At 71.4% G+C, this 49,106-nt stretch carries 44 protein-coding genes; 30 read left to right on the forward strand and 14 right to left on the reverse strand.

What is annotated here, in order from left to right:
* Positions 1-144 precede the first annotated feature (144 nt).
* Positions 145-363 (reverse strand): hypothetical protein, encoded by a 219-nt coding sequence (locus ACWFR4_RS02155; protein WP_100592141.1) that lies wholly within the window; start codon positions 361-363, stop codon positions 145-147.
* 100 nt (positions 364-463) lie between these two features.
* On the opposite strand from ACWFR4_RS02155, the gene ACWFR4_RS02160 reads away from it, so the two are divergent.
* Positions 464-1,663, forward strand: coding sequence for a bifunctional adenosylcobinamide kinase/adenosylcobinamide-phosphate guanylyltransferase (locus tag ACWFR4_RS02160; protein WP_453469157.1), 1,200 nt, complete (start codon positions 464-466; stop codon positions 1,661-1,663).
* A 26-nt stretch (positions 1,664-1,689) separates the two neighbouring features.
* Here ACWFR4_RS02160 and ACWFR4_RS02165 read toward each other — a convergent pair whose 3' ends face one another.
* Entirely contained in the window at positions 1,690-2,790 is a 1,101-nt protein-coding gene (locus ACWFR4_RS02165; RefSeq protein WP_453650283.1) for a class I SAM-dependent methyltransferase, read from the reverse strand.
* Positions 2,791-2,973: 183 nt separating this feature from the next.
* Here ACWFR4_RS02165 and cobT point away from each other — a divergent pair, with 183 nt between their 5' ends.
* The 3 genes from cobT to ACWFR4_RS02180 all read left to right on the forward strand — a co-directional run bounded on the left by cobT (position 2,974) and on the right by ACWFR4_RS02180 (position 6,677).
* Complete coding sequence (gene cobT, locus ACWFR4_RS02170) at positions 2,974-4,077, forward strand: nicotinate-nucleotide--dimethylbenzimidazole phosphoribosyltransferase (protein WP_453650285.1); 1,104 nt, start codon at positions 2,974-2,976, stop codon at positions 4,075-4,077.
* Positions 4,078-4,203: 126 nt separating this feature from the next.
* Positions 4,204-5,979: a phosphatidylglycerol lysyltransferase domain-containing protein gene (locus tag ACWFR4_RS02175; protein WP_453468432.1), complete on the forward strand. Its 1,776-nt coding sequence runs from the start codon at positions 4,204-4,206 to the stop codon at positions 5,977-5,979.
* Complete coding sequence (locus ACWFR4_RS02180) at positions 5,976-6,677, forward strand: hypothetical protein (protein WP_453468431.1); 702 nt, start codon at positions 5,976-5,978, stop codon at positions 6,675-6,677. The genes ACWFR4_RS02175 and ACWFR4_RS02180 overlap by 4 nt, the downstream gene beginning before the upstream one ends.
* Here ACWFR4_RS02180 and ACWFR4_RS02185 read toward each other — a convergent pair.
* Positions 6,626-7,381, reverse strand: a complete 756-nt coding sequence (locus ACWFR4_RS02185) for a hypothetical protein (RefSeq protein ID WP_453650287.1) — start codon at positions 7,379-7,381, stop codon at positions 6,626-6,628. The genes ACWFR4_RS02180 and ACWFR4_RS02185 overlap by 52 nt on opposite strands.
* A 67-nt stretch (positions 7,382-7,448) precedes the next feature.
* On the opposite strand from ACWFR4_RS02185, the gene ACWFR4_RS02190 reads away from it, so the two are divergent.
* The 9 genes from ACWFR4_RS02190 (at position 7,449) to ACWFR4_RS02230 (ending at position 19,633) form a co-directional block, all read left to right on the forward strand.
* The gene (locus tag ACWFR4_RS02190) at positions 7,449-8,231 is read left to right on the forward strand and encodes an adenosylcobinamide-GDP ribazoletransferase (protein WP_453650289.1); all 783 of its coding nucleotides are present in this window, start codon (positions 7,449-7,451) and stop codon (positions 8,229-8,231) included.
* Between the two features lie 126 nt (positions 8,232-8,357).
* Positions 8,358-9,881, forward strand: coding sequence for a leucyl aminopeptidase (locus ACWFR4_RS02195; RefSeq protein WP_453468428.1), 1,524 nt, complete (start codon positions 8,358-8,360; stop codon positions 9,879-9,881).
* Positions 9,882-10,164: 283 nt separating this feature from the next.
* Entirely contained in the window at positions 10,165-11,553 is a 1,389-nt protein-coding gene (gene lpdA, locus ACWFR4_RS02200) for a dihydrolipoyl dehydrogenase (RefSeq protein ID WP_100592133.1), read from the forward strand.
* Positions 11,554-11,685: 132 nt separating this feature from the next.
* A complete protein-coding gene (sucB, locus tag ACWFR4_RS02205) occupies positions 11,686-13,410 on the forward strand; it encodes a 2-oxoglutarate dehydrogenase, E2 component, dihydrolipoamide succinyltransferase (RefSeq protein WP_453650291.1) in 1,725 nt (574 codons plus the stop codon).
* Between the two features lie 115 nt (positions 13,411-13,525).
* Entirely contained in the window at positions 13,526-14,149 is a 624-nt protein-coding gene (locus tag ACWFR4_RS02210) for a GntR family transcriptional regulator (RefSeq protein WP_100592131.1), read from the forward strand.
* Positions 14,150-14,434: 285 nt separating this feature from the next.
* Complete coding sequence (gene aceE, locus ACWFR4_RS02215) at positions 14,435-17,134, forward strand: pyruvate dehydrogenase (acetyl-transferring), homodimeric type (protein WP_453465500.1); 2,700 nt, start codon at positions 14,435-14,437, stop codon at positions 17,132-17,134.
* Positions 17,135-17,234: 100 nt separating this feature from the next.
* The gene (locus tag ACWFR4_RS02220; protein ID WP_453650293.1) at positions 17,235-18,008 is read left to right on the forward strand and encodes a VOC family protein; all 774 of its coding nucleotides are present in this window, start codon (positions 17,235-17,237) and stop codon (positions 18,006-18,008) included.
* A gap of 19 nt (positions 18,009-18,027) precedes the next feature.
* Positions 18,028-19,011, forward strand: coding sequence for a helix-turn-helix transcriptional regulator (locus ACWFR4_RS02225; protein WP_453650294.1), 984 nt, complete (start codon positions 18,028-18,030; stop codon positions 19,009-19,011).
* A gap of 100 nt (positions 19,012-19,111) precedes the next feature.
* A complete protein-coding gene (locus ACWFR4_RS02230) occupies positions 19,112-19,633 on the forward strand; it encodes a DUF4240 domain-containing protein (protein ID WP_453650296.1) in 522 nt (173 codons plus the stop codon).
* 14 nt (positions 19,634-19,647) lie between these two features.
* On the opposite strand, the gene ACWFR4_RS02235 is transcribed toward ACWFR4_RS02230, so the two are convergent.
* Positions 19,648-20,571, reverse strand: coding sequence for a TIGR01777 family oxidoreductase (locus ACWFR4_RS02235; protein ID WP_453465505.1), 924 nt, complete (start codon positions 20,569-20,571; stop codon positions 19,648-19,650).
* A 63-nt stretch (positions 20,572-20,634) separates the two neighbouring features.
* Between ACWFR4_RS02235 and ACWFR4_RS02240 the strand changes: the two genes are divergently transcribed.
* The gene (locus tag ACWFR4_RS02240) at positions 20,635-21,123 is read left to right on the forward strand and encodes an N-acetyltransferase family protein (RefSeq protein WP_453650298.1); all 489 of its coding nucleotides are present in this window, start codon (positions 20,635-20,637) and stop codon (positions 21,121-21,123) included.
* 88 nt (positions 21,124-21,211) lie between these two features.
* The gene (locus ACWFR4_RS02245) at positions 21,212-22,318 is read left to right on the forward strand and encodes a PP2C family protein-serine/threonine phosphatase (protein WP_453650300.1); all 1,107 of its coding nucleotides are present in this window, start codon (positions 21,212-21,214) and stop codon (positions 22,316-22,318) included.
* A 3-nt stretch (positions 22,319-22,321) separates the two neighbouring features.
* Here the strand turns inward: ACWFR4_RS02245 and ACWFR4_RS02250 are convergent, their stop codons facing one another.
* Positions 22,322-22,993: a TetR/AcrR family transcriptional regulator gene (locus tag ACWFR4_RS02250; protein WP_453650302.1), complete on the reverse strand. Its 672-nt coding sequence runs from the start codon at positions 22,991-22,993 to the stop codon at positions 22,322-22,324.
* A gap of 137 nt (positions 22,994-23,130) precedes the next feature.
* On the opposite strand from ACWFR4_RS02250, the gene ACWFR4_RS02255 reads away from it, so the two are divergent.
* The 4 genes from ACWFR4_RS02255 to ACWFR4_RS02270 all read left to right on the forward strand — a co-directional run bounded on the left by ACWFR4_RS02255 (position 23,131) and on the right by ACWFR4_RS02270 (position 28,841).
* Positions 23,131-23,934: an SDR family NAD(P)-dependent oxidoreductase gene (locus tag ACWFR4_RS02255; RefSeq protein WP_453465512.1), complete on the forward strand. Its 804-nt coding sequence runs from the start codon at positions 23,131-23,133 to the stop codon at positions 23,932-23,934.
* Positions 23,935-24,037: 103 nt separating this feature from the next.
* On the forward strand, positions 24,038-24,847 hold the full coding sequence (locus ACWFR4_RS02260; protein ID WP_453650304.1) for an N-acetylmuramoyl-L-alanine amidase: 810 nt from the start codon (positions 24,038-24,040) through the stop codon (positions 24,845-24,847).
* A 243-nt stretch (positions 24,848-25,090) separates the two neighbouring features.
* On the forward strand, positions 25,091-26,437 hold the full coding sequence (locus tag ACWFR4_RS02265; protein ID WP_453465514.1) for an NAD(P)/FAD-dependent oxidoreductase: 1,347 nt from the start codon (positions 25,091-25,093) through the stop codon (positions 26,435-26,437).
* Between the two features lie 232 nt (positions 26,438-26,669).
* Positions 26,670-28,841: a family 20 glycosylhydrolase gene (locus ACWFR4_RS02270; protein WP_453650306.1), complete on the forward strand. Its 2,172-nt coding sequence runs from the start codon at positions 26,670-26,672 to the stop codon at positions 28,839-28,841.
* A gap of 27 nt (positions 28,842-28,868) precedes the next feature.
* Here the strand turns inward: ACWFR4_RS02270 and ACWFR4_RS02275 are convergent, their stop codons facing one another.
* A complete protein-coding gene (locus ACWFR4_RS02275) occupies positions 28,869-30,359 on the reverse strand; it encodes a regulator (RefSeq protein ID WP_453650308.1) in 1,491 nt (496 codons plus the stop codon).
* A gap of 436 nt (positions 30,360-30,795) precedes the next feature.
* Between ACWFR4_RS02275 and lipB the strand changes: the two genes are divergently transcribed.
* The 4 genes from lipB (at position 30,796) to ACWFR4_RS02295 (ending at position 33,894) form a co-directional block, all read left to right on the forward strand.
* Positions 30,796-31,626, forward strand: coding sequence for a lipoyl(octanoyl) transferase LipB (gene lipB, locus ACWFR4_RS02280; protein ID WP_453465519.1), 831 nt, complete (start codon positions 30,796-30,798; stop codon positions 31,624-31,626).
* A gap of 106 nt (positions 31,627-31,732) precedes the next feature.
* Positions 31,733-32,698 carry a lipoyl synthase gene (locus tag ACWFR4_RS02285; protein ID WP_116502481.1) on the forward strand — a complete coding sequence of 322 codons (966 nt, stop codon included), beginning with the start codon at positions 31,733-31,735 and terminating at the stop codon, positions 32,696-32,698.
* A gap of 257 nt (positions 32,699-32,955) precedes the next feature.
* Positions 32,956-33,159 carry an SCO2195 family GlnR-regulated protein gene (locus tag ACWFR4_RS02290; protein ID WP_100592115.1) on the forward strand — a complete coding sequence of 68 codons (204 nt, stop codon included), beginning with the start codon at positions 32,956-32,958 and terminating at the stop codon, positions 33,157-33,159.
* A 30-nt stretch (positions 33,160-33,189) separates the two neighbouring features.
* On the forward strand, positions 33,190-33,894 hold the full coding sequence (locus ACWFR4_RS02295; RefSeq protein WP_453465521.1) for a DUF4191 domain-containing protein: 705 nt from the start codon (positions 33,190-33,192) through the stop codon (positions 33,892-33,894).
* Between the two features lie 93 nt (positions 33,895-33,987).
* Here the strand turns inward: ACWFR4_RS02295 and ACWFR4_RS02300 are convergent, their stop codons facing one another.
* A complete protein-coding gene (locus ACWFR4_RS02300) occupies positions 33,988-34,458 on the reverse strand; it encodes an RDD family protein (RefSeq protein WP_453469563.1) in 471 nt (156 codons plus the stop codon).
* A gap of 189 nt (positions 34,459-34,647) precedes the next feature.
* Here ACWFR4_RS02300 and glnA point away from each other — a divergent pair, with 189 nt between their 5' ends.
* Positions 34,648-36,057: a type I glutamate--ammonia ligase gene (gene glnA / locus ACWFR4_RS02305; RefSeq protein WP_266565019.1), complete on the forward strand. Its 1,410-nt coding sequence runs from the start codon at positions 34,648-34,650 to the stop codon at positions 36,055-36,057.
* Between the two features lie 287 nt (positions 36,058-36,344).
* Here glnA and ACWFR4_RS02310 read toward each other — a convergent pair whose 3' ends face one another.
* Genes ACWFR4_RS02310 through ACWFR4_RS02320 form a run of 3 tightly spaced genes read right to left on the reverse strand, consistent with a single transcriptional unit; the run spans position 36,345 to position 39,204 of the window.
* Entirely contained in the window at positions 36,345-37,553 is a 1,209-nt protein-coding gene (locus ACWFR4_RS02310) for a cytochrome P450 (protein WP_453650310.1), read from the reverse strand.
* Between the two features lie 39 nt (positions 37,554-37,592).
* Entirely contained in the window at positions 37,593-38,987 is a 1,395-nt protein-coding gene (locus ACWFR4_RS02315; RefSeq protein ID WP_453650311.1) for an NAD(P)/FAD-dependent oxidoreductase, read from the reverse strand.
* Positions 38,977-39,204 (reverse strand): ferredoxin, encoded by a 228-nt coding sequence (locus tag ACWFR4_RS02320; RefSeq protein ID WP_168527920.1) that lies wholly within the window; start codon positions 39,202-39,204, stop codon positions 38,977-38,979. The genes ACWFR4_RS02315 and ACWFR4_RS02320 overlap by 11 nt, the downstream gene beginning before the upstream one ends.
* Positions 39,205-39,715: 511 nt before the next feature.
* On the opposite strand from ACWFR4_RS02320, the gene ACWFR4_RS02325 reads away from it, so the two are divergent.
* Entirely contained in the window at positions 39,716-40,831 is a 1,116-nt protein-coding gene (locus ACWFR4_RS02325; RefSeq protein ID WP_453650314.1) for a PP2C family protein-serine/threonine phosphatase, read from the forward strand.
* A gap of 64 nt (positions 40,832-40,895) precedes the next feature.
* Here the strand turns inward: ACWFR4_RS02325 and ACWFR4_RS02330 are convergent, their stop codons facing one another.
* A complete protein-coding gene (locus ACWFR4_RS02330) occupies positions 40,896-41,678 on the reverse strand; it encodes a peptidoglycan recognition protein family protein (RefSeq protein WP_453650316.1) in 783 nt (260 codons plus the stop codon).
* Positions 41,679-42,216: 538 nt separating this feature from the next.
* Here ACWFR4_RS02330 and ACWFR4_RS02335 point away from each other — a divergent pair.
* Positions 42,217-42,741 carry a DUF1269 domain-containing protein gene (locus ACWFR4_RS02335; protein ID WP_453467731.1) on the forward strand — a complete coding sequence of 175 codons (525 nt, stop codon included), beginning with the start codon at positions 42,217-42,219 and terminating at the stop codon, positions 42,739-42,741.
* A 61-nt stretch (positions 42,742-42,802) separates the two neighbouring features.
* On the opposite strand, the gene ACWFR4_RS02340 is transcribed toward ACWFR4_RS02335, so the two are convergent.
* Both ACWFR4_RS02340 and ACWFR4_RS02345 read right to left on the reverse strand, forming a co-directional pair.
* Positions 42,803-44,143 (reverse strand): DUF2252 domain-containing protein, encoded by a 1,341-nt coding sequence (locus tag ACWFR4_RS02340; RefSeq protein ID WP_453650318.1) that lies wholly within the window; start codon positions 44,141-44,143, stop codon positions 42,803-42,805.
* 37 nt (positions 44,144-44,180) lie between these two features.
* On the reverse strand, positions 44,181-44,654 hold the full coding sequence (locus ACWFR4_RS02345; RefSeq protein ID WP_453467728.1) for a hypothetical protein: 474 nt from the start codon (positions 44,652-44,654) through the stop codon (positions 44,181-44,183).
* Between the two features lie 145 nt (positions 44,655-44,799).
* On the opposite strand from ACWFR4_RS02345, the gene ACWFR4_RS02350 reads away from it, so the two are divergent.
* Entirely contained in the window at positions 44,800-45,996 is a 1,197-nt protein-coding gene (locus tag ACWFR4_RS02350; RefSeq protein ID WP_453467726.1) for a winged helix DNA-binding domain-containing protein, read from the forward strand.
* 60 nt (positions 45,997-46,056) lie between these two features.
* Here ACWFR4_RS02350 and ACWFR4_RS02355 read toward each other — a convergent pair whose 3' ends face one another.
* Complete coding sequence (locus ACWFR4_RS02355; RefSeq protein WP_376001435.1) at positions 46,057-46,335, reverse strand: hypothetical protein; 279 nt, start codon at positions 46,333-46,335, stop codon at positions 46,057-46,059.
* A gap of 133 nt (positions 46,336-46,468) precedes the next feature.
* Here ACWFR4_RS02355 and ACWFR4_RS02360 point away from each other — a divergent pair, with 133 nt between their 5' ends.
* The 3 genes from ACWFR4_RS02360 (at position 46,469) to glnII (ending at position 48,963) form a co-directional block, all read left to right on the forward strand.
* On the forward strand, positions 46,469-46,831 hold the full coding sequence (locus ACWFR4_RS02360) for an arsenate reductase family protein (protein ID WP_326776101.1): 363 nt from the start codon (positions 46,469-46,471) through the stop codon (positions 46,829-46,831).
* 144 nt (positions 46,832-46,975) lie between these two features.
* Positions 46,976-47,704, forward strand: a complete 729-nt coding sequence (locus tag ACWFR4_RS02365; protein ID WP_453467722.1) for a hypothetical protein — start codon at positions 46,976-46,978, stop codon at positions 47,702-47,704.
* A gap of 227 nt (positions 47,705-47,931) precedes the next feature.
* Positions 47,932-48,963, forward strand: coding sequence for a glutamine synthetase (glnII, locus tag ACWFR4_RS02370; protein ID WP_453650320.1), 1,032 nt, complete (start codon positions 47,932-47,934; stop codon positions 48,961-48,963).
* Positions 48,964-49,106: the final 143 nt, after the last annotated feature.

A 49,106-nucleotide genomic window follows, 5' to 3' on the forward strand; every position in this document is an offset into this window, starting at 1 on the left:
CGTGGGGGGCCTACCGTCCGTCGGGCCGCTTAGGGGGGGGGTGCGCCCGGTGGCTGCCACCTTGGCTGTTGGTCGGGGGGGGGGGGGGGGGGCCCCCCGGGGGGGCCCCCCGCCCCTCTTAGCGTTCCGGAAGGAGCTGCGGACCTACGCCGGCGCGTCCTCCGCGTGCAGGCCCATCGGACCGTAGATCACCGCGTCGTCCTCGAAGAGGGTGACCTGGTCGGCGCCGCCTTCGGCAAGGGCCTTCCAGTACTCGCCGATCCACGACTCCGCGTCGCCCTGAGTCGTGAACTCCTCGGGCTGCACCGCCGGCTGGACCTCCGTCCCGTCCGACTTCTCGAACCTCCACGTCCACGCCGCCATGTCAGCCTCCAGAGAGTCAACGGACCAGCTCACGGTCTGAGTACTGCCCGAAAGCCTATCCGGGCGAGCGCCGCTCGCGGTGGCGCGGGAGGATCTTCCCGTGGAACTCACTCTGCTCGGCACCGGCGCACCCACCGGACTGCCCCGCCCGGACTGCCCCTGCGCGGCCTGCGCCACCGCCCTCGGGCCGGGTGCGCGCGCCGCGACCGCGCTCCTGATCGACGGCACGCTGCTGCTCGACCTGACGCCGGGGGCGGCGTTCGCCGCCGCCCGCTCGGGGCACAGCCTCAGCGGCGTACGGCAGGTGCTGCTCTCGCATCCGCACGACGGGCCGCCCGTCGAGGTGCCGGCGGGGCTCGTGACGCCGGGCCGGGTGCCGGACGGGAGCGAGCTGGCGCTGCTGACCGGGCACCGGGTGCGGGCCCTGCCGATGGACTCGCCGGGGACGGGCTACGAGGTGACCGGGCCGGACGGCGAGCGGCTGCTGTATCTGCCGCCGGGCGCGGCGCCCGCGGGCTTCGAGGAGGCCGAGCGGCCGTACGAGATGGTGCTCGCCGACATCGTGGACCGCCCGGACTCGGCGGCCAGGCTGCGGGCCGTGGGGGCGATCGGCGCGACGACCGATGTGCTCGCGGTGCACATCGACCACGACGTGCCGCCGGGTCCGGAGCTGACGCGCCGTCTGGCGGCGGCGGGCGCGCGGGCCGTGCCGGACGGGACGACGCTCGTGGTGGGGGCGTACGAGGACGTGCCGGACGTGCCGCGCAGGACGCTGGTCCTGGGTGGGGCGAGGTCCGGGAAGTCGGTCGAGGCCGAGCGGCGCCTCGAGGCGTTCCCGGGCGTGCTGTACGTGGCGACGGGCGGCACGCGGGGCGGGGACACCGAGTGGTCGCAGCGGGTGGCGCTGCACCGCGAGCGGCGCCCCGGCTCCTGGAACACGACGGAGACCTGCGACCTCGTGCCGCTCCTCGCGCAGGACGGCCCCCCACTGCTCATCGACTGCCTGTCCCTGTGGCTGACGTACGCCATGGACGAGGTGCGGGCCTGGGACGACGCGGAGTGGGCGGGCGGCGGGGAGCGGGCGCTGCGCGAGAAGGTCGCGGCGCTGACGGAGGCCGTGCGGAACACCTCGCGCACGGTCGTCGCCGTGTCGAACGAGGTGGGTTCCGGGATCGTCCCGGCCACCGCGTCGGGCCGCCGCTACCGGGACGAACTGGGGCGCCTGAACACGGCGTTCGCCGCCGAGTGCGAACAGGTGCTGCTCGTGGTGGCAGGGCAGGCGCTCGTGCTGCGCGGCTGACGCGGGGGCGTTCGGTCAGGGTGCGGTCAGCCCTGTGGGTCCCTGCCGGGCCCTGCGGTGTTCCTGCGGGCCACGACCCGGTAGGCGTTGGAGAAGCGGGTGCGGCCCGCGAGCGGGGCGAGCAGCTGGTCCGCCGCGTAGGCCACGGCGACGAGGGGCACGACGGCGTACGTGAGGGCCGTGCGCAGCCCGCGCTGGAGCGAGGTGGGGGCCTTGCTGCGCCAGGGGGCGTCGGCGCTCGGCAGCCAGTGGCCGAGGAACAGGGCGAGGCCGGCGGTGAGGTCGAGCGGGACGTGCGCCTCGCGGCGGTCGGTCGCGACGACGGTGTAGCCGAGGCGCTCCAGCTCGCGGCTGAGGTTGTCCATCGGGATGAGGTGCAGGTGCTGGGGCTGGAAGTACGACACCCACCACTTGCCGAGCAGCTTCGCGTAGCGGCTCTCAGGGTCGGGGACCTCGACAAGGAGGTGGCCGCCGGGGCGCAGGACGGTGCGGGCGGCCTTGAGTTCCTCGCGCGGGTCGGTGGCGTGCTCCAGGTAGTGGAACATGCTCAGCGCGTCGTAGCGTCCCGCGAGCGCGGGGGCGAGTTCGGTGAGGGTGCCGCGGTGGGCCTCCTCGACGCGGCCGGCCCTGCGGCCCTCCTCGACGGCGGCTGAGGCGTCGAGCCCGTCGAAGGCGGTGTACGGGTGGACCTCCTTGGCGGCCGCCGGGAAGTGCCCCTGCCCGGTGGCGACGTCCAGCCAGCTCTCCGGCTCGATGAGGGGCAGCAGGGTGCGGGCGGCGGCGCGGTGGCGCCGGGCGGAATGTCGCGCGGAGTGCTGGGCGTTCAGGAGCCGCGCGGAGTGGCCGGCGTTGAGCCCGTCGTAGAAGTCCCGGTAGTAGAAGGCCAGGCCCTCGGGGGTCAGGCGCGGGTTCTGGAAGGAGTGCGAGCAGGCGCGGCACTGGTCGACGACGAAGCTGCCGGGCTTGTGCTGGAGGAGGTCGGTGGTCCGCAGCCGGGTGCGCAGGCGGCTGGAGCCGCACCAGGGGCAGTCGGTCCTGCGCGGCTCGTGGAACCGGTCGGTGCCCTGGGCGAGTTCGGTGAGATAGGCGGGCCGCCGCTCGGCGACGGCCTCGGTCGTGGGGGTCATCACGAACTCCTGTGGGACGGTCCGAGGGGCGCCACACCACCCTGGGGCGATACGACAATCCGGGGCATCCAGGAACGTAAAGGATCACGGAGAGACCCGCAATGACGCTGCGGATCCGATGCATCGCATGGCGTAACACCACGTCATGCGCCGGGTCGGGGAACGGCCGGTACTGTTCGGCGAATGAGCTCGCTGAATCTCGACGACTTCACCGATCTGATCGAGCGCCCCGACGGCGGGACGCGTCGCGACGCCGAGGAACGCCGCGCCCGCTTCGCGGTGCCGCCCGGCGCGCTCGGCCGCCTGGACGAGCTGGGCGAGTGGCTGTCGGCCGCCCAGGCCACGGTGCCGGTCAAGCCTTTGGAGCGGCCGCGCGTGGTGCTGTTCGCGGGTGACCACGGGGTCGCGGAACTCGGGGTGTCGGCGCGGCCCGCGGGAAGTGCCGCGGCGCTGGTGCGCCAGGCCGTCGAGGGCGGGAGCGCGTCGGCGATCCTCGCGCGGCGCCTGGGTGTTCCGGTGCGGGTCGTCGACATGTCGCTGGACTGCGAGCCCGACGAGCTGCCCGCCGAGGTCGTACGGCACCGGGTGCGCAGGTCGTCCGGGCGCATCGACATCGAGGACGCGCTGACGCCCGAGGAGGCGGAGGCCGCGTTCCGGGCGGGCATGGCCGTCGCCGACGAGGAGGCGGATTCCGGCACGGATCTGGTGGTGCTCGGCGATCTCAGCGTGGGCGGGACGACGGCGGCCGCGACGCTGATCGCGGCGCTGTGCGGGACGGACGCGTCCGTGGTGACCGGGCGCGGCGGCTCGCCGATCGACGACCTGGCGTGGATGCGTAAGTGCGCGGCCGTGCGGGACGCCCTGCGGCGGGCCAGGCCCGTGCTCGGCGACCAGCTGGCGCTGCTCGGCGCGGTGGGCGGCGCGGACCTCGCCGCCGCGACCGGGTTCCTGCTGCAGAGCGCGGTGCGGCGTACGCCGGTGATCCTGGACGGCGTCGTGTCGGCGGCGTGCGCGCTCGTCGGGCAGCGGATCGCGTTCCGGGCGCCGGACTGGTGGCTGGCGGGCCAGTCGAGCGGGGAGCCCGCGCAGGCGAAGGCGCTGGACCGGATGGCGATGGAGCCGCTGCTCGACCAGGGCGTGACGGTGGGCGAGGGAGCAGGGGCGCTGCTCGCGCTGCCGCTGGTACAGGCCGCCGCGGCACTGGCGGCGGAGCTGCCACAGGCCCCGCAGGCCGCCGAGGAGACGCCGGCCGCCGAGGAGACGGAGACCGCCGACGCGACCGAGTAGGGCACCGGGCGCGCCTTTTCGACGGCGGGGGGGCGGGGGGGGTTGGGGCCCCCCCGCCCCCCGCCGTTTCGCACCCCGGCGATGCTCAACCCATATCGCCTCAAATGACCAATATGCTCCCTGCCTATGGCAGATGAACACACGAGCGCTCCACCCGCGCGCCCCGCCCACGCCTCCACCCCCACCACGAAACGGGCGGCCGCCTTCCTCGTCTGGTACCTGCGCGTCGTCACGTTCATCAACCTCCTGAGCGCGGTCTGGGTCTCCCTCGGCCAGGACCTGCAACGTCACAACACCGACAACTACTTCACCCCGTACCTGCTGACGGCCGGCTTCGCGTCCGGGGTCTTCACCTGGTTCCTGGCGATCACGATGCGCCGTCGCAAGCGCGCAGCGTGGATCCTCAACCTCGTACTCAGCGGGCTCTTCCTGCTCCTGTTCATCGTCGTGATGTTCTTCCCCGAGGTGCACCGCTACGCGCAGAACTGGATCTCGCTCGTCCTGACCGCCGCGTTCGTCGCCGCGCTGCTGCTCGGGCGGCGGGAGTTCTACGCGAAGGGGGACCGCTCGAACGCGAAGCTGGCGGCCGCGGTCGGGATCGGCGGACTCCTCGTGACGTCCCTGTTCGCGACGTTCCTCGTGACCGTCACCAACCAGGCGCACAACGGGCACCACTCGACGTTCCTGGAGCGCTGGCGCTACGGCACCCTGCGCCTCATCTCGGTCGCCACCGACGAGTCCCGCTACCCCGGCATCACGTCGCCGAACTGGGTCAACGTCGTCATCAACATCCTGAGCACCCTCCTCCTGCTCGCCGTCGCGTACGCCGCGTTCCGCTCCCGCAAGGCCGTCGACCCCATCACCCCCGACGACGAGGCCAAACTGCGCGCGCTGCTCGACAAGGAGGGCGACCGGGACTCGCTCGGCTACTTCGCGCTGCGCCGCGAGAAGAGCGTCGTGTGGTCGCCGACGGGCAAGGCCGGCGTCGCGTACCGCGTCGTCGGCGGCGTCTCGCTCGCGTCGGGCGATCCGATCGGCGACCCCGAGGCCTGGCCCGGCGCGATCGCCCCCTGGCTCATGGAGGCGCGCGAACACGGCTGGATCCCGGCCGTGATGGGCGCGAGCGAGGAGGCGGGCACCATCTACGCCCGGCACGGTCTCGACGCCCTCGAACTCGGCGACGAAGCCATCGTCGAGATCCCTGAGTTCACCCTGGAGGGCCGCGCCATGCGCACCGTCCGGCAGGCCTACAACCGGGTCAGGCGCGCGGGTTACGAGGTGCGGATCCGGCGCCACGAGGACATCCCCGCCGACGAGATGACGTACTTGCTCCAGCGCGCCGACGACTGGCGCGACGGGGCGACCGAGCGCGGCTTCTCGATGGCGCTCGGGCGGCTCGGCGACCCGGCGGACGGGCGCTGCGTGATGCTCGAATGCACCGATGGGAAAGGCGAGTTGAAGGCCGTGCTCTCATTCGTCCCGTGGGGACCGGAGGGGCTCTCGCTCGACCTGATGCGGCGCGACAGGGACTCCGAGAACGGGCTGATGGAGTTCATGGTGATCGAACTGCTCCAGCGTGCCGGCGAGATCGGGATCACGCAGGTGTCTCTGAACTTCGCGATGTTCCGGTCCGTCTTCGAACGTGGCTCGCGGCTCGGCGCGGGCCCGGTGCTGCGCCTGTGGCGCTCGCTGCTCAGCTTCTTCTCACGGTGGTGGCAGATCGAATCCCTCTACCGGGCCAACGCGAAGTACCGGCCCATCTGGGAACCCCGCTTCCTGCTCTTCGAGAAGAGCGCCGACCTGCCGCGGATCGGCCTCGCCTCCGCGCGCGCCGAGGGCTTCCTGGAGGCGCCGGGCCTGCCGAACTGGATGCACCGCAGGCATCTGGAGCCGCGCCCGTGAGATCCCCGGCCGCCCTGGCCCGCGCCGAATGGGGCCCGCTGTGGTCGACGGTGCACAGGGGGGTCGTCGCCAAGAGATGGCGGGTGGCGCCGATGACGCTCGGCGCCTTCTGCCTCACGGCCCTGTTCCAGTACGTGCAGAACCAGCCCTGGGGCTATCGGTTCGTGCAGGACGTCGGCTCCGTACGGGCCGAGGACCCGTTGTGGCTGTCCGTGCTGCGCACCCCGCTGTCCCTCTTCGTGCCGGCACTCGACCTGCCCGTGTGGGGCGCGCTCGCACAGGTCCTGATCGTGTCCGGCATCGCGGAGATCTGCCTCGGCTGGAGGGGCGCGCTCGCCATCGGATACGTCGCCACCCTCGCCGGCACCCTCTACGCCCGCCTCGGTATCGCTCTCGGCCCCGACGGTCCGCTCGGCCTGCCCGCGTCGGACGCGCAGATCGTCGACAACGGCCCCTCGGCGGCGGTCGTCGGCCTCGCCGTGTACGTGTGCTGGCGCCATCGCGCCCGGTGGACGGCGGGCGTGGTGGTCGCCCTCATGGTGCTCGAGGCGGCTGGCAAGCCGAACCTCGCGGGCAAGGAGCACCTGGCGGCGATGACCGCGGTCGCCCTGGTCGTCGTGGCGCGGTGGGCCGTCGGCACCGTGCGTCACCGGGACGCCGAGCGCTCCGGGTCGGGTGTGCCGCCGATCAGGTCCTGAAAGCCCCGGCTCAGCTTCGACCAGCGCCGGTCGTGCCGGTAGGCGCGCAACCGCGATCTGGCCCTGGCCTTGGGGCGCCGCCGGTACCAGCGCTTGGCCCACGCCGATCCGGGCCGCGCGAGCCTGATGGCCCCGAACAGCGCGACGAACGGCACGAGTACGCCGACGATCGCGAGCCGGGGCTTCCCCTTGAACATGGCCAGCACGACGAACAGGAGGTTGGCCAGGACCGTGAGGATCGCGGTACCGCGCCCCTGCTCCTCCTGTCCCGTCACGTCGTTCACACCGAGCGGCGAGAAGCCGCTGAGGACGAGCAGCCCGAGCGCCGCGGCGAGGACGACCGCCTCCACACTCTGCCGGCCCTGTTCGGTCCAGTACACGTCGGCGAGGTGCAGGATCAGCGCGAACTCGTCGAGGACCAGGCCCGCGCCGGTCCCGAAGATCACTGCGCAGATCGAGGCGGAAACGCCGTGCCGCCCGCTGCCGACCGCGCCGAACCCGCCGATGACGGTGAGGATCACGCCCGGCACCACGTGATGGATGTGTATGCCGCCCGGCGTGACGTTCCGGAACGGCCCGCGCCCGGCTCGGATGAGGCGCGTGATCGTACGGGTCGTGGCGAAGGTCAGCAGGAACGCGGCGAGGGCGAGCAGCAGCGGCAGCTTCCCCGGCTCGACGATGTTCCGGTACCACCAGTCACCCATGCGGCCATCCTGCTGCCGGGGCACGGGCGCCGCCCGCTGTGCTGGGCCCCCCGGGTAGCCTGCCGGGATGCCCGCAACCCCGGCCGATGGCCTCCGCTTCGCCTTCGGCACCCTCACCGTGCTCCCGGTCAAGGTCACCCGATGGGACCGCGAGGCGGCCCGCGCCGGAATGCTGTGTGCCCCTCTCGCCGGGTTCGTCGTGGGCCTGGCCGCCGCCGCGCTCGGCGGGATCCTGACGCTGCTCGGCGCCGGACCGCTGCTCGCGGCCGTGGCGAGCGTGAGCGTCCCGGCCGCGCTGACCCGGGGACTGCACCTGGACGGGCTCGCCGACACCGCCGACGGCCTCGGCAGCGGCAAGCCGGCCGAGGACGCGCTGCGCATCATGAAGCAGTCGGACATCGGTCCGTTCGGCGTCATCACGCTCGTCCTCGCGCTCCTCGCCCAGGTCGCCGCGCTCACCGAGCTGTACGCGGATTCGTGGGCCCGCGGCGCGCTCGCCGCCGTCGTCTCGGCACTCACCGCCCGGCTCGCGCTCACCCTGGCCTCGCGCGCCGGTGTCCCGCCGGCCCGGCCCGAGGGCCTGGGCGCCGCCGTCGCCGGAACCGTGCCGGTGCGCGGGGCGCTGCTCGCCGCCGCCGTGACGGTGTGCGCCGCCGGTGCCGCGGGCGCCGTCACCGGCCCGGCGTACGGCGCCGTGCGCGGTGCGGCGGCCGCCGTACTGGGCTGCTGCGCGGCCGAACTCCTGCTGCGCCACTGCGTGCGCCGCTTCGGCGGAGTGACGGGTGATGTCTTCGGCGGCGTCGCCGAGACCGCCGCCACCGCGGCCCTCGTCGTCCTCACCTTCGGCTGACACGGCCGCGGTCGCATACCGCGAAGCGCACCCTCGCGCACACGGGCGTAGGCTCCCCAAGGGGCCATACACCCCACGGCCCGTCAGAACTCATTAAGACACCATGAAAGTAGGGACCTCACCACCGTGACTGCTCTGACTCTCAGCACCGCCGCCGCGTCCGGCCTGCGTGCCGACGCGATCGTCGTCGGTGTGGCGAAGGGTGCCAAGGGACCCGTCGTCGCCCCCGGCGCGGAGGCCGTGGACAAGGCCTACGACGGCAAGCTCGCCGCCGTCCTGGAGACCCTCGGCGCTTCCGGCGGTGAGGGTGAGGTGACGAAGCTCCCCGCCCCCTCCGGCTTCAAGGCCCCGGTCGTCCTGGCCGTCGGTCTCGGTCCGGTGCCGGAGAAGGACGAGACGTACGACGCGGAGGCCCTGCGCCGCGCCGCCGGTGCCGCCGCCCGCGCGCTGGCCGGTGCGAAGAAGGCCGCGTTCGCCCTGCCCGTCGAGGACTCGGGTGACGCGGGCGCGATCGCGGAGGGCGCCCTGCTCGGCGCTTACTCCTTCGACGCCTACAAGGAGTCGGCCCAGGACGGCACGAAGAACGGCAAGGCGCCGCTCGGCGAGATCGCCCTGCTCGGTGCCAAGCCCCGCGACAAGGCGTTCAAGGCCGCCGTGGAGCGTGCCCTCGCCGTGACCGAGGAGCTCAACCGCGCCCGCGACCTGGTCAACACCCCGCCGAACGACCTCACCCCGGAGGCCTTCGCCGCCGTCGCCTCGGCCGCGGCCAAGGAGCACGGCATCAAGGTGCAGATCCTCGACGAGAAGGCGCTCGTCAAGGGCGGCTTCGGCGGCATCCTCGGCGTCGGCGCCGGCTCGGACGCCCCGCCGCGCCTGGTGAAGCTCTCCTACACGTCGTCCAAGGCGGACAAGCACCTCGCCTTCGTCGGCAAGGGCATCACGTACGACTCGGGCGGCATCTCCCTCAAGCCGGCCGGGCACAACGAGACGATGAAGTGCGACATGGCCGGCGCCGCCGCCGTGTTCGCCGCCGTCGTCACCGCCGCGCGTCTGGGCCTCAAGGTGAACGTCACCGGCTGGCTGGCGCTCGCCGAGAACATGCCGTCGGGCTCGGCCACCCGCCCGGGTGACGTCCTTCGCATGTACTCCGGCAAGACCGTCGAGGTCCTGAACACGGACGCCGAGGGCCGCCTGGTCCTGGCCGACGCCATCGCCAAGGCCTCCGAGGAGACCCCCGACGCGATCGTCGACGTCGCCACGCTGACCGGCGCGATGATGCTGGCGCTCGGCAACCGCACGTTCGGCATCATGGCGAACGACGACGCTTTCCGTACGTCGCTCCACGAGGTCGCCGAGGAGGTCGGCGAGCCGTCCTGGCCCATGCCGCTCCCCTCCGACCTGCGCAAGGGCATGGACTCCGCCACCGCCGACATCGCCAACATGGGCGAGCGCATGGGCGGCGGCCTGGTGGCCGGCCTCTTCCTCCAGGAGTTCGTCGGCGAGGGCATCACGTGGGCCCACCTCGACATCGCGGGCCCGGCCTTCAACGAGGGCGGCGCGTCCGGCTACACGCCCAAGGGCGGCACCGGGTCCGCGGTCCGTACTCTGGTGCGCCTCGCGGAGCGCACGGCCGACGGTGACCTCGGCTGACGCGTAAGGCACGGCTCGACAGCCCCCGGGTGCGACGGCACCCGGGGGCTGTTCGCTTTCGACGAAATCCGCAGCCTCCCGGACCCCCTCACCCGGGTTTCGGATGTAACCGCCGTCTCACCCCCGGGCCCGGCGTCCCGTCCGCCTCCGACAAGTGCGAAGATGGGTCCTCGGCAGGACAGGGCCCCCACCACAGGGCCGAAGCATAAAAAAGCGGCCGGACACCAGCCGCCGCCCGGTCACTGCAGACCGGCGTACGGCGCACATGCATGGAGGACGTGACGTGGCGAACGACGCCAGCACCGTTTTCGACCTAGTGATCCTCGGCGGTGGCAGTGGCGGTTACGCCGCGGCCCTGCGCGGAGCGCAGCTGGGCCTGGACGTCGCCCTGATCGAGAAGAACAAGCTCGGCGGCACCTGCCTGCACAACGGCTGCATCCCGACGAAGGCCCTGCTGCACGCCGGTGAGATCGCCGACCAGGCGCGCGAGGCCGACCAGTTCGGTGTCAAGGCCTCCTTCGAGGGCATCGACATCGCGGGCGTCCACAAGTACAAGGACGACGTGATCTCCGGCCTGTACAAGGGCCTGCAGGGTCTCGTCGCCTCCCGCAAGGTGACGTACATCGAGGGCGAGGGCCGCCTGTCGTCCCCGACCTCCGTGGACGTGAACGGCCAGCGCGTCCAGGGCCGCCACGTGCTCCTCGCGACCGGCTCCGTGCCGAAGTCGCTGCCGGGCCTGGAGATCGACGGCAACCGGATCATCTCCTCGGACCACGCGCTGAAGCTGGACCGCGTCCCGCAGTCCGCGATCATCCTCGGCGGCGGCGTCATCGGCGTCGAGTTCGCCTCCGCGTGGAAGTCCTTCGGCACCGACGTCACCGTCGTCGAGGGCCTGAAGCACCTCGTGCCCGTCGAGGACGAGAACAGCTCCAAGCTCCTGGAGCGCGCGTTCCGCAAGCGCGGCATCAAGTTCAACCTCGGCACCTTCTTCGAGAAGGCCGAGTACACGCAGGACGGCGTCCGCGTGACCCTCGCCGACGGCAAGACCTTCGAGGCCGAGGTCCTCCTGGTCGCCATCGGCCGCGGCCCGGTCTCGGCCGGTCTCGGTTACGAGGAGCAGGGCGTCGCGATGGACCGCGGTTACGTCCTGGTCGACGAGTACATGCAGACCAACGTGCCGACCGTCTCCGCCGTCGGTGACCTCGTCCCGACGCTCCAGCTCGCGCACGTCGGCTTCGCCGAGGGCATCCTGGTGGCGGAGCGTCTGGCCGGTCTCAAGACCGTCCCGATCGACTACGACGGCGTGCCGAAGGTGACGTACTGCCACCCCGAGGTCGCCTCCGTCGGTATCACCGAGGCCAAGGCCAAGGAGATCTACGGTGCGGACAAGGTCGTCGCTCTGAAGTACAACCTCGCGGGCAACGGCAAGTCCAAGATCCTCAAGACCGCGGGCGAGATCAAGCTCGTCCAGGTCAAGGACGGTGCCGTGGTCGGCGTCCACATGGTCGGCGACCGTATGGGCGAGCAGGTCGGCGAAGCCCAGCTGATCTACAACTGGGAAGCGCTGCCCGCCGAGGTCGCCCAGCTCATCCACGCCCACCCGACGCAGAACGAGGCACTCGGAGAGGCCCACCTGGCCCTCGCGGGCAAGCCGCTGCACTCGCACGACTAGGTCAGGCCGCAGGCTGGACCCAGTCGTCCCTGTCGTCCCCTGGGCGCGACGACCGACCACAGACTTCCGCACTCCCCCAAGCTCTCAACATCGCTCGAGCAGGGGAGACCCCACTAAGGAGCAACAGAAACCATGTCGGTTTCCGTATCCCTTCCGGCGCTCGGTGAGAGTGTCACCGAGGGCACCGTCACCCGCTGGCTGAAGGCCGAGGGCGAGCGCGTCGAGGTCGACGAGCCGCTGCTCGAGGTCTCGACCGACAAGGTCGACACCGAGATCCCCTCGCCCGCCGCCGGCATTCTGGCCTCCATCAAGGTCGCCGAGGACGAGACCGTCGAGGTCGGCGCCGAGCTCGCCGTCATCGACGACGGCACGGGCGCGCCCGCCGCCGCCCCGGCTCCCGCCGCTGCGGAGGCCCCGGCCGCCGCTCCGGCCCCCGTCGCCGAGGCCCCCGCGGCCCCGGCCGCCGCCCCGGCTGCTCCGGCCGCCCCCGCCGGTGCCGCTTCCGGCACCGACGTCGTGCTGCCCGCTCTCGGCGAGTCCGTCACCGAGGGCACCGTCACCCGCTGGCTGAAGGAGGTCGGCGAGGAGGTCGCGGAGGACGAGCCCCTGCTCGAGGTCTCCACGGACAAGGTCGACACCGAGATCCCCTCCCCCGTCGCCGGCGTTCTCCTGGAGATCTCCGTCGCCGAGGACGAGACCGCCGAGGTCGGCGCCAAGCTGGCCGTCATCGGTGCTCCCGGTGCCGCTCCGGCCGCCGCCGCGCCCGCCGCCCCGGCTGCTCCGGCTCCGGCCCCGGCTGCCCCCGCGGCCCCGGTCGCCGCCCCGGCCCCGGTCGCCGCCCCGGCCCCGGCGGCTCCGGTCGCCCCGGCCCCGGTCGCGGCTCCCGCTCCGGTCGCCCCCGCCGCCCCGGCCCCCGCCGCGGTCGCCGGTGACGACGGCGCGTACGTGACCCCGCTGGTCCGCAAGCTCGCGTCGGAGAACGGCGTGGACCTGGGCACCGTCAAGGGCACCGGCGTCGGTGGCCGTATCCGCAAGCAGGACGTCATCGCGGCCGCCGAGGCCGCGAAGGCCGCCCCGGCCCCCGCCGCCGCTGCCGCTCCGGCCGCGAAGGCCCCGGCCCTGGAGGTCTCTCCCCTCCGCGGTCAGACGGTCAAGATGACCCGCATGCGCAAGGTCATCGGCGACAACATGATGAAGGCGCTGCACTCGCAGGCCCAGCTGACCTCGGTCGTCGAGGTCGACATCACCAAGCTGATGAAGCTGCGCGCCAAGGCGAAGGACGCGTTCGCGGCCCGTGAGGGCGTCAAGCTCTCCCCGATGCCGTTCTTCGTCAAGGCCGCCGCCCAGGCGCTGAAGGCCCACCCGGTCGTCAACGCCCGGATCAACGACGACGAAGGCACCATCACGTACTTCGACTCGGAGAACATCGGCATCGCCGTTGACGCCGAGAAGGGTCTGATGACGCCGGTCATCAAGAGCGCGGGCGACCTGAACATCGCCGGTATCTCGAAGAAGACCGCCGAGCTGGCCGGCAAGGCCCGCGGTGGCGGCCTCACGCCGGACGACATGTCCGGTGCGACCTTCACGATCTCCAACACGGGCTCGCGCGGTGCGCTCTTCGACACCGTCATCGTGCCGCCGAACCAGGCCGCGATCCTGGGCATCGGCGCCACGGTGAAGCGTCCGGTCGTCATCAACCACCCGGACCTCGGCGAGACCATCGCCGTCCGGGACATGACGTACCTGTCGCTCTCCTACGACCACCGTCTCGTGGACGGCGCGGACGCCGCCCGCTACCTGACCACGGTCAAGGCGATCCTGGAGGCCGGCGAGTTCGAGGTCGAGCTCGGCCTGTAACTCTCGTCTCATCAGCGCGCACGCCCCCGTCCGGAGGTCTTCCGGACGGGGGCGCCGCCGTATTGTCTAGAGGTCAACGCACCTTGGGGTCCGTGCCCCCTCTGGAGGAGCCATCATGACCGCGCCCGTCGTCCACTCGCTGCGCGAACAGATCCGCGAGCACATCGTCGAGGGGATCGTCAGCGGGCGCTGGAAGCCGGGCGAGCGCATCGTGGAGCGCCGCATCGCGACGGAGCTCGAGGTCAGCCAGACGCCCGTGCGGGAGGCCCTGCGGGAGCTGGAGAGCCTGCGCCTGATCGAGTCCGCCCCCAACAAGGGCGTCCGGGTGCGGAATCTGACGGCGGCCGACCTGGAGGAGAGCTACCCGGTCAGGGCCGGCCTGGAGGCCATCGCGGCGGAGCTGGCGGCCGGAAAGCTGGCCGAGGACTGCTCGGCCCTCGAACCCCATGTGGCGGCCCTCTACCGCGCCGACCAGGAGGCCGACGGGACGGGCCAGGTGCGGCACACGGTCGCCTTCCACCGCGAGCTGGTGCGTGCCGCGGGGAACTCCGTGCTCCTGCACACCTGGGAGGGCCTCGGCATCGAGGTGTTCACGGCCCTGTCCATCCGGTGGCTGGGCACCGTCCAGCAGTCGTACGCGGAGGAGCACGAGGCGCTCGTGGCCGCGTTCCGGCGCCGGGATCCCGCGATCGCGGAGCTGGTGAAGGCGCACGTGCTCGGCTGCGCCCCGCGCGCCTGAGCCACACCCCGCTCAGACGTCGTCACGGCACGCCTCCCACCTGCGAATATCCGGCGTTCCCGCCTTCGAAATCAAGGCACCCGGTGCCCCGTTCAATGGCACCGGATGCCCACTTTCTCCATCTGAGGAAGTTTTCTCCTTCAATTCTTTGATCGATCATCGATCAGGGAGTTAGAGTCGCCGACGGGTCTCCACCAGAGACCCACGCCCTGTCCTGCCAAAGACCTAGGGCACCCCCACCCTTTCCGCTAAGGGAACCCCCCTCCGACTCAGGAAGGCGGCGCAATGACCGACCCCTCCGCAATCCAGCCGAGCGAGCTCGACCAGCTCCCGGACCGCGACCCCGAGGAGACCGCCGAATGGCAGGCCTCCCTGGACGCCGTTACCAAGGCGGCCGGGCCGCACCGTGCCGCGTACCTGATGCGCCGCACGCTGGAGCGCGCCGAGGGCTCAGGCCTGGCGCTGCCGAAGCTCCTCGAGACCGACTACGTCAACACCATCCCGACCGCCGCCGAGCCGGCGATCGAGGGTGACGAGGCGCTGGAACTGAAGATCGCCGCGTGGAACCGCTGGAACGCGGCCGCGATGGTGACCCGTGGTTCCAAGTACGGCGTCGGCGGCCACATCGCCACGTTCGCCTCTGCGGCCTGGCTCTACGAGACCGGCTTCAACCACTTCTTCAAGGGGAAGGAGGGCGACGGCTCCGGTGATCAGCTGTACATCCAGGGCCACGCCTCCCCCGGCATCTATGCCCGCGCCTTCCTCGACGGCCGCCTGAGCGAGCAGCAGCTCGACCACTTCCGCCAGGAGTCCGGCGGCGACGGTCTGCCGTCGTATCCGCACCCGCGGCGCCTGCCCTGGCTGTGGGAGTTCCCGACCGTCTCCATGGGCCTCGGCCCGCTGTCGGCGATCTACCAGGCGCGGTTCAACCGCTACCTCACCAACCGCAAGATCAAGGACGTCTCCGCCTCGCACGTGTGGGCGTTCCTCGGTGACGGCGAGATGGACGAGCCCGAGGCCACCGCGGCCCTGGCGCTCGCCTCGCGTGAGGGTCTGGACAACCTGACCTTCGTCATCAACTGCAACCTGCAGCGCCTCGACGGCCCGGTCCGCGCCAACTTCCGCGTGGTCCAGGAGCTGGAGGCGCAGTTCCGCGGCGCCGGCTGGAACGTCATCAAGACGCTCTGGGGCTCCGCCTGGGACGAGCTGTTCCAGCTCGACACGACCGGCGCGCTCGTGCGCCGGCTGCGCGAGGTGCCGGACGCCCAGTTCCAGACGTACGCGACGCGCGACGCCGCGTACATCCGCGAGCACTTCTTCGGCTCCGAGCCCGCGCTCGTCGAGCTGGGCAGGCTGCTCACGGACGACAAGATCGCCGAGTGCTTCAAGGTCTCGCGCGGCGGCCACGAGCCCCGCAAGGTGTACGCGGCCTACCGTGCGGCCCTGTCGCACGCGGGCGCGCCGACCGTGATCCTGGTCCAGACGGTCAAGGGCTTCACGCTGGGCAAGGGCTTCGAGTCCAAGAACGCCAACCACCAGATGAAGAAGCTGTCGGTGGACGAGTTCAAGGACATGCGTGACCTCCTTGAACTGCCCATCTCCGACAGCCAGTTCATCGACGGCCAGGTCCCCTACGGCCACCCGGGCGCCGACTCCCCCGAGGTCCGCTACCTCCAGGAGCGCCGCGCGGCCCTCGGCGGCCCCGCCCCGGCCCGCCGCACGCACGCGATCGCCCCGCTGCCGGCCCCGGCCGACAAGGCGTTCGCGTCCTTCGACAAGGGCTCCGGCTCGCAGTCGGTCGCGACGACCATGGCGTTCGTACGCCTGGTCAAGGACCTCGTACGCGACAAGGAGACCGGCAAGCGCTGGGTGCCGATCGTCCCGGACGAGGCGCGCACCTTCGGCATGGAGTCGCTGTTCCCGTCGCTCGGCATCTACTCCCCCAAGGGTCAGACGTACGAGCCGGTCGACCGCGACCAGCTGATGTACTACAAGGAAGCCACGGACGGCCAGATCCTCAACGAGGGCATCACCGAGGCCGGCTCCATGGCGGACTTCATCGCCGCGTCCTCCGCGTACGCCACGCACGGCGAGGCGATGATCCCCTTCTACATCTTCTACTCGATGTTCGGCTGGCAGCGCACGGCCGACCAGATGTGGCAGCTCGGCGACCAGCTGGGCCGCGGCTTCCTGGTCGGTGCCACCGCGGGCCGTACGACGCTGACGGGTGAGGGTCTGCAGCACGCGGACGGTCACTCGCCGGTCATCGCGGCGACCAACCCGGCCGCGCTGTCCTACGACCCGGCGTTCGCGTACGAGATCGGCGCGATCGTCAAGGACGGTCTGCGCCGCATGTACGGCGAGGCGGCCCCGGGCGAGGACCAGAACGTCTTCTACTACCTGACGGTCTACAACGAGCCGATGCCGCAGCCGGCCAAGCCCGCGGGCGTGGACGAGGGCATCCTCAAGGGCCTGTACCGCTTCAACACCGCCGAGTCGGCCGGGGTGAACGTCGCGGCCGCCAACGCCCCCCGCATCCAGCTTCTCGGCTCGGGCACGGCGATCCACTGGACCCTCGAGGCGCAGAAGCTGCTCGCCGAGGAGTGGGGTGTCGCCGCCGACGTGTGGTCCGCGACCTCCTGGACCGAGCTGCGCCGCGACGCCCTGGAGGCGGACGAGGCGATCCTGCGCGGCGAGGAGCGCACTCCGTACATCCGTACGGCGCTCAACGGCGCCCAGGGCCCGGTCCTCGCGGTCTCCGACTACATGCGCCAGGTCCCCGACCAGATCGCGCAGTGGGTCGAGCAGGACTACACCTCGCTCGGTGCGGACGGCTTCGGTCTCTCCGACACCCGTGAGGCGGCCCGCCGTCACTTCGGCATCGACGCGCAGTCGATCGTCGTCGCGGCCCTGGCCCAGCTCGCCCGCCGCGGCGAGGTCAAGGCCTCGGCCGTGAAGGAGGCGCGAGAGCGCTACGGCCTGTAGTTCCTCGTCATGCGTGCCCCGTCCCGATTGCCGGGGCGGGGCACGCGTGCGTGAATGAGGAGGAGCCCAGGGGGGCGCCGTTCAGGGGAGATGTACGTCCATGAAGATCTCCAAAACGCCGTCAGCGCCCTGCTGGGCGGACCTCTCCACGCCCGACACCGACGCGGCCCGGCTCTTCTACCGAGGGCTCCTCGACTGGCGCAGCGAAGTGGTGTCCGATCCGCGGTCGGGGGCCTACGGCCTCTTCAGGTCCGGCGACGAGCTGGTCGCCGGCATCAGCCCGACCAGGAGCCCGAAGGAACCGTCGGCGTGGCTGCCGTACTACCAGTCGGCCGGGGTCGACGCGGTCATCGCGCGCGTGAAGGGCAACGGCGGCACGGTGGTCACGGGCCCGGAGACCATCGCGGAGGACGGCGTCTTCGCGGTCTGCCAGGACCCGTCGGGGGCCGCGTTCGGCCTGTGGCAGCCGATCACGAACACGGGCTTCGGCGTCGTGAACGCGCCGGGGAGTTTCTGCTGGTTCGAGCTGCTGACCCGCGATCCGGACGGGTCCGAGGACTTCTACCAGTCCGTACTGGGCTGGGGCGCGAAGCGGCACCCCTACGGGGGCGGCGGCACGTACACCGAGTGGAGCGTCGACGCCGAGCCCTTCGGCGGCATGCTCGACACGGCGTCGGGCTCGTTCCCCGAGGATCTGCCGGCGCACTGGATGGTGTACGTCGCCGTCGGGGACACCGACACGACGGCGGCCCGCTGCAAGGAGCTCGGCGGGCAGATCCTGGTGCACCCGACGACGATCGAGCCGGGCCGGTTCGCGGTGCTCGCCGATCCGCAGGGCGCCTCGTTCGCCGTCATCACGTACGCCCCGCGCTGAGGGCCCGCATCATGGGCGTATGCGTGCTGCCCGCCTGATCAAGATGGTGTTGTTGCTCCAGTCCCGGCCGTCGATGACGGCGGGTGAGCTGGCGCGCGAACTGGAGGTCTCGGAGCGGACGGTGACCCGGGACGCGCAGGCGCTGTCCGAGGCGGGCGTGCCGGTGTACGCGGACCGGGGCAGAGCGGGCGGGTACCGGCTGATCGGCGGCTACCGGACGCGGCTGACCGGTCTGGCGCGCGGCGAGGCGGAGGCCCTGTTCCTGTCCGGGGTGCCGGGCGCGCTGCGCGAGATGGGCCTTGAGGACGCGGCGTCGGCCGCGCGGCTGAAGGTGTCGGCGGCGCTGCTGCCCTCGCTGCGGGACGCCTCGCGCACGGCGGCGCAGCGGTTCCATCTGGACGCGCCGGGCTGGTTCAAGGAGCCGCGGACGCCCGAGCTGCTGCCCGCGGTGGCGGACGCGGTGTGGGACGACAGGGTGGTGCGCGCCCGCTACCGCCGTGACGAGGCGGAGAGCTCGCGGGAGGTGGTGCGGGAGCTGGAGCCGTACGGGCTCGTCCTGAAGGCGGGTGTCTGGTATCTGTGCGCCCGCGTCGCGGGCGGCGGGGCCCACCGGGTGTACCGGATCGACCGGTTCACCGGCGTCGAGGCGGGCGAGGAGCGCTTCGTACGGGACGAGGAGTTCGACCTGCCGGGGTTCTGGGAGGAGCGGGCCGAACAGTTCGCGCGGTCCATCCTGCGCGCGGAGGTCGTCCTGCGGATGTCCCCCGCGGGGCTGCGGCAGCTTCCGTACGCGACCGAGCCCGTGTCCGTGCGTGCGGCGCGGGAGTCGGCGGGCGAGCCCGACGAGGAGGGGTGGGTGACGGTGACTCTGCCGGTCGAGTCGGAGGACGTCGCGTACGGCCAGCTGTTCGCGCTCGGGCCCGAGGCGGAGGTCCTCGCCCCCGCCGCGCTGCGCGAGCGCTTCGCCGGCGCGGCGCGGCGGATGGCGGACCGCTACCGGTGAGCTGCCGGGCGCCGTGCCCTCGGCAGGTGCGCACATAACGAACTGGCGCAGCTCCGGCACTCGGCGTGCGTCCCCGACCCCCAAGGCAGATGCTTGTCCCGTGATGGACGAGACGGAGTTCTGGGAGATCGTGGACAGCACCCGCGAGGCCGCCGAGGGCGACCCCGAGGACCATGCAGAGCTGCTCGTCGACCGGCTGCTCCAGGTCGACCCCGAAGCGGTGCTCGACTTCGCCCGTCACTTCGAGTCCCGCTACCACCGCGCCTACCGCTGGGATCTGTGGGGCGCCGCGTGGGTGCTGCTTCACGGGGCGAGCGACGACGCGTTCGACTACTTCCGCTGCTGGCTGATCGGCCAGGGCCGGGAGGTCTTCGAGGGCGCGCTGCACGAGCCGGACTCGCTCGCCGATCTGCTGGGCGAATTCGACGAGGAGATCGACGGTGACGGCGAGGAACTCGGCTACGCGGCGGACGAGGCGTACGAGGAGCTGACCGGCGCGGTGGCGCCCGATCTCGGTATCCCGGCCGCGCCCGCGGAGCCGGAGGGCACGCCGGTCGACTTCGAGAACACGGCGGAGCTCGAACGGCTGTACCCGAAGCTCTCGGAGCGTTTCGGGTCGTAGCCGTCCGAGGGGGTTCACCGCCTGGCTGCCCTGATCGTCTCCTCGATGCCGGGGAACGCGAAGGCGAAGCCTGATTCCAGGAGCCGGGTCGGCACGGCCCGTGTGCTGCCGAGGACGTCGCCCGCCATCTCGCCGAGGACCAGGCGCAGGGCGGGGGCGGGCGCCGTGAACAGGGTGGGGCGGTGCAGCACGCGCCCCATCGCGGCGGTCACCTCGCCGTTCGTGACGGGGTGCGGGGCGGTGAGGTTCACGGGGCCCGACAGCTCGTCCGTGGCGAGGATGTGGCGCAGGGCCGCGATCTCGTCGTACAGCGCGATGTACGACCAGTACTGGCGACCGTCGCCCATGCGTCCGCCGAGCCCGGCCAGGAACAGCGGGAAGAGCCGCGCCCAGGCCCCGCCGCCACGGGACACGACGAGCCCGGACCGCGCGAACACGGTGCGGATTCCGGCCTCCTGGGCGGGCGCCGCGGCCTCCTCCCACTCCACGCACAGCTGTGGCAGGAACCCGTCCCCGGGCGGCGCGCTCTCGTCGACGGCGCGCGTGCCGGTGTCGCCGTAGTAGCCGACGGCGCTGCCGTTGACGAAGACACGGGGAGGCTGTTCGAGCGTGGCGACGGCCTCGGCGAGCGTCGCGGTGCCGAGGACCCGGCTGTCGCGGATCTTCTTCTTGTACGTGTCGGTCCAGCGGTGGTCGCCCACGCCCGCGGCGGCGAAGTTGAGGACCGCGTCGCACCCGGAGAGCCCGGCCGCGTCGACGGACCCCCGCTCCGGGTCCCAGCGGACCTCGTCCGGTGCCGCCGGCTCCCTGCGGACCAGGCGGACGACGTCGTGCCCGTCGGCGCGCAGGGACCGGGTCAGGGCGGAACCGATGAGGCCGGAGGCGCCGGCGACGGCGAACCGGGAGCGTCGTACGGGTGCGGAATCGCTCTGGGTCATAGGTCCATCCTGCCGCGGGAAACGCCCGGCGGCCGGTCGTGGGCCGGTCGTACAGTGGCCCCCATGTCACAGCCGTACATACGTCTCGCCCGCCCCGACGACGAGGACGGTCTCGCCCGGCTCGACCGTGCCGTCTGGTCGACGCTGCACGCCGTCCAGCCGCAGCCGCTGTCGCCGTACGACCCGTTCTTCTCGGAGCGGTTCGGGCCGCGGGACCATCTGGTCGCGGAGCTCGACGGGCGGCTCGCCGGATACGTACGCATCGCCTATCCCACGTCGCTCGCCGTCAACACCCATGTCCGGCAGATCCAGGGCCTCGCGGTCGCCGCCGAGGCGCGGGGCGCCGGGGTCGGCCGGGCGCTGGTCCGCGCAGCGGTGGAGCACGCCCGCAAGGCCGGCGCGCGCCGCATGACGCTGCGGGTGCTCGGGCACAACGGTCCCGCGCGGGCGCTGTACGAATCCGAGGGGTTCGTGGTCGAGGGCGTCCTGCCGGAGGAGTTCCTGCTCGACGGGAAGTACGTGGACGACGTCCTCATGGGCCGGGCCCTGTGAGGGCTCAGCGGTTCTGACGGACCCGCCCGGGGTGCGGTGACGGCCCTCCCGTAGGAGCGTGAAAGCGTCCATGGGAAGGAGCCCGCCGATGACCGGGGCGTTGTCGCGTCGCCGGGACGGCGAGGAGCGGGCCTGGCTGCGCGGGGCACCGCCGCCGCGCTGGGTGCGATGGCTGCCGGTCGCGCTGCTCGTCGCCCTGTGCACGGCCCAGCTGGTCACCGAGGAGAAGCTGGACCTCGGCTTCCTGTTGGGGGCGATCCCGCCGCTGGCCGCCCTGACCTACGGGCCCGCCGCCACGGCGCTGCTCGGCGGCATCGTGATCGTCCTGCTGAACGTGCCCTTCATGAACCTCGGGCGCCCCGGCAACAGCGACGTGCTCACCGTCTCCTTCGTGGCGGTGCTCAGCGTGCTGATCGGCTGGGTCCGCAGCCGGCGCGACGACCAGCTCGTCACCGTGCGCACGGTCGCGGAGGCGGCCCAGTTCGCCGTGCTTCCGCCGCTGCGCGAACGGGTCGGCACGGTGCGCTGCGCGGGCCTGTACCGGGCGGCGGAGCGCGGGGCGCTGGTCGGCGGTGACCTGTTCGACGTGCGCAGGAGTCCGGCCGGGGTGCGGGCCGTGATCGGCGATGTGCAGGGCCACGGTCTGTCGGCGGTGGGCACGGTGGCGGGGCTGCTCGGCGCGTTCCGTGAGGCGGTGCTCGACCAGGCGGACCTGGAGGGGGTCGCGGCGCGCCTCGACCGCAGGCTCGTGGTCGACTCGGCCGAGGACGAGCACGCCGAGCTGTTCGCGACCGCACTGTTGCTCGAGTTCCCCGACGACTCCCCGGTGGTACGGGCCATTTCGTGCGGCCATCCGCGGCCGCTGCTCCTGCGCGGGCAGGAGGTCATCGAGCTGCCGGTGCCGTCCGCGGCGCCTCTCGGGCTCGGGATCGCGGGCCTCTCGCCGCCCGAGCAGCTCACGGTGCGGCTGCGGCCGGGTGACCGCCTGCTCGGTCTGACGGACGGGCTGATCGAGGCGCGGGACTCGTCCGGCGCCTTCTATCCGCTGGCGGAGCGTCTCATCCGGTTCGGCGCGGACGATCCGGCGGAACTGACGGACGCGCTGTGGCGGGACGTGGTGCGGTTCGCGGGGACGGTACAGGACGATCTGACGCTGCTCGTGTTCGCGCCGGAGATCGACCCGTCGGACGACTGACGGTCACTGGCGGCCGACGCCCTGACCGCCTCCCAACAGGCTGATCCCGCCCGTCAGTTCGCGCAGGCAGCGGAGCGCGAGGACCGCCGGTGAGCCGGTCGCGCCCGTCGCGGGTACGTCGGTGGCGGCCCAGCACTCCAGGGCGATCCGGATGGCGTCGGTGGCCGCGGCGGCGGCGAGCCGTACGTCGAGGGGGTCCGCCCGCTCGCCCGCGAGCCGCGCGAGGACCGGCACGAGGCGCTCCTCCGACTCCTGGTTGACCCGGTACCAGACGGCCCGCAGCGCGGCGTCGTCCTGGGCCGCGCGCAGCAGTCCCCTGGTCGTCTCCAGCTGTTCGGGGCCGTGGCCGCCGGGGGCGGAGAGCGTGGCGGTGACGGCCGTCTCCAGGGTGAGCCGCAGGTCGGCGCCGGGCTCGGCGTCCGCGAGGAGGGCGCGCCAGGCGTCGCCGCCCGCGGCGAGGAGCGGGCCGACCGCGTCCTGCTTGCCCCGGAAGTAGCGGTAGAAGGTGCGCAGCGCGACGCCCGCCCGGTGGGCGATGTCCTCGGCCGTCGTGCCGTCGGGGCCGTGCTCGGCGAAGAGTTCGGCGGCGGCGCGGGCGATGTCCAGCTGGGTGGCGGCCTTGCGCCGCTCGGTCAGGGAGGGCTGCGGACCGCGCTGATCGTTCGTGGGGCTCACCGGGGAAGCCTATGCGTCCGGGAACAAGCCTGCACGTTCTGACGTTATGGCAAAACGTGCCACCCAGGCGTACGGTGGACAGCGAATCCGGCGATCCCGGTGACGCGGATCGTGAAGAGAGTGAAGTGGAGCAGTACATGAGCCCGAACCTGAACCGCTACGAAGGCCGTCGCGTACTCGTCACCGGCGGTGGCTCCGGCATCGGCCAGGCCACCGTGCTGCGGGTCCTCGCCGAGGGCGCCCGCGCGGTCGCCGCCGACGTCAGCGAGGCGGGCCTGAAGGACACCGTCGAGAAGGCGACCGCCGCGGGCACCGCGGACCGGCTGACCACGGTCGTCGTGAACGTCGCGGACGAGGCCTCCGTGCGAGCGGGGGTCGCCGCCGCCATCGAGGCGCTCGGCGGCCTGGACGTGCTGGTCAACGCGGCCGGCATCCTGCGCTCCTCGCACACCCACGAGACGTCGCTCGCCGACTTCAACCAGGTGCTGCAGATCAACCTGGCCGGTACGTTCCTGATGATCCGCGAGTCGATCCCGGCGCTTCTCGCGGGTGATGGTTCCGCCGTCATCAACTTCAGCTCGACGTCGGCGACGTTCGCCCACCCCTACATGGCGGCGTACGCGGCGAGCAAGGGCGGCATCCAGTCCATGACGCACGCCCTGGCGAGCGAGTACAGCAAGCAGGGAATCCGGTTCACGGCCGTGCAGCCCGGATCCATCTCCTCCGGCATGACCGACGGCTCCGGCGCCAGCCGGCAGAGCAGCGGCCCCGGCCTTCCCGAGGACGCCGACATGAGCCTGTTCATGAAGCTGGCGCCGGCCATCGGCCAGGGCTTCGCGGGGCCGGAGAGCGTGGCGTCCGTCGTCGCGATGCTCGGCTCGGACGACGGCAGGTTCATCACCGGCACCGAGGTCAGGATCGACGGCGGTACGCACTTCTGACCTGCGGCGGAGTCGGGTTCCGAGCTGCCACGGGGCCCGCGAATTCACTCGTATGGCGCAGCGTGCGGGGCGGGCCCCGGGCGCGCGACGGAGAGTGGCACGTATGCGCGTCTTCCGTATGACGTTGTGCTGCGCACCGGGGGCCACAGCCTTCGGCCTCCTGCTGATGTGCGCCGTGACCGTGGGACCCGGCCACGGCGGTTCGGCGGCGAAGCCGGGGCAGGCGGCGGGCCTCGCCGACCAGGCCGCGCCCGTGCTGCCACCGGCCGCCGTACCGGTGCGCCGGCCGGTCAACGGTCCGCACACCGCCGCGCTGCCCCGGATCGTGCCGCGGACCAAGTGGCTGGCCGACGCCGCGTACCGCAGGCCGCCCGCCCGGTACGCCGACCGCGTCACGGCGGTCTTCATCCACCACACGGACTCGCCGAACGGCTACGACTGCGCCGACACGCCCCGCATCATCCGCTACCTGTACGCGGACCAGGCGGGCGGCCGGAACTGGGACGACATCGGCTACAACTTCCTCGTCGACAAGTGCGGCACGATCTACGAGGGCCGGGCGGGCGGCGCCGACAAGGCGGTCGTGGGGGCGCACGCCCAGGGCTTCAACAAGGGCACGGCGGGCATCGCCGCCATCGGCACCTTCGGCGAGGGCACACCGGTGCCCCCTGCCATGGCGGAGTCCATCGCGGCGCTCGCCGCCTGGAAGCTGGGCCTCGCGAACGTCGACCCGCGCTCCCGCGTCCGCCTCACCTCGACGAACAGCCTCAGCCGCTTCCCCAAGGGCAGGACGGCGGAGTTCAACGCCATCGCCGCGCACCGGGACGCGTACGAGACGTACTGCCCGGGTCAGGCCCTGATGGCCGCACTCCCGGAGATCAGGCAGCGGGCGGCGGTGCTCCAGGGGCGCTAGGACCCCCCGCGTCCGGCGGCCCCGGGCGCCCCCCGTGCGACCGTGCCCGGCCTACGCGCGACTCCCTGTGCCGGGGCCCGGACCTACCCTCGACGGACTCGGGTACAGCCCGGGTGTTACGGAGCCGTACGCGGGTTCGCCGGGGGGTAGGACGCCTTCGGGGCCCGCCTTCGTGCGCCGGCCGGACGGCCCGGGGTACGAGCGACGGTTCTCACCAGCCGCACAACCGCCAGGGAGGCGCACGTGCCTGAGCCCGCACAGCACGCGGACGTCGTCATCGTGGGAGCCGGGGTCGCGGGACTCCTGGCCGCCCACCGCCTGACCAGGGCGGGCGTCCCCACCCTTGTCCTGGAGGCCGGCCCCTGTGTGGGCGGCCGCATGTCCACCGAGAAGGTCGACGGGTTCCGCCTGGACCGGATCGGCCGGCTCCTGTGCACCTCGTACCCTGAACTGCGCCGCAGCCCGGGCCTGGACGCCCTCGTCCTGCGCTCCTTCTCGCCCGGTGTGCTGGTGCACAGCGACGGCCGCCGCCATCGCGCCGGGGAGCTCCCGGCCCCACGGCGCGCAAAGGGCGCACTCACGGCGGCGCGCGCCCTCGCGAGCGCCCCCAGGGTGCCCCGACCCCGCACCGCCAGGAGCCCGCGCCCCACCGCTCCGCTCGGCAGCCCCCTCGACCACGCCCGGCTCGCCAGGGCCCTGGCCCGCCTTGCCGCGACGCCCGTCCCCCGGCTCCTCGCGCGCCCCGAACTCCCCGCCGCCGACGCGCTGATCGGCCGCGGGCTGCCCGCCCGCACCCTCGACGGCTTTGTGCGCCCCCTCCTGTCGGCGCTCCTGTGCGACCCGGACCTGACCTCGTCGAGCCGGTGCGCGGACCTTGCCCTGCACGCCTACGCGCGCGGCCGCCTCTGCGTCCCCGAGGGCGGCGCCGACGCGCTGCCCGAACTGCTCGCCGCCGGGCTCCCGCCGGGCACGGTCCGCACCGGTGTCCGCGTCAGCGCCATCTCCGCGAACTCGGTGACGACCGAGGAACACGGTGAACTCCGGTGCCGTTCAACGCTGTTGGCGACCGGAGCGCGCGACGCGGCCGGCCTGCTCCCAGGACTGCGCGTGCCGGACTTCCACCCCGTCACGGTCGTCCACCACGCGGTCCCCGAGCCGCCGCTCGCCGACCCGGCGCTGCTCCTCGACGCCGACCGGCTGGGCCCCGTCGCGTACACCGCGGTGATCAGCCAGGTCGACCCGACCCGCGCCCCGGCCGGCCGCGCGCTCGTCTCCTCGACGGTCCTCGGCCCGCCGCCGCCCGAGCGCGAGCTACGGGCCCAACTGGCCGCCCTGTACGGCACATCGACCTCCGACTGGGAGACCCTCGCGGTCCACCATGACCCGGAGGCGGTGCCCGCGATGCCGGCCCCGCACGACCTGCACCGCCCGGTGCGGCTCCTCGACGGGCTCTATGTATGCGGCGACCACCGTGGCACGAGCACGGTGCAGGGCGCCCTCCACTCGGGCCGCCGGGCGGCGCACGCGATCCTCGCGGACCTGGGCGTCCAACTGACCCCGCCGGCAGGCAGGTTGCCGGTGGCCGCCTGACCCACACCCTCACCACACATCCGACCTCTATAGGGTCCCCCTTACGCGCCCGTCTCCGTGGCACATTCCGGAGGCGGGCGCCCTCATTCCCTCACGCGCACTCTTGCCTCCACTGCAACTCCCCTCTACGGTCCCCACGTCCGCACCCTTGTCCCTGGAGGCCGCAGTGCGAAGAACGGCGTCAGCCCTGCTGTTCGTCCTATCCCTAGTTACCGGATTCATCGGAGCTGTAGTGCCGTCGTTCGCAGCCCAGCCCGAGGAGCAGACCCCTGAACTGCTCACCGGGCAGCCCTCCGTGGTCCCCCGCCCCACCGACTGGACCTCCCTCGGCGGCACGGTCGCCCTCACGCCCCGCACCCGCGTCCTGGTCGACCCGCGCGCCCGCGCCCAGACCTCCGAGCCGTCCGGCCGCGCCGAGTTCCCCGGCCCGGCCCGCCAGAGCGTGCAGCAGCTCGCCGCCCAGCTGCGCACGGAGCTCGGGCAGGTCTCCGGCGTCGAATCGCGCGTCGCGAGCGACGTGGCCCATGCCGGGCCCGGCGACATCGTCCTCGCCCTCGCCGACGACCGTGAACTCGGCGCGGAGGGCTACCGGTTCGACAGTTCGGACGGCGCCGTCCACATCCGGGCCGCCTCCACGCACGGCCTCTACTACGGCACCCGTACGCTCCTGCAGCTCCTGCGCTCCACGGACGACGAGCACCGCACGCTCCCCCGGGCCCGCGCCACCGACGTCCCCACACAGGCGATCCGCATGGTCCACCTCGACGCGGGCCGCAAGTACTGGAAGATCCCGTACCTGGAGAACCTGATCCGCAGGATGGGCGACCAGAAGCTGAACACGCTCATGTTGCACCTCTCCGAGTCGGAGGGCTTCCGCCTGTACAGCCCGAAGTTCCCGGGCCTCGCGGACCCCGCCCACAGCTACAGCCGCGCCGACATCGAGCACCTCAAGTCCTTCGCGGCCCGCCACCACGTACAGCTGATGCCGGGCCTGGAGATCCCCGGCCACGCGACGGCGATCAGCGACGCGTTCGGCATCGGCTTCGGCTCCGGTACGAACCCCTGCACGGCCGCGCACACGCACTCGCACCTCACGCCCGACTGGATCATCGACATGACCAGCGAGAAGGCGGTGGCGAAGACGAAGCAGATCGTCGACGAGTTCGCCGGCTGGTTCGACGCCCCGCTGTTCTCGATCGGCGGCGAGGAGGTGCCGGGCCAGCTCGCCAACTGCCCCCGCGTACAGGACTACTTGGCCGCCTCGCCCGATGTGTCGACGCTCGGCGACCTCCTCAACCGGTACATCAACACCCTGGACGACGTGATCGCCTCGCACGGCAAGCGCACCGCCGTCTACAACGGCTCGGAGCACCTGGCCGCGCCCCAGCAGACCGTCCACGGCCCGGTCGTCTTCATCACCTGGGAGGGCACAGGCGCCGAGCCCGAAGTGCCGGGCCACGACGAGATCGCCATCGGCCCGTTCTACGACACCCCGAACAACTACCACCACCTGTACCCGAACGAGCTCTGGATGTACGACAGCTGGACCGTCAGCACAGCGCCCGACATGCTCGGCTCCGGCCTGACCAACTGGGCCGACTACAATTTCTGGGCCGACGACGCGTACTTCGAGCAGTCGATGGCCGGCGCCCGGGCGATCCTCGCGGACCGCGCCTGGAACGGCACGGCGACCCCGGACACCCTGGCCGACTTCCGGGCCCGCGCGGCCCGTATCGGCGACCCGCCCGGCATCACCGCGACGCCGGTGAAGCCCCGGGTGAACGACGGCCGGCCGAGCCATCACTGGACCTTCGACACGGCCGCGTACCCGGAGGGCTGGACGTACGCGGGCAGCCCCGGCAACACGATCTTCGCCGAGGACACGGCGGGTGACCTGCCGGGCACGTCGTACATCATCAACAACCCGGCACCGGTGAACGACGGTGTGCGCGGGCAGGCGTGGCGCTTCGACTCGGACCGGGACGGTGTCGGCTTCGGTGGCATGGACACAGCCGAGCCGTGGACGGTGTCGGTGCAGGTCCGCCCCACGGCCCGCACCGCGGACCAGGTGCTGCTCAGCTCGAAGGCGGGCGCGCTCAAGCTCATGCAGTACGGCACGGGCAAGGTCGGCTTCACCCGTTACGGCTCGGCCGACCTCAGCTTCGACTACACGCTGCCGCTCGACCGCTGGACCCGGCTGACGTGGGTGGCGACACCGGGCCACACCACGCTCTACGCCGACGGGAAGCGGGTCGGCACGGTCGACGCGTCGATCCCCCTGCCCCTGCGCTCGATCGGTACGGAGAAGGTGAGCCTGCGGGGCGACCTCGACGAACTCACCACCTGGGACGAGCCGTTGACGGCCGACCGGGTCGCCGGTCTGTCCGGGAAGGACACCCAGTAGTACCCGCCGGACCCCGCCCCCGCCCCGTCAGTGGCTGAGGGCGGCGACGCGGTCCCGGTATCCACGTACCGGGGCCGCGTCGCGGTAGGGCTCCAGACGCCGCTCGAACTCCCGCACGTACTCGTGCGCCCGCACGGAGCGCATCTCGGAGGCGGCCTGCGCGGCCTCGGCGCCAAGGGTGCACGCCTGGTCCAGCTCGCCGAGCCCGAGCCGCGCGGAGGCGAGCACCACCCGGCAGAACAGCCGGCTGCGCGCGAAGCCGGGCGCCCGCAGCTGGAGCGAGCGCTCCGCGTGCTGCGCGGCCGCGCGGTACTGCTGGAGATCCCGGTGGCAGTGCCCGAACTCGTCGGCCAGCTGCGCCTCGTCGAAGAACCGCGCCCAGTGCGGCACGTCGTCCCCGGTCCGCACCGCCTCCAGGCCCCGCTCGGCCCGCACCAGCGACGCCGTGCACGCGCGCACCTCGCCGAGCACGCCGTGCCCGCGTGCCTCGGCCGCGTGCAGGAGCGCCTGGACGGCGGGCGGCGCCGAGGACCCCACGCCCTGCTGGGCGACCCGCGCCAGCTGGACGGCCTCGCGCCCGTGACCGAGATAGACGGCCTGGCGGCTCATCGTGACCAGCACGTACGACCCGTACGTCCGGTCCCCCGCTGCCTGCGAGAGCCGCAGCGCCTGCACGAAGTACCGCTGCGCGAGCCCGTGTGCGGCGATGTCGTACGAGGTCCAGCCCGCGAGCCGGGTCAGATCGGCGGCGGCCGCGAAGAGCCGCCGGCCGGTCTGCTCCCCGTAGGTGCCCCGCAGCATCGGTTCGGCCTCGTGCTCCAGGTAGCGCACGAGTGCCTGGCGGGCGTGGCCCCCGCCGTACGCCTGGTCGAGGGAGCGGAAGAGTTCGCCGACGGAGCGCAGGGCCGCGATGTCGCCCGCGGTGACCCGCTGGCCGGGTCCGCGCTCGGCGTGGCCGCGCTGGCGGGGCAAGGGGCGCGGCCCCTGTTCGGGCCCGGACGGAAGTTTGGTCGAAGAGCGTCCCTGGGCGGGGATCCGTACGCCGCCGGGACCGCCGTGGTCCCCGTGGGCGACCCGGTCGTCGGCCCGCCCGATCAGCCAGTCCCGGCTGGGCACGACGAGCCCCGCCGGGGTGAACGCGATCTTGCGGAGCTCGGCATGGCTGCCCGAGTCCTTGCGCCACAGGCCGCTGACGATGTCGACGGCCTCCTCGGGCGAGGCGGCGAACTCCAGGCCCGCGTAGACCGGGGAGCAGGCGTCGAGCCCCAGGTCCTGGGCGGATAGCCGGCGTCCCAGGCGCCGGGTGAACACCTCGGCGATCAGTGCGGGCGTGGTGCCGCGGGGCTGCTGGCCGCGCAGCCAGCGCGTCACGGATGTCTTGTCGTAGCGCAGGTCGAGACCGTGCTCCAGGCCGAGCTGGTCGACTCGGCGGGCCAGTCCGGCGTTGGAGAACCCTGCCTCCGCGATGAGCGCGGCTAGCTGGCGGTTGGGCGTGCGCTGCGGAGGTCGTTCCGTCATGCTGTGCGATTGCCTTCCGGGCCCTAGGAAGCCGTAGAGGGGGGCCGTCGTGCGCCCCCCTCTGCACTGCTCCCACATGGAACGGCGCGAATGTGACGTCCTTCCCCGCAAGCGGAGAATCTCCTGCCGCCCCGCTCACACGGGACCTCGGTGGGTTCCTGCTTCACGGGCCCTGCCGGACCGGAATCCGGTCTTACACAGCCTCCACAAGCCTGACTTCCCGCCCGCCCGGCGGTAGGTCCACGAGCGGCTCCCCGCTCACGGACGGCGCCGAAGCTATCACGCAGCGCGCACAGAGGTCCCTGATGAGACCAGCCGGGACCCCCTTTCATCCGATCGTGTGAGGATTCCCCGAACGGCTGGCGCAGAAGCCCTGCCCGTACAGTGACTGAGGGCGCGATATGTGCACGCTGAAGGTTCTAGGGAGGCACTGACCGTGAATGAGTTGCGGTTCGTCCGCTTGGGTTTCGGAGCGGATTCGGTCGACTACCAGGAAGCCTGGGACGAGCAGCGCCGTGTGCACGCCGCCCGTTTCGCGGACGAGGTCCCCGACACCTGCCTGCTTCTCGAACACCCGCCGGTCTACACCGCGGGCCGTCGCACAGCGCCCGAGGAGCGCCCGCTGGACGGCACCCCCGTCGTGGACGTGGACCGGGGCGGCAAGATCACCTGGCACGGCCCGGGCCAGCTCGTCGGCTACCCGATCCAGAAGCTGCCGCGCCCCGTGGACGTGGTCGCGCACCTGCGCCGTCTGGAAGACGCGATGATCGCGGTCTGCGCCGAGTTCGGCGTGGAGACCTCCCGCGTCGAGGGCCGGGCGGGCGTGTGGGTGCTCGGAGACGCCAAGAACGCGACCGAGGAGCGCCCGAAGCTCGGCGGCCTGTCCCTGGACTTCGACCCCCGGGTGAACGACTCCGAGTTCGACCCCCGTCTCAACGGCCCGGAGTACGCGCCCTCGAACGCCGGCCAGCGCCGCGAGGACCGCAAGATCTGCGCCATGGGCATCCGCGTCGCCAAGGGCGTCACGATGCACGGCTTCGCGCTGAACGTGAATCCGGACACCTCCAACTTCGACAAGATCATCCCGTGCGGCATCCGCGACGCGGGCGTCACCTCGCTCTCGTACGAGCTGGGCCGCGAGGTCACGATCGACGAGGTGCTGCCGGTCGTGGAGCGCCACCTGCGCGACGTCCTGGAGAACGCGGCGCTCGCCCCGCGCGTCGTCGAGAAGGCGCCCGAGAGGGAGCCCGACAAGGCGACCGCCTGAGCGGGAATGCACCCCGAAGGCCAGAGGTTGGCCACACGTAAAGCCCATCAAGACCACGGGCGTACCCTGAGGTACGCCGAAGAATCAAAGCTGTAGGGAGCCGGTCGTGTCCGCAGTCGCACCCGACGGACGCAAGATGCTGCGCCTGGAGGTCCGCAACAGCCAGACCCCCATCGAGCGCAAGCCCGAGTGGATCAAGACCCGGGCGAAAATGGGTCCCGAGTACACGAAGATGCAGAGCCTCGTGAAGAGCGAGGGCCTGCACACGGTCTGCCAGGAGGCGGGCTGTCCGAACATCTACGAGTGCTGGGAAGACCGCGAGGCCACCTTCCTCATCGGCGGCGACCAGTGCACGCGACGGTGTGACTTCTGCCAGATCGACACGGGCAAGCCCGAGGCGCTGGACCGTGACGAGCCCCGCCGCGTCGGCGAGTCCGTCGTCACGATGGACCTGAACTACGCCACGATCACCGGCGTCGCGCGCGACGACCTGGAGGACGGCGGCGCCTGGCTGTACGCGGAGACCGTGCGCCAGATCCACGCGATGACGGCGGAGCGCGCCGAGGGCTACACCAAGGTCGAGCTGCTCATCCCCGACTTCAACGCCGACCCGGACCAGCTGGCCGAGGTCTTCTCGTCCCGCCCCGAGGTCCTCGGGCACAACGTCGAGACGGTGCCGCGCATCTTCAAGCGGATCCGCCCCGGCTTCCGGTACGAGCGCTCCCTCGAGGTCATCACGAAGGCCCGCGAGGCCGGCCTGGTCACCAAGTCCAACCTGATCCTGGGCATGGGCGAGGAGCGCGCCGAGGTCAGCGAGGCGCTGCGCCAGCTGCACGAGGCGGGCACCGAGCTCATCACCATCACCCAGTACCTGCGCCCGACGCCGCGCCACCACCCCGTCGAGCGCTGGGTGAAGCCGGCCGAGTTCGTGGAGCTGAAGGAGGAGGCCGAGCAGATCGGCTTCTCCGGCGTCATGTCGGGCCCCCTGGTCCGCTCCTCGTACCGCGCCGGACGCCTCTACCAGATGGCGGTCGAGAAGCGCGGCTCGTACGTGGCCTCGCAGGCGGTCTGATCCGGTCCCACCCGCACGGCCCGCCAGCCGTGTGAAATCACGCACAAGCAGCTACCGGCCAGTAATGGCCGGGAGAACGCGGCCCTGACAGTCCCCGCAGATGGGGGCACCGTCAGGGCCGCGTCATCGTTCGGCCCTCCCCCATCAAGGTTTCATGGGCGTTTGACCCTTCGGTCATGCCCTGGTAACACCAAACAGTGACGCTGTACTCACGCCACGTACCCACCGTCAGAGCCGCTCCCGAGGGGGACCTCCCAATGCAGGCCGCGCCCGTACGCGCCACCGCCATCCCGACCTTCACCGACGCCCTGCGCGCGGTCGAGTCGCTGCTCATGAGCAGCGGACAGCGCACCGCACGCCGCAACGCCTGGACCTCCGTGCTCGAGGACCGCCGCCGCGCCAAGGACCGGGTGGAGGCGCAGCGGGTGCTCGAGGAGGCTGTGGCCGCCCGCACGTCGTAGGCACTTGCCCGGACACGTAGACTTCAAGGCATGGCGAGGAAGGAAACCGCAGCGGATGCTGCGAACCCCGGGCGACTCAAGCAGATCGCTCTGACCTTTAAGATGACCCGCAAGGCCGATCCGATGATCGCCCTTGTACTCGCGGGTGTGGGAATCGTCACCTTTGGTGTGTTCCTCGCGATCGGTTTCTTGATCGGTCACCCGGTATATCTCGGAATTCTCGGCTTCCTGCTCGCCTTCCTCGCGATGGCGATCGTCTTCGGACGCCGTGCCGAGCGAGCAGCCTTCGGGCAGATGGAGGGCCAGCCCGGCGCGGCTGCCGCGGTACTCGACAACATCGGCCGTGGCTGGACCACGACCCCGGCCGTGGCGATGAACCGCAGCCAGGACGTCGTCCACCGGGCGGTCGGCAAGGCCGGCGTCGTCCTGGTCGCCGAGGGCAACCCGAACCGGGTGAAGACGCTCCTGGCGGCCGAGAAGCGGAAGATGGCCCGCATCGTCTCCGACGTGCCGGTCAACGACATCCTCGTCGGCAACGGCGAGGGCCAGGTGCCGCTCAAGAAGCTCCGCACGACCATGCTCAAGCTCCCCCGCGTTCTCACGGGCCCGCAGGTCACGACGACCAACGACCGCCTCCGGGCGATGGGTGACCTGATGAGCAACATGCCGCTCCCCAAGGGCCCGATGCCCAAGGGCATGAGGATGCCGCGCGGCGGCGGCAACAAGGCGCGCTAACCCTCCTACTACGACGATGAGGCCCCGGAACCGATCGGTTCCGGGGCCTCATCGTCGTAGTAGGTCGTGGTGGAGCGTCGTGGCGGGCCGGTCTCAGGCGCGGACCTGGACCGCGCGGGCCAGGCGGTCGTGCAGGCCGCGGCCGTCACGGTCCCAGATCAGCGCGGGGACGGCGACGCACAGGAGCACCGTGCGAACCAGGACACGGCCGAGGCCGAGGCGGCCGGAGCCGTCCTGCGCCACGACGCGCAGGCCCATGATCCGCTTGCCCGGTGTGAAGCCGACCGTGCCGACGGTGAGCATGCCGAGGACGAAGAAGATCCCGAGGGCCCAGTTCCCCGTCGCCTGGTTGTAGCCGTGCGTGAGGAGCCCGTATGCGATCAGCATGCACAGGGCCCAGTCGATGACGAGGGCGGCGATACGCCTGCCGGGGCGGGCGATGGAGCCCGGCCCCTGCTCGGGCAGCCCCAGCTGCTCACCGCGGTACCCGAACTCGACACCCGCGTCCTCTGCGGCCGCGCGCGGCCCGGAGAGCCACGATCCGATTGCTTGCCTGTTGTCCACCCGTCCACGGTACTGCGCTCGGCCACCCGGCCCGCTCCGGCCCCCGGCTCGGTTAACTTCGGCGAAACAAATGGGTCATGCTTGAGAAATCCCCCGTCCCTATGGTCGGGTCCCAGCGTGTGCCACCGCACTGGCCGCACCACCGAGCTGCAACCCCGCCCCTCCCCGGGTGGGAGTAGGAGGAGTTGGATGTTCCAGAACGCCGATGACGCCAAGAAGTTCATCGCGGACGAGGACGTCAAGTTCGTCGACGTCCGGTTCTGCGACCTGCCGGGTGTGATGCAGCACTTCACGGTGCCGGCCGCGGCGTTCGACCCCACCGAGGAGCTGGCCTTCGACGGATCCTCGATCCGTGGCTTCCAGGCCATCCACGAGTCCGACATGGCGCTCCGCGCCGACCTGACCACCGCGCGCATCGACCCCTTCCGGCGCGACAAGACGGTCAACATCAACTTCTTCATCCACGACCCGATCACGGGCGAGCAGTACTCCCGTGACCCGCGCAACGTCGCGAAGAAGGCCGAGGCGTACCTGGCCTCGACCGGCATCGCCGACACCGCGTACTTCGGCCCCGAGGCGGAGTTCTACGTCTTCGACTCGGTCCGCTTCGAGACCTCCGCGAACCGCTCGATCTACGAGATCGACTCCGAGGCCGGCGCCTGGAACACCGGTTCGGAAGAGAACAACCGCGGCTACAAGGTCCGCTACAAGGGCGGTTACTTCCCGACCCCGCCGGTCGACCACTTCGCCGACCTGCGCGCGGAGATCTCCCTCGAGCTGGACAAGAACGGCCTCCAGGTCGAGCGCCAGCACCACGAGGTCGGCACCGCCGGCCAGGCGGAGATCAACTACAAGTTCAACACGCTACTCGCCGCGGCCGACGACCTGATGCTCTTCAAGTACATCGTGAAGAACGTCGCGTGGCGCAACAACAAGACCGCGACCTTCATGCCGAAGCCGATCTTCGGTGACAACGGCTCGGGCATGCACGTCCACCAGTCCCTGTGGGCGAACGGCGACCCGCTGTTCTACGACGAGCAGGGCTACGCGGGCCTCTCGGACATGGCGCGCTACTACATCGGCGGCATCCTGAAGCACGCCCCGTCGCTGCTCGCCTTCACGAACCCGACGGTGAACTCGTACCACCGCCTGGTCCCGGGCTTCGAGGCGCCGGTCAACATGGTCTACTCGCAGCGCAACCGCTCCGCCGCGATGCGCATCCCGATCACGGGCTCGAACCCGAAGGCCAAGCGCGTCGAGTTCCGCGCGCCGGACCCGTCCTCGAACCCGTACCTCGCCTTCTCGGCCCTCCTGATGGCCGGCCTCGACGGCGTGAAGAACAAGATCGAGCCGGCCGAGCCGATCGACAAGGACCTGTACGAGCTGGCTCCCGAGGAGCACGCGAACGTCCAGCAGGTCCCGACCTCGCTCCCGGCCGTCCTCGACGCGCTCGAGGCGGACCACGAGTACCTACTCGCCGGCGGGGTCTTCACGCCCGACCTGATCGAGACGTGGATCGACTACAAGCGCACGAACGAGATCGCCCCGATCCAGCTCCGCCCGCACCCGCACGAGTTCGAGCTGTACTTCGACATTTAAGAACGCCGCAGGTCAGAGTGGGTTTCCGCTCTCCTGGGCCGTCTGTGGGCCGTCGGCCGTGCTCTTCCGCTCTTCGGAAGGCACGGCCGACGGCCTTTTCCGTGGGTGCCGCTCAGGCCGCGATGGCATCAAGCGCCCGTCGTCGCTTCGCTCCTCCGGGCGGCACGGGCGGTCGCCATCTGCTTGCCTCAGAGGTTGAAGGTGCCCTGCGAGCGGTAGTCACGATCCCGCAGGGCACTGATGCCGCCACCGGCATTTCTTCTCGGCCGGTCCTGCGTCAGTGGTGTTCAGTGCGTCAGGCCCTCGATGGCCACGGGAAGATGGCGCGGGCCGCGCAGCACCGCGTTGGCACGGTACGGCGGCGGGTCCTCGAGCAGCCGGGAGAACGTGACCCGGCGGAAGAGTTCGGGCACAGCCACATGGAGTTCTATGCGGGCGAGAGGGGCGCCGAAGCAGTAGTGGATGCCGGTGTAGAAGCCCAGGTGCTCGTTGTCCTTGCGGTCGGGATCGAACCGGTCGGGGTCCTCGAAGCGCCGGGGATCGCGGTTGGCCGCGGCCAGCATGAGCCAGACCGGCGAGCCCTTGGGGATCGTGGTGTCGGCGACGTCGATGTCGGCCAGGGCGGTGGTCCACGGGACGAACTGGACCGGGGGCTCGTACCGCAGCACTTCCTCGACGAGAGGGACGGCCAGCTCCGGGTCCTTCTGGAACCGCTCGAGGACGTCGGGGTGGCGCAGCAGGGTGAGGGTCGTATTGGTGATCGCGTTGACGGTGGTCTCGTGGCCGGCGACCAGGAGCAGCACCGCGGTGGCCTCCAGGTCTGCCGGTGTCATGTCGGGGGCGAGCGCGCTGAGGATTCCGGGGCCGGGGTGGCGGCGTTTGGTCTCGATCAGATCGTTCAGGTAGGCGCCCAGCTCCTGGCGTGCCCGCTGTGCCTTGTCCGGGCCGCCGTCGTCGCCGGAGCGGGGATCGACTGATGACGCCAGGGCATCGGCCCAGGCGTGGAAGAGCGGTTCGTCCTCGCGCGGCACGCCCAGAACCTTGCAGATGGCGGTGACGGGAAGGGGGTAGGCAAAGTCCTCGACGATGTCGACCTGGTCCTTGCCTTCGAAGCCGTCGAGCAGCTCGGTGACGGCCTTGGCCAGCTCTCCGCGCAGGCCGTCGAGGAATCTGGGGCTGTGCGGGGGACCGAACGGCCGGTTGATCGTGTCGCGCAGCCGGTCGTGCACGGGCGGGTCGGTGAAGATGAAGCTGGGCGGCAGGCCACTCTCCGCCGGCGGTTGCCCGGGGCGGCCATGGCCGGCCGGGCGGTTGCTCGTGTCGTTGCTCAGCCGCGGGTCGTTGGCCAGGCTCCGCACCTCGTAGTAGGTGCTGACCAGGTAGGTGCCGTCGTCCTCCCGCCTGACCGGAGTCTTGCGCAGCTCCGCGTAGAGCGGGTATGGATCGGCCCGATTGGCGTAGTCGGTGATCTGAGCGACGATGCTGCCGGACGTCATGGTGACTCCTGAGGGCTCCGGGCGGTACAAGGCCGGTGATCAGGCATGCGACGGAACGAACGCGACACGCCGCTCGCTCGGCGAGTGACCCGTCAGCGTGACCGTGGCTCCATGGGTGGGCAGATGGGGGTCGGGGAAGTCCGGGTCGATCGGATGCAGCGTCTCGGTCCGGCGGTCCACCGCGCGGTACTCCGGCGGGAAGGGGGCGCCGGACGCGATCTGCTGCTCGTAGAACCCCAGCCATTTGGCTCCGTCGAAGGCCGCCGCGGCGATGACGCGGCCGCGGTACCCGTACACCGCGACGAACCGCTCCTCGGCGAGCGCCCCCTGGGCGACGACCAGCTGGTCGCCCAGCGTGGGAACACCCACCGACTTGATGTTGACACCGAACTGGGTGGACCAGAACATCGGCAGCCACAGGTGCGGACGGCGATCCGGACCGGCACAGATCATGTTGTGGGCCGCGATCTCGGCCTGTTCGACCGCGTTACCCCAGTGTTCCAGCGCCAGGAACTGGTAGTCGAACAGCGGGTGGGGGCTGCGTGCGACATCACCGGCGGCATAGATGTCGTCGGTGACGATGCCGTTGACGTCGAACACCCGGCACCCGGCGTCGCACGCGATGCCCCGGGGACCCGCGGCCACTCCCGAGCCGGCGAGCCATTCCGTGTTCCGCATGGCCCCGAGCGAGACGACCGCCACCTCCACGTCGATCGCCGCACCGTCTGACAGATGGGCGCGCTTGAGTCGTCCCACATCGTCGCCTTCGAGGGCGGTGACGCTGACCCCACAGCGCAGGTCGACTCCGTGCTTGCGCTGCAGCCGATCCGCGACCGCGCCGATCACTCCGCCGAGCGCGCCCACCAGTGGCGCCGGGCCGCGTTCGGCGACCGTGACCTCGAGGCCAAGCTCCCGGCAGGCGGAGGCGACCTCGGAGCCCGTGAAGCCGGCGCCGATCACCAGCACCCGGGACACACCCCCGGTCAGTTTCCGGAGCAGGCGGGCGGAGTCGTCGCGGGTACGCAGCACGAACACCCCGTCCAGCGCGGCCTCTTCCGGGTGGAACCAAGGCCGCGCTCTGGTCCCGGTGGTGATCAGCAGGCGGTCGTAGGGGACGGTGTCGCCGTTTGTCAGGCGTACCTGTTTGGCGTCCCGGTCCAGGCCCTCGGCTGCGACGCCCAGACGCCACTCGGCGTCGATGTCCCGCCGCCGCGGAAGCGCGGTGTCCTCGGGCCGTGCCCGCCCGAGCAGTGCCTGCTTGGACAGCGGCGGCCGGTCATAGGGCTCGTACGGCTCGTCACCGATCATGGTCAGCGATCCGGTGAAGCCCTGCTCGCGCAAGGTCTCCGCCGCGCGCAGACCGGCCAGCGAGGCTCCGACCACGACAATGCGGCCCTGGCGCCGCAGGATCTCGACGTCCGTGTCAGCCGACATGGGGCTCCACCCGCTTCGTCGGCTCATCGGAGTAGTCGACGAGGATGGCCTGGACCGGGCAGGCGGCAGCAGCCTTCTCCACCCGGTCACGCTGTGCCTCGTCGAAGCGAGGGGAGAACAGCAGCGCCTCTTCCCCGTGCAGAGCGAAGACGTCCGGGGCAAGGAAGACGCACTGCGCGAACCCCTGGCACCGGTTGAGATCGACGACGAGCCTCATTGGAATCCGCTCCCTGCACGGGCCGCGGTGGCCGAGCCCCGCAGCCGTCTGCGCTCGGTCCATGTGGTCGGTATGCACGCCTCATCTTCAGGTTCAGCCCTCCGCCCAGGTCTCGCAAGGCGAGGCGGCGCTGGGAGACCAGGCCTCGCGCGAGGCGCCGATCGACTGATCCCGCCCGGGGAAGAGCGAAGCGGCCCTCACCTTGCTGCGTGTCTGACTGCGTGACAACGCCGACCTACATCGGCGAACAGGCACGGACGTCTGCGGACCGTCGGCACTGGTAAGCGGCGCACCAGCCCAAGGCACCGGTCGGCGCCCCGGCGAGGGCGCTGTAGGTGCGGCTCCAGTCGCGCTGGTCCTGCACGATGTCGCGGAAATGCTCGATGTGCACCGGAATCGTGCCAGTGAAGTTGGAGTGACAAGAGTTCCTGGTCGTCAGGGTCGGCGGCAGCCGACCGCACTGCCCGTCTCCGCCGGTGCGAGCCGAGCAAGGGCGGTGTAGACAGGAGTCATGCCGCAGCGCCGCGAAGGACTTCGACGGCCGGTGCGAGCGGGTCGGGCGTTGCTCGCCATCCCGATCGCGTGGATTGTCGCGGTGTCCGTGATCGACATTCTTGCGCCGCCCGACATCCATCTGGGTCCGCTGCTCGTCGCGGCCCCGGCGATCACGCCGTTGTTCGGAGGGCCCCGGTCGGTGGGCCTGGTCGCCGCACTGGCGGTGATCGCGCAGACGACCATCGGGCTGGTGCGCGATCCTGACCAGATGCTCTCGTCCAACCACCAGGCACAGATCATCGCCCTGGTGCTGGTCGGCACGAGCCTGGTGATCTTCTGTGTATTCCGGGAGCGTCGCGCAAAAGAGCTGGCGCAAGTGCGGTACGTGTCCGAGGCCGCCCAGCGTGTGGTCCTGCCGCCGCTGCCCCGGGAGATCGGGCCGCTGCGCGTCGCCTCCCTCTACCTTGCAGCAGAGGCCGAGGCCCAGATCGGCGGGGATCTGTACGCGGCGGCGCGCACCATCTCCGGCACCCGGCTGATCGTCGGTGACGTGCGAGGCAAGGGGATGACCGCGGTCAATGACGCCGCCTTGCTGCTCGGAGCGTTCCGCGTCGCTGCCCACCGCCAGGCGAGCCTGGGCGAGCTGGTGAGCTACCTCGACCGAAGCGTGTGCTGGGACCTGATGGAGCCGGGCGAGATGGGCTGCTACGGGGAGACGTTCATCACCGCCAACATCCTGGACATCCCCGACCGGGGCGGCCGGGTCCAGATGGTTGCCTGCGGGCACCCGCCGCCGGTCGTCCTGCGCAACGGCCGGCCGACGACGGTGGACGCCCTTCATCCCGCACCTCCGCTGGGCCTGGGTGATCTGGCGCATCCGCGCTACCACGTCGACAACTTCCCATTCGAGCCGGGAGACCTTCTGCTGTTGTACACCGACGGCGTCACCGAGGCCCGCGACTCCAACGGCACCTTCTACCCGCTCGCCGAGCGCATCACAGGCTGGACCGAGAACGACCCCGACACCTTCCTCGGCCGCTTCCGGCGCGACCTGCTGCACCACGTCGGCGGACACCTGAACGACGACGCCGCCATGATCGCCATAAAGCACACCGCCGCGCCCCGGACCTGATCACCCGGCATCCTCTTGCACCACTCAGACTTCCCTACGTTGTCTGCGGGACTGGGCGAGCCACTCACCGGGAGGCAGCACCGATGGGTGTCCGTGCAGGCCTGCCCTGGAGATCAGCGGCGAGCCGGCGGATCGCGGGGAGTCGGGCGAACAACGCCTCCCCGGGGCAGTCGGTGGCAAAGCCGTCACGATGGCCGGAGATCGCGTTGAACGTGGCCGAAGTTCCCTTGCTGTAACGGCTCTTGTCATTCGTGGATGTCAGCCGCACCTTGCTGGTGGGGTCTACGCCGCGCAAGCCGAGTTTCCAGGCGGCGAGGGCCGCGATCCCGCGTTCCATGGCCGCCGGCACCGGCGTCCCTGGTCCGAAGGTGCCGATCGCCGCGATCCCCATCGTGCCCTGGTTGAACCCGAGGGTGTGGGAGCCGATGACAGGGCGGTCGGTACCGCCGGCGCGGCCTTCGTAGATGTTGCCGCATTTGTCGACGAGGAAGTTGTAGCCGAGGTCTCCCCACTTCTGGTCACGGGTCTGGCCCGTGTACAGATTGCGCAAGGTACGCGGGACGTCCGCACACCTGTAGTCGTTGGGGGTGTCGGTGTGGTGGATGAAGATCGCCGCAACCCCTTGCGCGTAGTGGGCCTGGGGGTCGCGCTTGGTCTCGTCGGCCCGCCACTGCGAACGCGACACGATGACGGGTCGATGCGCTGTGTGAGGGAACAGCACGGGCGCCGCCCCGAGGGACCGGAAGGTCTGAGCGAAAGCAACAGCCGGCTCCGTAACCGCTTCGGCCCGCCACGCCGATGGAAGGGATCCCGACTGTGTCCCACTGATGGCGGCGACCTTCGTCATTCCGACCGGTGCCACCACAAGAGGAACTGCCATAGGAACCGTGACCCACAGTGCTACTCGATGCAGACGCACAGGAAAACCTTCTTTGTCTCCCCGACAGGACGGATGGAGCACGTACGCCCACCAGCTTTGCGGGCGGAGATTCGCCGCGCGCGCCGGGTTACGGCAGTCAGGCGAGCGTTTCGACGCGCAGCACCGCATCTGACGCCACGCGCTGATCCACCAGGGATGGCGAGACAGCCCTTAGCTTGATCTTTAACCTGTGCGGCGGGGTCGTGGGGTCTCTGACTTTGACCGACAACGGCCAATGACGACCGCGCCCCCGCTGGTCAGATCAGCACGACGGAATCGCATCCAAGGGGCAAGACTGCAACATCAGTTCTTCGACATCCAGGAAGCACGGCCGGGTTCCCGGTGGCGTTTCTGAGCAGCATGGCCCCCGTCGCCTCCTCCCGGAGGGGCGGGGGCTTCGTTCTGCGTACTGCCATAAACGCTCATAAACTCGGGCGAAGTTGCACAGACTTCCGAGGAGTGCCGTATGAGCAATCTGTTCGTCGTCGCCTACAACGACCTCGCCACGGCCAATCAGGTGCGCGAGAAAATGCTCGAGCTGTCCAAGCAGCACCTCGTCGAGCTCGAGGACATCGTGGTCGTCGAGCGGCGGGAGGACGGGAAGATCAAGCTGCATCAGGCCGTGAACTACACGGCGACGGGTGCGGCGGGCGGGGCGTTGTGGGGCGGTGTCATCGGGCTGCTCTTCCTCGTGCCGCTGCTCGGTGCGGCCGTCGGTGCCGCGGCCGGGGCCGCCGGTGGTGCCGCGACCGACACCGGCATCAACGACGACTTCATGAAGGACCTGAGCCAGAACCTGCAGCCCGGCGCCGCCGCGCTGTTCGTCCTCGTGAAGCAGGCCTCCCCGGACAAGGTCATCCCCGAGATCGCGACGTTCGGCGGTCAGCTCGTCCAGACCTCGCTGAGCAACGAGGAGGAGGAGCATCTGCGGGCGGCCCTGGAAGCGGCCCGTGGTGGCGCGGCAGAGCAGGAGGCCCCGCAGGGGGCCTGAGACATCCGTACGGTCCTGTGAGTGCGGCTGTTCCCGTCCGGGGGCGGCCGCACCGGCGTTCTCAGACGCCCGGTGCCACCGTGATCAGGCCCTCCGACGCCGCCCTGCGCAGGGCTGTGTGGTCGGTGGCGTTCTGGTCGGTGTAGCGCAGCGCGAAGTCGGCCACGGCACGGTCGAAGGTGTCGGCGCTGCCGAGGTAGCCGGAGATGGCGATGCGGTCGCCGGAGCGGGCGTGGGCGCGGGCCAGGGTGTTGCCGCACAGTTCGGCGTAGAAGCGCAGTTCGTCCGGGCCCATGCCGGCGACGTCGGCGGAGCCCTTCATGTCGCGCAGCTGGCGCCAGTAGAAGGCTCGGCCCTGGGGGCCGGTCATCCAGCCGAGGAAGATGTCACCGGTGGCCTGGATCAGGCGCTGGCCGGCGACGATGCGGTGGCCCGGGTGGACGTAGGGGCCGTGCGGCAGGTGATCCTCCATGACGGACCGGGTGGCCTCCTTGATCTGGAGGAACAGGGGGTCGTTGGCGTCGCGCCCTTCGAGCAGCACGATGAAGCAGCGGGTGCCGACGCTGCCGACGCCGACGACCTTGCGGGCGGCATCGACGAAGTGGTAGCGGTCGAGGAGGCGGCGGCGTTCCTCGGCGAGGGTGGAGCGGTAGTCGCCGAACAGTTTGCGCACCGTGGCCGTGTCGGGGGTGCTCGCCGGTTCGAGGAGCGGCGGATCGTTGATGATGCGGCGGCGCCCGTCGACGACCTCGGTGAGTTTGCCGAGCGCGTGGAGGCTGGTGCGGCGGGTGGCGTGGGCGAGGGTCGCCTGGACGCGGCGGCGGTTGCGGTCGGAGCGGATGAGGGGCAGCAGCTGGTGCGCGTCGACGTGCTCGTACCAGACGGCGAGTTCGCCCATCCCGGCGAGCCGGCGCATCGTCGTGCGGTACGCGGCCGCGGCGGCGCGGGCCGACCTGAGGGCCTGGGAGTCGGTGTGCCCGTTGTCGCGGGCTGCGACGGTCACGCTCGCGGCCAGCCGTTTCACGTCCCATTCGAAGGGGCCCGGACTGGTCTCGTCGAAGTCGCTGACGTCGAAGAGCAGGGACCGTTCCGGGGAGGCGAAGAGGCCGAAGTTCAACAGGTGGGCGTCACCGCAGAGTTGGACCGTGAGGCCGGTGGCGCGCTGGGTGGCCAGGTCGCCGGCCATGACGGCGGCGGCGCCGCGCAGGAACGCGAAGGGGGAGGCCGCCATCCGTCCGTACCGGATGGGCAGCAGTTCCGCGACACGGTCGGCCGCCTGCCGTTCCAGTACGACGACAGGGTCGGCGCGGTCGGCGGCGGGGATCCACGCACCGTGCGAGGAGCGTGAGGCGCGCTTGCGGGCCGCCCTGCCCAGGGCGGCCCTGGCCTGGGGAGTGGTCATGCCGCACCGTCGGCGTGGCCTGCGGAGCCGGCCACGGCTAGTGCCGCAGCGCTCGGCCGACGTCCACTTTCACGTCGCCGGTGAGGTTGCGGTTGCTGCGGGCCGTCGCCTTCTTGGACTTGCCGTTGTCCACGTCGTCGACCGTGACCACGACCATGTCGAGAAGGTTGCCGCTGCTGTCGCGGAAGTTGACCTGTACCGCGTACGAGGCCTGGGATCCGGAGCTGTTGGTGGCGGTGACGGGGACCGTCAGCCGGTCGCCGTCCTTCGTCACGTCGCCCAGCGCGATGTCGCCCTTGGCGTTCACGCCGCCCTTGATGCGGTCCAGTTCTTGCTGGGCCTTCGCCGTGGCCGAGGCGACGACGTCACCGCCCCGGGACGCCGCGGACGCGGCCTTGGACACCGCATCGGAGGGGCTCGTGTCGCTGCCCGAGCACCCGGCCGCCGCGAGCAGCGCCGCCGCCACGAGCAGTCCGGCTGCCGCGCCCCGTATGCCACGTCCCGACATCATGCCTCCCGCTGCCAGTTCCGCTCACCCGTCACCTCAGTCAAGGCGGCCGGGGCCCGGGCGGCATGCCGGGTACGGCAAACAGGTGAATGCGCCCGGGCCCGGGCAGGATGGGGGCACGGTCGGCGAACAGTCCTGGGAGGTCCTCGTGAGTGGTGGGCGGCGGCGCATCGGGGCGCCGGAGCGGCGGGCCAGGCTAGCGGCTGGGCAGCGGCTCGCGCCCGCCGCTCGGGCGGGGTCCGCCGAGGAGGTCGCCGGGTCGCTCGTGGCGCTGCACGGCACGGACCCGGCCACCGTGTACCTGGCGGTGGGCGCGCGCCTCAGGGACCCGTCGAAGACGGTCGCCGATGTCGAGCGCGCCCTGTACACGGACCGCTCCCTGGTGCGGATGCACGGCATGCGGCACACGGTGTTCGTGTTCCCCGCCGCGCTCACGGCCGTGGTGCACGCGTCGACGGGTGCGGCGGTCGCCGCGCGGGAGCGCGCCTCCTTCGTCAAGCATCTGGAGGCGGGCAGCGAGCACGACGCGGCGTGGCTCGCGGACGTCGAGGCGGGCACTCTGGCGGCGATCGGGGCGCGCGGCGAGGCGACCGCGGCCGAACTCGCCCGGGACGAGCCCCGGTTGCGTACGCAGCTGCTGTACGCGCCGGGCAAGAAGTACGAGGCGTGGCAGTCGATCTCGACGCGGCTGCTGCGCGTGCTCGGCATGGAGGGACGCGTGGTGCGCGGGCGGCCCCGCGGGTCGTGGACGTCCAGCCAGTTCAGGTGGGCGCTCACGCCCGCGCATCCAGAACTCCCCGCGGCCGAGGCCCAGTCGGAACTCCTTCGGTGCTGGCTCGGCTCGTGCGGTCCGGCCACGGAGGCCGATCTGAAGTGGTGGACGGGGTGGAAGGTCACCGATGTCCGCAGGGCACTCACGGCCGTCGGGGCGGTCGAGGTGGAGCTGGACGAGGGGGCCGGATTCGTGCTCCCCGACGCCGTCGAGCCGGTCACCGCCGACGCGGAGCCATGGGCGGCCCTGCTCCCGGGGCTCGACCCGAGCGCGATGGGCTGGCAGCAGCGCGACTGGTATCTGCCGCCGGAGCTGCGGGCGCCGCTCTTCGACGGGGCGGGCAACATCGGGCCCACCGTGTGGTGGGACGGGCGGATCGCCGGCGGATGGGCTCAGGGCAAGGACGGCGTCGTGCGGTGGCGGCTGCTCGCGGATGTGGGCCGGGACGCCGCGGCCGCCGTCGAGGCGGAGGCCGCGCGGCTCCAGGAGTGGGTGGGCGAGGCGCGGGTCACTCCCCGCTTCCGTACGCCTCTGGAGAAGGAGCTGGCGGGACCGGCTCCAGCGAAGAAGTAGTGAACTGCCTTGCACTGCCCGCCCGTTGAGAAATACACGGGCGGGCGGCGCACCTGGCCGTCAGCGGCTGTAGCGCATCAGCGCGCGCACCATGTGGCAGGTGATGTCCGACGGCGGATGGATACCGACGCGCTCCGCCGTGCTCCGTATCGTCCGGTTGTGGGCCTGGTTCGGAAGGTAGACGCCCGAGTCGAGCAGGGCGATCGCGAGGCGCATGGCCTTGAGGCGGCGGTTGTGCGTGATGTACCAGTCACGCGGCCGTCCCGCGGGCAGGGCCTTCTTTTCGAGTGGCTTGCCGGGCAGGTCGATCAGCATCGGTGCGGCAGCGGGCACAGACATCCTCCTGTCGCGGGAGGGAGACCTTCCGAGGCCCTCCGCGGCCCCGGACGCTCCCTCGAACACTGCTTCTATTCTACTGCCGGGCACTGACAATAGCCGCTGGCCACAAGGCCTTTCCCGTACCTTTGGCCCCATGGAAATCTGGATCAACCCCGCCTGTTCGAAGTGCCGCAGCGCGCTCTCCCTGCTCGACGCGGAAGGCGCCGACTACACGGTGCGCCGCTACCTGGAGGACGTGCCGTCCGAGGACGACATCCGCGCCGTTCTGGAGCGGCTCGGGCTCGAGCCGTGGGACATCACACGGACGCAGGAGGCCGACGCGAAGGAGCTCGGCCTGAAGGACTGGGCGCGGGACGCGGGTTCGCGCGACCGGTGGATCGCGGCCCTCTCCGCGCACCCGAAGCTCATCCAGCGGCCGATCATCACGGCGGAGGACGGTACGGCCGTGGTGGCGCGCAGCGAAGACGCAGTCAGGGACGCGCTCGGACGCCACTGAGCCGCGACGGGCTCATCCTGTGGGCTCAACTCTTCTGTGACGTACGTTACTTGAGCTCCCCTTGGGTCAGTTGAGTTCCGCCCTCCAGTTACCCGTACGTAACGGTGCGCGCACCGACGTTCGTAACGACGACAGGAGGCGGACATGTCCCGCAGGAGAAGGATGGGCCCCCGGAAGAAGGCCGCGCTCGCGGTGAGCGCGGCCCTCGTCGCCGGAGGTGCGGCGTTCGCGCTCGCGAGTACGGGCAATGCGGCGCCGGTCGCGCAGAACGCCCAGGCCTGCCAGGGCCTGGAGACCGCGATCGCCAACAACCAGAAGTTCATCGACGGGCAGCGGGCCGCCCCGGACGCGCAGTCCGAGGCCCGCATCGCCAACCGGGAAGCGGTCATCGCGGAGATCCGGCGCAAGGAGGCGGCGTCCGGCTGCGAGGCCGGGGACGGAGCCGGGGCCGGGGCACAGGCCGGATCCGGTGCCGATGACGCGGCGGGAGCCGGAGCGCAGGCCGGGGACGGAGCCGATGACGCGGCCGGCGGCATGGAGACCGTGACGGCCGCACCGCCGGACACGGTCACCGCCGAGCCCGACCCCACTGACGCCGCCGGTGGCGCCGGAGGGGACGCCGCCGGTGAGCAGGTCTGTGCCGGTTCGACCGTGACGCTGTCCGGTGAGGGCGGCGCGCCCGCCGCGTCCAGCGGGCAGTTCCCGGCCGGGACGAAGCTCAAGGTCACCAACCTGGACAACGGCAAGTCCACGTCCGTCGAGGTCACCTCCGTCTCCGGGAGCTGCGTCCTGCTGAACAACTCGGCGTTCGAGCAGGTCCGCGAACCGGGCAAATTCCTCATCCGCAACGCACGTATAGAGAAGGTGGGCTGACCCCACAGGCCTTCGGCCCCGGCCCGCGCGCGTGCCCCCATGACGTGCGCGGGCCGGGGCCGTCCGGCGAAACGTGACTCCGGCCACAAAGGGCCCGGGTAACACGGGGTTCACATACGGGCAACGGACGGGAAATCGCCTGTTGACAGTCTGCGGAGCAGCACACCGAGGCGCCGCACCCGCACATGACTGCGCCGTACAGACCCACCCGAAGGATGTGGCCCCCCGTGGCGTTCAAGGCTGAGTACATCTGGATCGACGGCACCCAGCCGACGGCCAAGCTCCGTTCGAAGACGAAGATAATCGCGGGTTCCGCGCCGGCGCTCGAAGAGCTGCCGATCTGGGGCTTCGACGGTTCGAGCACCAGCCAGGCCAAGGGTCACGCCTCCGACCGCGTGCTGCGCCCCGTCGCCTCCTACCCGGACCCGATCCGCGGCGGCGGCGACATCCTCGTCCTGTGCGAGGTCCTGAACATCGACATGACGCCGCACGAGTCCAACACGCGTGCCGCGCTCGCCGAGGTCGCGGAGCAGTTCGCCGCGCAGGAGTCGATCTTCGGCATCGAGCAGGAGTACACGTTCTTCGAGGGCGAGCGCCCGCTCGGCTTCCCCGTGGGCGGCTTCCCGGCGGCGCAGGGCGGCTACTACTGCGGCGTCGGCGCGGACGAGATCTTCGGCCGTGACGTCGTCGAGGCGCACCTGGACAACTGCCTCGAGGCGGGCCTCGGGATCTCCGGCATCAACGCCGAGGTCATGCCCGGCCAGTGGGAGTTCCAGGTCGGCCCGCTCGCCCCGCTCGAGGTCTCCGACCAGCTGTGGGTGGCCCGTTGGCTGCTGTACCGCACCGCCGAGGACTTCAACATCTCCGCGACCCTCGACCCGAAGCCGGTCAAGGGCGACTGGAACGGCGCGGGCGCGCACACCAACTTCTCCACGAAGGCGATGCGCGAGGGCTACGACGCGATCATCACGGCGTGCGAGTCGCTCGGCGAGGGCTCGAAGCCGATGGACCACGTCAAGAACTACGGCGCGGGCATCGACGACCGTCTGACGGGCCTGCACGAGACCGCCCCGTGGAACGAGTACAACTACGGCGTCTCCGACCGCGGCGCCTCGGTCCGCATCCCGTGGCAGGTCGAGAAGGACGGCAAGGGCTACATCGAGGACCGCCGTCCGAACGCGAACGTCGACCCGTACGTCGTGACGCGCCTGATCGTCGACACCTGCTGCAGCGCTCTCGAGAAGGCCGGCCAGGTCTGATCCGCGGCTCCTGATTCACGGAAGGGGGGCCCCCCCGGCCGGGGGGGCCCCGCGCACAGCCCCGCCCGAGATGACAGAGGGACAAAAAGAAAAAAACAAAGGTAAGGACGCACCCAGAGAGTGGGGGGGTTACCCCCCCCCCC

Source organism: Streptomyces sp. NPDC055140, assembly GCF_053607285.1.

What these genes read in the sequence shown, in the direction of transcription:
- ACWFR4_RS02155 (WP_100592141.1), bottom strand. Translation starts at nt 363, where the DNA reads ATGGCGGCGTGGACGTGGAGGTTCGAGAAGTCGGACGGGACGGAGGTC.
- ACWFR4_RS02165 (WP_453650283.1), bottom strand. Translation starts at nt 2,790, where the DNA reads ATGACCCCCACGACCGAGGCCGTCGCCGAGCGGCGGCCCGCCTATCTC.
- cobT (WP_453650285.1), top strand. Translation starts at nt 2,974, where the DNA reads ATGAGCTCGCTGAATCTCGACGACTTCACCGATCTGATCGAGCGCCCC.
- ACWFR4_RS02175 (WP_453468432.1), top strand. Translation starts at nt 4,204, where the DNA reads ATGGCAGATGAACACACGAGCGCTCCACCCGCGCGCCCCGCCCACGCC.
- ACWFR4_RS02185 (WP_453650287.1), bottom strand. Translation starts at nt 7,381, where the DNA reads ATGGGTGACTGGTGGTACCGGAACATCGTCGAGCCGGGGAAGCTGCCG.
- ACWFR4_RS02190 (WP_453650289.1), top strand. Translation starts at nt 7,449, where the DNA reads ATGCCCGCAACCCCGGCCGATGGCCTCCGCTTCGCCTTCGGCACCCTC.
- sucB (WP_453650291.1), top strand. Translation starts at nt 11,686, where the DNA reads ATGTCGGTTTCCGTATCCCTTCCGGCGCTCGGTGAGAGTGTCACCGAG.
- ACWFR4_RS02210 (WP_100592131.1), top strand. Translation starts at nt 13,526, where the DNA reads ATGACCGCGCCCGTCGTCCACTCGCTGCGCGAACAGATCCGCGAGCAC.
- aceE (WP_453465500.1), top strand. Translation starts at nt 14,435, where the DNA reads ATGACCGACCCCTCCGCAATCCAGCCGAGCGAGCTCGACCAGCTCCCG.
- ACWFR4_RS02220 (WP_453650293.1), top strand. Translation starts at nt 17,235, where the DNA reads ATGAAGATCTCCAAAACGCCGTCAGCGCCCTGCTGGGCGGACCTCTCC.
- ACWFR4_RS02225 (WP_453650294.1), top strand. Translation starts at nt 18,028, where the DNA reads ATGCGTGCTGCCCGCCTGATCAAGATGGTGTTGTTGCTCCAGTCCCGG.
- ACWFR4_RS02235 (WP_453465505.1), bottom strand. Translation starts at nt 20,571, where the DNA reads ATGACCCAGAGCGATTCCGCACCCGTACGACGCTCCCGGTTCGCCGTC.
- ACWFR4_RS02240 (WP_453650298.1), top strand. Translation starts at nt 20,635, where the DNA reads ATGTCACAGCCGTACATACGTCTCGCCCGCCCCGACGACGAGGACGGT.
- ACWFR4_RS02245 (WP_453650300.1), top strand. Translation starts at nt 21,212, where the DNA reads ATGACCGGGGCGTTGTCGCGTCGCCGGGACGGCGAGGAGCGGGCCTGG.
- ACWFR4_RS02255 (WP_453465512.1), top strand. Translation starts at nt 23,131, where the DNA reads ATGAGCCCGAACCTGAACCGCTACGAAGGCCGTCGCGTACTCGTCACC.
- ACWFR4_RS02260 (WP_453650304.1), top strand. Translation starts at nt 24,038, where the DNA reads ATGCGCGTCTTCCGTATGACGTTGTGCTGCGCACCGGGGGCCACAGCC.
- ACWFR4_RS02275 (WP_453650308.1), bottom strand. Translation starts at nt 30,359, where the DNA reads ATGACGGAACGACCTCCGCAGCGCACGCCCAACCGCCAGCTAGCCGCG.
- ACWFR4_RS02290 (WP_100592115.1), top strand. Translation starts at nt 32,956, where the DNA reads ATGCAGGCCGCGCCCGTACGCGCCACCGCCATCCCGACCTTCACCGAC.
- ACWFR4_RS02295 (WP_453465521.1), top strand. Translation starts at nt 33,190, where the DNA reads ATGGCGAGGAAGGAAACCGCAGCGGATGCTGCGAACCCCGGGCGACTC.
- glnA (WP_266565019.1), top strand. Translation starts at nt 34,648, where the DNA reads ATGTTCCAGAACGCCGATGACGCCAAGAAGTTCATCGCGGACGAGGAC.
- ACWFR4_RS02310 (WP_453650310.1), bottom strand. Translation starts at nt 37,553, where the DNA reads ATGACGTCCGGCAGCATCGTCGCTCAGATCACCGACTACGCCAATCGG.
- ACWFR4_RS02315 (WP_453650311.1), bottom strand. Translation starts at nt 38,987, where the DNA reads ATGTCGGCTGACACGGACGTCGAGATCCTGCGGCGCCAGGGCCGCATT.
- ACWFR4_RS02320 (WP_168527920.1), bottom strand. Translation starts at nt 39,204, where the DNA reads ATGAGGCTCGTCGTCGATCTCAACCGGTGCCAGGGGTTCGCGCAGTGC.
- ACWFR4_RS02325 (WP_453650314.1), top strand. Translation starts at nt 39,716, where the DNA reads ATGCCGCAGCGCCGCGAAGGACTTCGACGGCCGGTGCGAGCGGGTCGG.
- ACWFR4_RS02330 (WP_453650316.1), bottom strand. Translation starts at nt 41,678, where the DNA reads ATGACGAAGGTCGCCGCCATCAGTGGGACACAGTCGGGATCCCTTCCA.
- ACWFR4_RS02335 (WP_453467731.1), top strand. Translation starts at nt 42,217, where the DNA reads ATGAGCAATCTGTTCGTCGTCGCCTACAACGACCTCGCCACGGCCAAT.
- ACWFR4_RS02340 (WP_453650318.1), bottom strand. Translation starts at nt 44,143, where the DNA reads ATGACCACTCCCCAGGCCAGGGCCGCCCTGGGCAGGGCGGCCCGCAAG.
- ACWFR4_RS02345 (WP_453467728.1), bottom strand. Translation starts at nt 44,654, where the DNA reads ATGATGTCGGGACGTGGCATACGGGGCGCGGCAGCCGGACTGCTCGTG.
- ACWFR4_RS02355 (WP_376001435.1), bottom strand. Translation starts at nt 46,335, where the DNA reads ATGTCTGTGCCCGCTGCCGCACCGATGCTGATCGACCTGCCCGGCAAG.
- ACWFR4_RS02360 (WP_326776101.1), top strand. Translation starts at nt 46,469, where the DNA reads ATGGAAATCTGGATCAACCCCGCCTGTTCGAAGTGCCGCAGCGCGCTC.
- ACWFR4_RS02365 (WP_453467722.1), top strand. Translation starts at nt 46,976, where the DNA reads ATGTCCCGCAGGAGAAGGATGGGCCCCCGGAAGAAGGCCGCGCTCGCG.